The sequence below is a fragment of the Cobetia sp. LC6 genome (assembly GCF_030264805.1).
GTDB lineage: Bacteria > Pseudomonadota > Gammaproteobacteria > Pseudomonadales > Halomonadaceae > Cobetia.
This window is the reverse complement of the sequence record NZ_JASSPL010000006.1, coordinates 115,344-173,014: the sequence shown is the minus strand read 5'-3', so window position 1 is coordinate 173,014 and position 57,671 is coordinate 115,344. Positions and strand designations below refer to the sequence as shown.

Annotated in this window: 46 protein-coding genes and 1 pseudogene (1 of these 47 only partly in view); 26 read left to right on the top strand and 21 right to left on the bottom strand. The window is 63.4% G+C overall.

The genetic code is table 11. The features are described 5' to 3' along the window. Positions 1–16: 16 nt before the first annotated feature. The 3 genes from dapC to map form a co-directional block, all read right to left on the bottom strand. Positions 17–1,216: a succinyldiaminopimelate transaminase gene (gene dapC, locus QQF40_RS09490; RefSeq protein ID WP_285461161.1), complete on the bottom strand. Its 1,200-nt coding sequence runs from the start codon at positions 1,214–1,216 to the stop codon at positions 17–19. Positions 1,217–1,411: 195 nt separating this feature from the next. After that, positions 1,412–4,123, bottom strand: coding sequence for a [protein-PII] uridylyltransferase (locus QQF40_RS09485; RefSeq protein ID WP_175089678.1), 2,712 nt, complete (start codon positions 4,121–4,123; stop codon positions 1,412–1,414). Positions 4,124–4,128: 5 nt separating this feature from the next. After that, positions 4,129–4,920, bottom strand: coding sequence for a type I methionyl aminopeptidase (gene map / locus QQF40_RS09480; protein WP_175089677.1), 792 nt, complete (start codon positions 4,918–4,920; stop codon positions 4,129–4,131). A 315-nt stretch (positions 4,921–5,235) separates the two neighbouring features. On the opposite strand from map, the gene rpsB reads away from it, so the two are divergent. The 18 genes and pseudogenes from rpsB to tilS all read left to right on the top strand — a co-directional run bounded on the left by rpsB (position 5,236) and on the right by tilS (position 27,210). Then, a complete protein-coding gene (gene rpsB / locus QQF40_RS09475; protein WP_175089676.1) occupies positions 5,236–5,970 on the top strand; it encodes a 30S ribosomal protein S2 in 735 nt (244 codons plus the stop codon). A gap of 179 nt (positions 5,971–6,149) precedes the next feature. Then, positions 6,150–7,019 carry a translation elongation factor Ts gene (gene tsf, locus QQF40_RS09470; protein ID WP_175089675.1) on the top strand — a complete coding sequence of 290 codons (870 nt, stop codon included), beginning with the start codon at positions 6,150–6,152 and terminating at the stop codon, positions 7,017–7,019. Positions 7,020–7,134: 115 nt separating this feature from the next. Then, positions 7,135–7,872 (top strand): UMP kinase, encoded by a 738-nt coding sequence (gene pyrH / locus QQF40_RS09465; RefSeq protein WP_253064173.1) that lies wholly within the window; start codon positions 7,135–7,137, stop codon positions 7,870–7,872. 4 nt (positions 7,873–7,876) lie between these two features. Further along, complete coding sequence (gene frr / locus QQF40_RS09460; RefSeq protein ID WP_043333023.1) at positions 7,877–8,434, top strand: ribosome recycling factor; 558 nt, start codon at positions 7,877–7,879, stop codon at positions 8,432–8,434. 54 nt (positions 8,435–8,488) lie between these two features. Continuing rightward, complete coding sequence (gene uppS, locus QQF40_RS09455) at positions 8,489–9,232, top strand: polyprenyl diphosphate synthase (protein ID WP_175089673.1); 744 nt, start codon at positions 8,489–8,491, stop codon at positions 9,230–9,232. Further along, on the top strand, positions 9,232–10,035 hold the full coding sequence (locus QQF40_RS09450) for a phosphatidate cytidylyltransferase (protein ID WP_175089672.1): 804 nt from the start codon (positions 9,232–9,234) through the stop codon (positions 10,033–10,035). Before uppS ends, QQF40_RS09450 begins: the two co-directional genes overlap by 1 nt. After that, positions 10,032–11,285: a 1-deoxy-D-xylulose-5-phosphate reductoisomerase gene (ispC, locus tag QQF40_RS09445; RefSeq protein ID WP_282627910.1), complete on the top strand. Its 1,254-nt coding sequence runs from the start codon at positions 10,032–10,034 to the stop codon at positions 11,283–11,285. Before QQF40_RS09450 ends, ispC begins: the two co-directional genes overlap by 4 nt. Positions 11,286–11,373: 88 nt before the next feature. Next, positions 11,374–12,729, top strand: coding sequence for a sigma E protease regulator RseP (rseP, locus tag QQF40_RS09440; RefSeq protein WP_175089671.1), 1,356 nt, complete (start codon positions 11,374–11,376; stop codon positions 12,727–12,729). A 245-nt stretch (positions 12,730–12,974) separates the two neighbouring features. Further along, a complete protein-coding gene (bamA, locus tag QQF40_RS09435) occupies positions 12,975–15,311 on the top strand; it encodes an outer membrane protein assembly factor BamA (protein ID WP_175089670.1) in 2,337 nt (778 codons plus the stop codon). A 145-nt stretch (positions 15,312–15,456) separates the two neighbouring features. After that, positions 15,457–15,969 (top strand): OmpH/Skp family outer membrane protein, encoded by a 513-nt coding sequence (locus QQF40_RS09430; RefSeq protein ID WP_175089669.1) that lies wholly within the window; start codon positions 15,457–15,459, stop codon positions 15,967–15,969. A 92-nt stretch (positions 15,970–16,061) separates the two neighbouring features. After that, the gene (gene lpxD, locus QQF40_RS09425) at positions 16,062–17,099 is read left to right on the top strand and encodes a UDP-3-O-(3-hydroxymyristoyl)glucosamine N-acyltransferase (protein WP_175089668.1); all 1,038 of its coding nucleotides are present in this window, start codon (positions 16,062–16,064) and stop codon (positions 17,097–17,099) included. Positions 17,100–17,292: 193 nt separating this feature from the next. Next, on the top strand, positions 17,293–17,736 hold the full coding sequence (gene fabZ / locus QQF40_RS09420) for a 3-hydroxyacyl-ACP dehydratase FabZ (RefSeq protein WP_175089667.1): 444 nt from the start codon (positions 17,293–17,295) through the stop codon (positions 17,734–17,736). Beyond that, complete coding sequence (lpxA, locus tag QQF40_RS09415; RefSeq protein ID WP_043333008.1) at positions 17,733–18,500, top strand: acyl-ACP--UDP-N-acetylglucosamine O-acyltransferase; 768 nt, start codon at positions 17,733–17,735, stop codon at positions 18,498–18,500. The genes fabZ and lpxA overlap by 4 nt, the downstream gene beginning before the upstream one ends. Before the next feature lie 2 nt (positions 18,501–18,502). Beyond that, positions 18,503–19,654, top strand: a complete 1,152-nt coding sequence (gene lpxB, locus QQF40_RS09410) for a lipid-A-disaccharide synthase (protein WP_107335918.1) — start codon at positions 18,503–18,505, stop codon at positions 19,652–19,654. Positions 19,655–19,755: 101 nt separating this feature from the next. Next, positions 19,756–20,400 (top strand): annotated as a pseudogene (rnhB, locus tag QQF40_RS09405) (ribonuclease HII); the annotation flags it as partial. 431 nt (positions 20,401–20,831) lie between these two features. Beyond that, positions 20,832–24,332: a DNA polymerase III subunit alpha gene (gene dnaE / locus QQF40_RS09400; protein WP_285461160.1), complete on the top strand. Its 3,501-nt coding sequence runs from the start codon at positions 20,832–20,834 to the stop codon at positions 24,330–24,332. Positions 24,333–24,608: 276 nt separating this feature from the next. Continuing rightward, positions 24,609–25,562: an acetyl-CoA carboxylase carboxyl transferase subunit alpha gene (gene accA / locus QQF40_RS09395; RefSeq protein WP_175089663.1), complete on the top strand. Its 954-nt coding sequence runs from the start codon at positions 24,609–24,611 to the stop codon at positions 25,560–25,562. A gap of 142 nt (positions 25,563–25,704) precedes the next feature. Continuing rightward, positions 25,705–27,210, top strand: a complete 1,506-nt coding sequence (gene tilS, locus QQF40_RS09390; protein ID WP_285461159.1) for a tRNA lysidine(34) synthetase TilS — start codon at positions 25,705–25,707, stop codon at positions 27,208–27,210. Between the two features lie 41 nt (positions 27,211–27,251). Here the strand turns inward: tilS and ppx are convergent, their stop codons facing one another. Further along, positions 27,252–28,757 (bottom strand): exopolyphosphatase, encoded by a 1,506-nt coding sequence (gene ppx, locus QQF40_RS09385; protein WP_285461183.1) that lies wholly within the window; start codon positions 28,755–28,757, stop codon positions 27,252–27,254. A 460-nt stretch (positions 28,758–29,217) separates the two neighbouring features. Between ppx and trxA the strand changes: the two genes are divergently transcribed. From trxA to folM, 5 genes are all read left to right on the top strand, one after another. Beyond that, entirely contained in the window at positions 29,218–29,544 is a 327-nt protein-coding gene (trxA, locus tag QQF40_RS09380) for a thioredoxin (RefSeq protein WP_175089661.1), read from the top strand. A 596-nt stretch (positions 29,545–30,140) separates the two neighbouring features. Then, positions 30,141–31,400 carry a transcription termination factor Rho gene (rho, locus tag QQF40_RS09375; protein WP_043332997.1) on the top strand — a complete coding sequence of 420 codons (1,260 nt, stop codon included), beginning with the start codon at positions 30,141–30,143 and terminating at the stop codon, positions 31,398–31,400. A gap of 160 nt (positions 31,401–31,560) precedes the next feature. Further along, positions 31,561–33,030 (top strand): 4-hydroxy-3-polyprenylbenzoate decarboxylase, encoded by a 1,470-nt coding sequence (gene ubiD, locus QQF40_RS09370; RefSeq protein WP_175089660.1) that lies wholly within the window; start codon positions 31,561–31,563, stop codon positions 33,028–33,030. An 86-nt stretch (positions 33,031–33,116) separates the two neighbouring features. Further along, positions 33,117–33,911 (top strand): FAD-binding oxidoreductase, encoded by a 795-nt coding sequence (locus QQF40_RS09365; protein WP_175089659.1) that lies wholly within the window; start codon positions 33,117–33,119, stop codon positions 33,909–33,911. A gap of 33 nt (positions 33,912–33,944) precedes the next feature. Further along, positions 33,945–34,625, top strand: coding sequence for a dihydromonapterin reductase (gene folM / locus QQF40_RS09360; RefSeq protein WP_352230732.1), 681 nt, complete (start codon positions 33,945–33,947; stop codon positions 34,623–34,625). Positions 34,626–34,848: 223 nt separating this feature from the next. Here the strand turns inward: folM and QQF40_RS09355 are convergent, their stop codons facing one another. After that, positions 34,849–35,559: an anti-sigma factor gene (locus QQF40_RS09355; protein ID WP_175089657.1), complete on the bottom strand. Its 711-nt coding sequence runs from the start codon at positions 35,557–35,559 to the stop codon at positions 34,849–34,851. Beyond that, entirely contained in the window at positions 35,538–36,092 is a 555-nt protein-coding gene (locus QQF40_RS09350) for a sigma-70 family RNA polymerase sigma factor (protein ID WP_084207827.1), read from the bottom strand. The genes QQF40_RS09355 and QQF40_RS09350 overlap by 22 nt, the downstream gene beginning before the upstream one ends. Positions 36,093–36,817: 725 nt before the next feature. On the opposite strand from QQF40_RS09350, the gene QQF40_RS09345 reads away from it, so the two are divergent. Continuing rightward, positions 36,818–37,978 carry a 3-deoxy-7-phosphoheptulonate synthase gene (locus QQF40_RS09345; RefSeq protein WP_285461158.1) on the top strand — a complete coding sequence of 387 codons (1,161 nt, stop codon included), beginning with the start codon at positions 36,818–36,820 and terminating at the stop codon, positions 37,976–37,978. A gap of 277 nt (positions 37,979–38,255) precedes the next feature. After that, complete coding sequence (locus tag QQF40_RS09340; protein WP_285461157.1) at positions 38,256–40,397, top strand: PhoX family protein; 2,142 nt, start codon at positions 38,256–38,258, stop codon at positions 40,395–40,397. Positions 40,398–40,611: 214 nt separating this feature from the next. Here the strand turns inward: QQF40_RS09340 and ppk1 are convergent, their stop codons facing one another. Both ppk1 and hemB read right to left on the bottom strand, forming a co-directional pair. Then, entirely contained in the window at positions 40,612–42,897 is a 2,286-nt protein-coding gene (gene ppk1, locus QQF40_RS09335) for a polyphosphate kinase 1 (RefSeq protein WP_285461156.1), read from the bottom strand. Between the two features lie 48 nt (positions 42,898–42,945). Next, the gene (gene hemB, locus QQF40_RS09330; RefSeq protein ID WP_285461155.1) at positions 42,946–43,965 is read right to left on the bottom strand and encodes a porphobilinogen synthase; all 1,020 of its coding nucleotides are present in this window, start codon (positions 43,963–43,965) and stop codon (positions 42,946–42,948) included. 444 nt (positions 43,966–44,409) lie between these two features. On the opposite strand from hemB, the gene elbB reads away from it, so the two are divergent. Further along, complete coding sequence (elbB, locus tag QQF40_RS09325) at positions 44,410–45,090, top strand: isoprenoid biosynthesis glyoxalase ElbB (RefSeq protein ID WP_285461154.1); 681 nt, start codon at positions 44,410–44,412, stop codon at positions 45,088–45,090. Between the two features lie 193 nt (positions 45,091–45,283). Here elbB and tatC read toward each other — a convergent pair whose 3' ends face one another. The 13 genes from tatC to QQF40_RS09260 all read right to left on the bottom strand — a co-directional run. Further along, positions 45,284–46,075 (bottom strand): twin-arginine translocase subunit TatC, encoded by a 792-nt coding sequence (tatC, locus tag QQF40_RS09320; RefSeq protein WP_175089651.1) that lies wholly within the window; start codon positions 46,073–46,075, stop codon positions 45,284–45,286. After that, entirely contained in the window at positions 46,075–46,473 is a 399-nt protein-coding gene (gene tatB, locus QQF40_RS09315) for a Sec-independent protein translocase protein TatB (RefSeq protein ID WP_285461153.1), read from the bottom strand. The genes tatC and tatB overlap by 1 nt, the downstream gene beginning before the upstream one ends. Positions 46,474–46,478: 5 nt before the next feature. Further along, positions 46,479–46,733 (bottom strand): Sec-independent protein translocase subunit TatA, encoded by a 255-nt coding sequence (gene tatA, locus QQF40_RS09310; protein WP_043332981.1) that lies wholly within the window; start codon positions 46,731–46,733, stop codon positions 46,479–46,481. A 109-nt stretch (positions 46,734–46,842) separates the two neighbouring features. Next, on the bottom strand, positions 46,843–47,178 hold the full coding sequence (locus tag QQF40_RS09305; RefSeq protein ID WP_175089649.1) for a phosphoribosyl-ATP diphosphatase: 336 nt from the start codon (positions 47,176–47,178) through the stop codon (positions 46,843–46,845). Positions 47,179–47,380: 202 nt separating this feature from the next. Further along, positions 47,381–49,009, bottom strand: coding sequence for a ubiquinone biosynthesis regulatory protein kinase UbiB (gene ubiB, locus QQF40_RS09300; RefSeq protein ID WP_285461152.1), 1,629 nt, complete (start codon positions 49,007–49,009; stop codon positions 47,381–47,383). After that, complete coding sequence (locus tag QQF40_RS09295; protein WP_175089647.1) at positions 49,006–49,674, bottom strand: ubiquinone biosynthesis accessory factor UbiJ; 669 nt, start codon at positions 49,672–49,674, stop codon at positions 49,006–49,008. Before QQF40_RS09295 ends, ubiB begins: the two co-directional genes overlap by 4 nt. 7 nt (positions 49,675–49,681) lie before the next feature. Continuing rightward, positions 49,682–50,428, bottom strand: a complete 747-nt coding sequence (ubiE, locus tag QQF40_RS09290) for a bifunctional demethylmenaquinone methyltransferase/2-methoxy-6-polyprenyl-1,4-benzoquinol methylase UbiE (protein WP_285461151.1) — start codon at positions 50,426–50,428, stop codon at positions 49,682–49,684. A 147-nt stretch (positions 50,429–50,575) separates the two neighbouring features. Next, entirely contained in the window at positions 50,576–50,935 is a 360-nt protein-coding gene (locus QQF40_RS09285; RefSeq protein ID WP_043333080.1) for a gamma-butyrobetaine hydroxylase family protein, read from the bottom strand. A 336-nt stretch (positions 50,936–51,271) separates the two neighbouring features. Continuing rightward, positions 51,272–52,597, bottom strand: a complete 1,326-nt coding sequence (hslU, locus tag QQF40_RS09280; RefSeq protein ID WP_043332972.1) for an ATP-dependent protease ATPase subunit HslU — start codon at positions 52,595–52,597, stop codon at positions 51,272–51,274. A 1-nt stretch (position 52,598) separates the two neighbouring features. Beyond that, a complete protein-coding gene (hslV, locus tag QQF40_RS09275) occupies positions 52,599–53,120 on the bottom strand; it encodes an ATP-dependent protease subunit HslV (protein WP_043332970.1) in 522 nt (173 codons plus the stop codon). Between the two features lie 331 nt (positions 53,121–53,451). Beyond that, positions 53,452–54,117, bottom strand: coding sequence for an SPOR domain-containing protein (locus tag QQF40_RS09270; protein ID WP_175089644.1), 666 nt, complete (start codon positions 54,115–54,117; stop codon positions 53,452–53,454). 3 nt (positions 54,118–54,120) lie between these two features. Beyond that, positions 54,121–55,806 (bottom strand): arginine--tRNA ligase, encoded by a 1,686-nt coding sequence (gene argS, locus QQF40_RS09265; RefSeq protein WP_285461150.1) that lies wholly within the window; start codon positions 55,804–55,806, stop codon positions 54,121–54,123. Between the two features lie 240 nt (positions 55,807–56,046). Then, positions 56,047–57,671: the 3' portion of a primosomal protein N' gene (locus QQF40_RS09260; RefSeq protein WP_285461149.1), read on the bottom strand. Its footprint extends 634 nt past the window's final position; the window shows 1,625 of its 2,259 coding nt (coding positions 635–2,259); its start codon lies beyond the right edge, outside the window; the stop codon is at positions 56,047–56,049.

The window sequence follows — 57,671 nt, the reverse complement described above, 5'->3', positions numbered from 1 at the left end:
CGTGCGGGTCTTGCCCTCAGCGCAGGCGTTCGACGAAGCGACGCAGGCGCTGGGCGGCTTCGACGGTCTGTTCCAGTTCGGCCACCAGCGCCAGACGAATGCGTCCGGCACCCGGATTCACGCCGTCCACCTCGCGCGCCATGTAGCTTGCCGGCAGTACGCCGACGGCCTCTTCACGCAGCAGCTCGCGGGTGAAGGCGGCATCGTCACCACCAGGAACAGCGGGATACAGGTAGAAGCTGGCTTCCGGTGTCGGGAAGTCCATTACCGGCGCAAGGATTTCGGTCATGGCGGCAAATTTCTCGCGGTAGGCATTGCGATTGGCCAGCACATGGGCTTCATCATTCCAGGCGGTGATGGAGGCGTACTGGTGATGCAGCGGCATCGCGCAGCCGTGATAGGTGCGGTAGTGGCGGAAGCGGCGGATCACTTCGCCATCGCCGGCCACGAAGCCGGAGCGCAGGCCCGGTAGGTTGGAGCGCTTGGACAGCGAGTGGAAGACCACGCAGCGCGCGTAGTCGTCGCGGTCCATGGCGGCACAGGCTTGCAGCAGGCCCGGCGGCGGCATGGACTCGTCGAGGTACAGCTCCGAGTAGCACTCATCGGAGGCGATCAGGAAGTCATGCTCGTCGGCGAGGCGAATCAGTTGCTGAAAGTCCTCCAGCGGTGTCACGGCGCCGGTAGGGTTGCCCGGCGAGCAGACGAAGACGATCTGTGTATCACGCCATACCTCAGCCGACACCGCGGCGTAGTCGGGACGGAAGCCATTCTCGGCGGGGCAGGGCAGGTAGGTGACCTCGCCGCCGGCCAGCAGCGTCGCGCCTTCGTAGATCTGATAGAAGGGATTCGGCACCAGCACGCGCGCCGGACGCGTGCTGTCCAGCGAGGCCTGGATGAAGGCGAACAGTGCCTCGCGGGTGCCGGTGACCGGCAGGACCTGCTGATCGATATCCGGCGTGGCGTTGAGCGAGAAGCGCTTTTCGAGCCAGTCGGCAATCGCCTGGCGCAATTCCGGCAGACCGCCGGTGGCGGGGTATTTGGCCACGCCCATGATGTGCTCGCGCAGGGTGTCGAGCACGAATTCGGGCGGCGCATGACGCGGCTCGCCGATGGTCAGTGCAATCGGGTCCAGGGCGGGATTGGGCACGACGCCCTCGCGCAGCTTGGCCAGGGTTTCAAACGGGTAGGGCTTGAGCTGGTCGAGATCCGGGTTCATGCACGTTCCATGGGTGATGGCCGTGGCAGTCAGGCTGCCGGCCGAGCAGGAAGGAAGGCGTCCGCGAGTCACCGGACTGCCATGCAGGTCGACTCGCGATTATAGGGAAGCCGACCGGTCCCCTCAATCGCGGGGTGCCGGCCGGCGCTTTCCCTCTGTACTCTCGTCACGTGCCGTCATGTGCCGTCACGCGTCTCAGCCGCGCTCGCCGACCTCAAGGACTTCGGTGAGGGCGTCACGCAGGCGTGTCTGGCGCTCGGGGTCGGTGATGGGTTCGCCGGCGCGGTCGGTGATGAAGAAGATATCCTCGACGCGCTCGCCGAGGGTGGCGATCTTGGCGGCATCGATGGCGATCTCATGCTCCATGAACACGCGGCCGATGCGCGCCAGCAGGCCCGGGCGGTCCGAGGCGATCACTTCCAGTACGCTGCGGCCGTTGGTGTAGTCCTGGCTCAGCGTGATGCGCGGCGCGATGCGGAAATGCTTGAGCTGGCGCGGCGTGTGACGATTGACGATCACCGAGTAGTCATCCGGGTCATCCAGCTCTTCGACCAGATGGGTGCGGATATCGGCCAGGCGTGCGGCATCGCGGATCGGCTCACCTTCATCGTCGAGCAGGATGAAAGTGTTGAGCGTCCAGTTGTGGCTGGAGGTGGCGATGCGCGCATCGTGGATCGAGAGTCCCAGCTGTTCCAGCGCCGCGGCGGTGGCCGCGAACAGGTTGTCCACCGAGCGGGTATGGATGAAGACCTTGGTGCCGCCTTCGGTCATCTCCTCGGTGGGCGCGCTGGTCAGCACCAGCGGCAGCGGCTCGCCATGCTCGTCGAGCTGCGGTGCCGCCTGGCGCGCCAGGATGCCCTGGGTGTGCCAGGCCACCTCGCTGGGCGCGTAGCGTACGAAGTAGTCGTCGCCGAGGCTGGCCCACAGCGCCTCGGCGTCAGTGCGGGCGGTGCCCATGCCGGCCAGCAGGGACAGTGCCTCCTCACGGGTCTCGGTGATCCACTCGTGGCGCTCCGGCGGATGTTCGAGGCCACGGCGCAGCGCCCGGCGCGTCTCCATGTGCAGCTGGCGCAGCAATGCCGCACGCCAGCCGTTCCACAGCGACGGGTTGGTGGCGTTGATGTCGGCCACCGTCAGCACGTAGAGATAATCGAGGTGCGTCTCGTCGCCGACGATCTCGGCGAAGCGCGTGATGATCTCGGGGTCGGCGATGTCCTGCTTCTGGGCGGTCATCGACATCAGCAGGTGGTGGCGCACCAGCCAGCTCAGCGTACGGGTATCGCGCGGGCTGAGGTCATGGCGGCGCGCGAAGTCCTCGACTTCCTCGGCACCGATCTCGGAGTGGTCACCGCCACGGCCCTTGCCGATGTCGTGATAGAGTCCGGCGATCCACAGCAGCTCCAGCTTGGGCAGCTCGCGGATCAGGGTCGCGGCGACCGGGAACTCCTCCTCGGCATCGGGGGCGCGGAATTCCTGGGCGACCTTGAGCAGACGCAGCGTGTGTGCATCGACGGTGTAGACGTGAAAGAGGTCATGCTGCATCAGTCCCACGGCACGCCCGAAGGCCGGCAGGTACTTGCCGAGGATGCCGTAGCGCGCCATGCGCTTGAGCACGCGAGGCACGTTGCCGCCACAGCGCATCAGCTCCATGAACAGGCTCTGGTGGCGCACGTCGTCGCGGAAGGCGTCGTCGATCTGGTGGCGATGATCACGCAGCGCGCGGATGGTGTCGGCGCGCACGCCCTCGATCTCCGGATGCTGCGCCATCAGCAGGAACAGCTCCAGCAGCGCGGCGGGGCGGCGGCGGAACACGCCTTCCTCGCGCAGGCTGATGTAGCCGCTGCGGATCTCGAAGCGCGGATTGAGCGGCACGATGTTGACCGGTTCGTCATGACGCAGGATGGCCTCGTCGAAGTGCTGCAGCAGCATGTCATTGAGGCCCGCCAGGGCGGTGACATGGCGGTAGTAGCGCTTCATGAACTGCTCGACCGCCAGATGCTCGGGCGTGTCGCGGAAGCCGAACAGCTCGGCGATGGTGCGCTGGTGGTCGAATAGCAACCGGTCCTCGGCACGCCCGGCCAGCATGTGCAGCGCGAAGCGCACCTGCCACAGGAAGGCCTGGCCCTGGCTGAGAATGCGCAGTTCGGCATCATTCATGAAGCCCAGTGCGACCAGGTTGTCGTAGCGCTCGACCCCGAAGTGGCGCTTGGCGACCCAGCCGATCATCTGGATGTCACGCAGGCCGCCCGGCGACGACTTGATGTTGGGTTCGAGGTGGTATTCGGTGTTGGCGAACTTGTGGTGACGCGCGATCTGCTCCTGCCACTTGGCCTCGAAGAAGGCTTCGGCCGGCCACAGGCGGTCGGTGGCCAGGCGTTCGCGCATGGCCTCGCGCAGCCGCTGCGGGCCGGCGATGACGCGGGATTCCAGCAGGTTGGTGATCACGGTGACATCGGCGCGTGCCTCACGTTCGCAGTCATTCAGCGAGCGCACGGACTGGCCGATCTCGAGACCGATGTCCCACAGGAAGGTGATGAAGTCGGACAGCGCCTCACGATAGGGCGTGTCGTCGTCCTGCTCCAGCAACAGCAGCAGGTCGATGTCGGAATGCGGGTGCAGCTCGCCACGGCCGTAGCCGCCCACGGCGAGCAGGGCGATGCCGTCATCCGGCCAGGCCTGACGTTGCCAGGCGATGGCCAGCAGGCGATCGATGGCGCGGGCACGACCATGGATGAGGTCGCGGATGTCGGCGCCCGCCTTGAAGCGAGCCTCGAGACGCTCCTGTACCTGTGCCAGAGCCCGCTTGAACAGCGGGATGGGGGTCTTCGTCGTGGCCAGCTCGCCGTCCAGGGTGACGGCATCGTAGAGCGCTTCACGCTCGACGAAGTGATAGTGGTGCAGGAGCATCTTGATCAACCCTCGAGGAAGGAGAGGTCCTCTTCCGTGCGACGTGTCAGCACCTCAACGCCGGTGGCGGTGACCAGCAGAGTGTGCTCCCACTGGGCCGAGAGGCTCTTGTCCTTGGTGACAGCCGTCCAGTCGTCCTTGAGGACCTTCACCTTGTAGCCACCGACATTGACCATAGGCTCGATGGTCAGGCACATGCCTTCCAGAAGCTCGGCGTCAGCACGGGCTTCGTAGCCGTCATAGTGCAGCACCTGCGGGTCTTCATGGAAGCCGGCGCCGATGCCGTGGCCGCAGAAGTCACGCACGACACTGTAGCCAGCCGCTTCGGCATGCTTCTGGATCGCGCGACCGATTTCTGACAGGCGCACGCCCGGACGTACCAGCTCGATGCCTTTATAAAGGCATTCCTGGGTGATGCGGCACAGACGCTCGGCCTGGATGCTCGGCTCGCCGACGATGTACATCTTCGAGGTGTCGCCGTGATAGCCGTCCTTGATCACGGTGATGTCGATGTTGAGGATGTCGCCTTTCTTGAGCTTCTTGTTGTCATCGGGGATGCCGTGACAGACCACGTGATTGATCGAGGTGCAGATCGATTTCGGGAAGCCGTGGTAGTTGAGCGGCGCCGGAATGCAGCCCTGAACTTCGGTGATGTGGTGGTGCGCGATGCGGTTGAGCTCGCCCGTGGTGACGCCGGGACGGACATGCTCGTCGAGCAGCTCCAGCACTTCAGCCGCCAGACGGCCGGCGACGCGCATCTTGTCGATTTCTTCAGCTGTCTTGATGGGAATGTTCATGAGGACTCGAGGCAGGAGATAAGAGGGATGAAACGCCGCCAGGCCGCGCGTGACGGGGGAATGGCGCGACGCATCGCATGCCGCGTCGGGCAGTGGCGACTTCATATCGTGGTCGAGCTATGGTATAAAGCCGCGCGCTTTCCTGCAAATTCTCCTCGATCGGCCACCTCCGGGCGCCTGGCCGAGGCGAGATTGAAGGATTGACGTACATAACCCCAATCCACACACGTTCCGTCACATGGTCCCGGGTGCCGCGCAAGCGGTCGGATCCATGGGGGACGTGGAGGCCCAACCCGATATCCAGGAGATATTCACATGGCGCAAGTCAACATGCGCGATCTGCTCAAGGCAGGCGCACACTTCGGTCACCAGACCAAGTACTGGAACCCGAAGATGTCCAAGTTCATCTTCGGCGCTCGCAACAAGATCCACATCATCAACCTCGAGCACACCCTGCCGGCGCTGAACGAAGCCGTGTCAGTGGTCGAGAAGATGGCTGCCAATGGCAACAAGATCATGTTCGTGGGCACCAAGCGCGCTGCCGGCAAGATCATCAAGGAAGAAGCTCGCAAGGCTGGCCAGCCGTACGTCAACCATCGCTGGTTGGGCGGCATGCTGACCAACTTCAAGACCATCCGTCAGTCCATCAAGCGTCTGCGCGAAATCGAGCAGATGCATGAAGACGGTACCTTCGCGAAGCTGACCAAGAAAGAAGTCCTGATGGCCACTCGTGAGCAGGAAAAGCTCGAGCGTTCCATCGGCGGTATCAAGGACATGGGCGGCCTGCCGGACGCAATGTTCGTGATCGACGTTGACCACGAGCGCATCGCGATCAACGAAGCCAACAAGCTGGGCATCCCGGTCATCGGCGTCGTCGATACCAACTCCAACCCGGACGGCGTGGACTACGTCATCCCGGGTAACGATGACTCCATCCGCGCCATCCAGATCTATGTCCAGGCAATTGCAGGCGCCTGTGGCAAGAACAAGGAAGAAGAGCTGGCCGGTGAGTTCGTCGAAACTGCTTCTGAAGAAGACGCAGCAGAGTGATCCTGGCGGCTTGATCTGACTGTCACACACGCTGCGCTACACTAGGTGCGGCATGGCCTAGCCAGGCGGCAGTCAGGTCAGGCAATGAGGGGGCCACGGCCCCCTCATTTGCGACCGTTCAAGCGGTCGTGACCGAATTCCCGTATTCAAAGACGTCGACACGACAGAGGTTTCATCCCATGGCAGCTATCAGCGCATCTATGGTCAAGGAACTGCGTGAGCGTACCGCGCTCGGCATGATGGAATGCAAGAAGGCTCTTACCGAAGCCGGTGGTGACATCGAGCTCGCGATCGAGAACCTGCGCAAGAACTCCGGCCTGAAGGCCGCCAAGAAAGCTGGCCGTGTGGCCGCTGAAGGCGCCATCGTCATCAAGGTCGCCGACGATGCCAGCTACGGCGTGATGGTCGAAGTCAACTCCGAGACCGACTTCGTCGCTCGTGATGACAACTTCCAGGCCTTCACCAAGCTGATCGCCGACCGCGTGTTCGAAACCAAGAACACCGACATCGCCTCCCTGATGGAAGGTGAGCTGGAAGACACTCGTGGTCAGCTGGTTCAGAAGATCGGTGAGAACATCTCCGTTCGTCGTGCCGAGCTGGTTGAAGCACCGGCTGGCGGCATCGTCGGTGGTTACGTCCACGGCGGTCGCATCGCGGCACTGACCCTGCTGCAGGGCGGCACCGCTGACGCAGCCAAGGACGTTTCCATGCACGTCGCAGCCGTCAACCCGGTCTGTGCTCGTCCGGCAGACATGCCGCAGGAACAGATGGACGCCGAGAAGGCCATCATCCTTGCTCAGCCGGACATGGCAGGCAAGCCGGCGGAAATCGCCGAGAAGATGTCCCAGGGCCGTCTGAAGAAGTACCTGGCCGAGAACAGCCTGACCGAACAGCCGTTCGTCAAGGACCCGAACCAGACCGTCGCCGAGTTCGTCAAGGCTGCCGGCGGTGAAGTGGTGTCCTTCGTTCGCATGGAAGTCGGTGAAGGTATCGAGAAGGAAGAAGTCGACTTCGCAGCTGAAGTCCGTGAGCAGGCCAGCCGCGCGTAAGGGCTGACTGTTTTCGCTTCTCACGATGGCGTGCGCTTAGTCGCACGCCATCGTGTATCTGGCCCCCGCCTTCGGGCCGCCCCGTCCCCGTATGTCAGTATCAGGAGAGATTCGCATGGCCACCATTTCCGCTGAACGCAATGCCAAGTACAAGCGCATACTGCTCAAGCTTTCCGGTGAGGCCCTGATGGGTGATGGCGATTTCGGCATCGACCCCAAGGTGCTGGATCGCATGGCGCTGGAAATCGGTCAGCTGGTGGGCATCGGTGTCCAGGTCGGCATCGTCATCGGTGGCGGCAACCTGTTCCGTGGCGCAGCCCTGCAGGAAGCCGGCATGGAGCGCGTGACCGGTGATCACATGGGCATGCTGGCCACCGTCATGAACGGTCTGGCACTGCGTGATGCACTGGAGCGCTCCAATATCCGTTCGCGCGTGATGTCTGCCATCCCGATGAGTGGCGTGGTAGAACATTATGATCGTCGTACCGCCATCCGTTATCTGACGTCTGGCGATGTGGTCATCTTCTCCGCCGGTACCGGCAATCCGTTCTTCACTACCGATTCCGCTGCCTGTCTGCGCGGTATCGAGATCGACGCGGATGCCGTCATCAAGGCAACCAAGGTGGATGGTGTCTACGACAAGGACCCGGTCAAGTTCCCGGATGCCGTGAAGTACGACAGCCTCAGCTACGATGATGCGCTGGAGCAGAAGCTTGGCGTGATGGATTTGACCGCCATCTGCCTGGTACGTGACCATGACATGCCGGTGCGGGTGTTCAACATGAACAAGGCAGGCGCGCTGCTCAACCTGGTGGTGGGTGGCAAGGAAGGCACGCTGATTGATAGAGGGTAAGACTGTGATCAACGACATCAAGAAAGACGCCGAATCACGCATGAAGAAGACCATCGAGTCCCTCGGTGCCGCCTTCGGCAAGATCCGTACGGGTCGTGCGCATCCCAGCATCCTGGATGCCGTGACGGTCGATTACTATGGTAGCCAGGTACCGCTGAATCAGGTGGCCAACATCACCACCGAAGACGCGCGTACCCTGACGGTCGTGCCGTGGGAAAAGCCCATGGTGCCGAAGGTCGAGAAGGCCATCATGACTTCTGACCTGGGTCTCAACCCGTCCACCGCCGGTGACGTGATTCGCGTCCCGATGCCGATGCTGACGGAAGAGACTCGTCGTGGTTACACCAAGCAGGCGCGCGCCGAAGCGGAAAACGCCCGCGTGGCGCTTCGCAATGTGCGTCGTGATGCCAACGGCGACATCAAGAGCCTGCTCAAGGACAAGGACATCTCCGAGGACGACGCGCGTCGCGGAGAAGACGAGATCCAGAAGCTGACCGACAAGTATGTGGCGGAAGTCGACAGTGCTCTGGAGCACAAGGAAACCGACCTGATGCAGGTCTGATCGGGTCTGCCGCCGGCATCTGCCGGCGGCATCCGGTGCTCGTAGCGAGACCCCATGACGTCACCGAATTCCCCCTCCACGCCACGCCATGTGGCGATCATCATGGACGGCAACAACCGCTGGGCGAAGTCCCGCGGCTGGGCTGGCATACGCGGCCATCGCGCCGGTGCCGAAACTGTCCGCAGTACCATCCGTCGCGCTGCCGAGCAGGGCGTGGAAGTGCTGACCCTGTTCGCCTTCTCCAGTGAGAACTGGAAGCGCCCGGCCAATGAAGTCAGTGCGCTGATGGAGCTGTTCCTGCTGGCGCTCAAGCGCGAGGTCAAGAAGCTTCATCGCCACGATATCCGACTCTCGGTCATCGGCGAGCGCAGTCGTTTTTCCAATTCGATTCAAAAGCATATCCAGAGCGCCGAAGACATGACGCGCGGCAATCGCGGCATGCACGTGGTGATCTGCGCCAACTATGGCGGCCGCTGGGATATCGCCGAGGCCGCTCGCCGTCTGGCGGAGCAGGTCGAGCGCGGCGAGCTCAAGGCAGCGGACATCGACGAGTCACGTCTCGGGGCGGAAGTGTGCCTGAGCGATCTGCCGGAGGTGGATCTGTGTATCCGCACCAGCGGTGAGCAGCGTATCTCCAACTTCCTGATCTGGCAGCTGGCCTATGCCGAGTTCTATTTCTCGCCCGTGCTGTGGCCTGATTTCGATGCGGCAGCCTTCGATGAAGCGCTCAGCGCCTACGCCCTGCGTCAGCGTCGTTATGGCATGACCAGCGAACAACTCGACGCCGAGGGGCTCTAGTGCTCAGACAACGAATCATCACCGCGCTCATTCTCGCGCCGCTGGCGCTGTGGGGGCTGTTCGGCCTCGACGGCGCCGCCTTTGCCACCTTTACCGGCGCTGTCGTCGCGCTGGCCGCCTGGGAGTGGTCCAATCTGTCTGGCGTGCGTGCCGGCATGGCGCGCCTGCTGTTCCCGCTGGTGCTCAGCGTGCTGATGCTGCTGGTCTGGCAGCTCGATGGCGCTCTTGCGCGTTGGCCGCTGTATCTGGCGGCACTGGCATGGCTGGTCAATCTGCGCTGGGTAATGCGCTATCCGGCCTCCAGTCAGGAATGGCAGGCGACCGGCGTGCGGCTGGGCGTCGGCGTGCTGGCACTGCTGCCGACCTGGTTCGGCTTCGTGCAGCTCAAGGCCAGTGGCGGCGAGTGGCTGCTGTATGTGCTGCTGATGGTGTGGGCGGCCGATATCGGTGCCTACTTCTCCGGCAAGCGCTTCGGCAAGCGCAAGCTGGCGCCGCGTGTCAGCCCGGGCAAGTCCTGGGAGGGCGTCTACGGTGGTCTGGTGGCGACCGGTCTGCTGGCGACCGGCTATGCGCTGGCGGGGCTGGCCGACTGGCTGCCGCTGCTACTGGTCACGCTGGGCGTGACAGCCGTCTCGGTGCTGGGTGACCTGCTCGAGAGCATGTTCAAGCGCCAGCGTCAGATGAAGGACTCAAGCCATCTACTGCCCGGTCATGGTGGCGTGATGGATCGCATCGACAGCCTGACCGCGGCGGTGCCGCTGTTTGCCCTGCTGTTGCCGTGGGTGCTGGGAGGTGGTGCGTGAGCACGAATGTGAACGTGAATCACGAGACTCCTTCTGATGCACCTGCGTTGCAGCGCATCACTATCCTCGGCGCGACCGGCTCCATCGGGTCCAGTACACTGGATGTGATCGCGCGCCATCCCGAGCGCTATCGAGTGCATGCGCTCAGCGCTGCCACGCGTCACGAGGCGCTGCTGGAGCTGTGTCTGACGCATCGCCCGCAGGTGGCGGTGATCGCCTCGTGCGAGGCGGCTGCATGGCTCAGTGAGGCCCTCAAGGGCGTCGAGAGCTATCAGGGCACGCCCATCGAGGTGCGCCACGGTGAGCAGGCGCTGGTCGACATCAGTGAGGCGCCTGAAGTCGATAGCGTGATGGCTGCCATCGTCGGTGCGGCTGGCCTGTTGCCGACGCTGGCGGCGGTGCGGGCCGGCAAGCGCGTGCTGCTGGCCAACAAGGAAGCGCTGGTGTGTGCCGGGCAGCTGTTCATGGATGCGGTGAAACAGCACGGGGCGACCCTGCTGCCGATCGATTCCGAGCACAACGCCATCTTCCAGTGCCTGCCGGCCCGGCATCGTGATGGCCTGGCGCCGATCGGTGTCGAGAAGCTGTTGCTGACCGCCTCCGGTGGCCCGTTCCGCGATGATGCCGAATGGCCTGCCGAGCGACTGGCGACGGTGACGCCGGACGAAGCCTGCGCGCATCCCAACTGGTCGATGGGACGCAAGATTTCCGTCGACAGCGCCACCCTGATGAACAAGGGGCTGGAGCTGATCGAGGCCTGCTGGCTGTTCGCCTGCGGGCCGGATGACATTCAGGTGGTCGTGCATCCCCAGAGCGTGATTCACTCGATGGCGGCCTACAGCGATGGCTCGGTGCTGGCCCAGATGGGCAATCCGGACATGCGCACGCCGATCGCCTATGCGCTGGCATGGCCGGAGCGTATCGATGCCGGCGTCGAGCCGCTGGACCTGTTCCAGGTCGCACGTCTCGATTTCCGTGCCGCCGATGAGACGCGCTTCCCGTGTCTGCGGTTGGCGCGCGAGGCCATCGCGGCGGGCGGTACCTGGCCTGCGGTGATGAATGCTGCCAACGAGGTGGCAGTGGCTGCCTTCCTCGAGGGTCGCCTGGCCTTCGATCGTATCCCGGCAGTGGTGCAGGCCGTCATGCAGGCGCGCCCGCCGCTGGCGGTGGATGGCCTCGAGGTGATTCTTGCCGAAGATGCGGCGGCGCGTGAGCTGGCCGCTGCCGAGTTGGCCCTCGCCGGGCCCTGAAATCCTATCTTGCACTGTCTTGTCACTTTCCTCGTGAGCGTAACAAGGCAGGCTGCCCATCTCGGGCACCAATCTCCAGGAGCGCGTGATGGGTGTGATCCAGAATATTCTTGCCGTGATCGTCGTGTTGGGGGTGTTGATCACCATCCATGAATACGGTCATTTCTGGGTCGCGCGTCGTTGCGGCATCAAGGTGCTGCGCTTCTCCATCGGCTTCGGAAAACCCTTCTGGTCGTGGACCGATCGCCACGGCACCGAGTACGGGGTCGCCGCCATTCCGCTGGGTGGCTACGTCAAGATGCTGGATGAGCGCGAAGGGCCGGTCGATCCGGCCGAGCGTCATCTGGCCTTCAACACCAAGTCGGTGTGGAAGCGTATCGCGGTTGTCTCGGCGGGCCCGCTGGCCAACTTCCTGCTGGCCATCGTCGCCTACTGGGCGCTGTTCGTCGCCGGTACCACCACGGTGGTGCCGATGGTCGGTGCCGTGGCGCCTGACTCGCCGGCTGGCCGCGCTGGCCTTGCGCCGAAGACCGAGATCGTCGCCATCAATGGTCAGGCCACTCCCTCGTGGGATGAGGTCAACCTGCGCTTGATCGGTGCGATCGGCGATGACAGCCTGACGTTTACCACGCGTGCCGAGGGCGCCAGCACCACGCGTGAGCAGTCCCTCGATGTGACACGCTTTCTGGTCGATCAGGACCCGCCGCGTCCGCTGGTGACGCTGGGCATCACGGCCTGGCGTCCTCAGCTGCCGGCGGTGCTGGGGCGTGTGCTGGACGGTGGTGCCGCCCAGGCGGCAGGTCTGCAGGCCGGTGACCGCATCGTCAGCATCGATGGCACCCTGGTGGTCGACTGGATCGATTTCGTCGAGCGCGTGCGTGGTGCGCCGGGCGAGACGCTGTCGGTACTGGTGGCGCGAGATGGCAAGGAAGAGACGCTGTCATTGACACCTGCCAGCAATTCGCTCGATGACGGGCGTGTCGTGGGGCAGGTCGGTGCCGGCGTCCAGAATGTCAGCTGGCCCGAGCAGTATCAGCGCGAGCTCAGCTTCGGGCCACTGGCGGCCGTCGGGCAGGCCGTCGGCAAGACTGGCGAAATGACGGTGCTGACGCTGGATTCGATCCGCAAGATGCTGGTTGGCCTGATCGCGCCGTCCAATCTGTCAGGCCCGATCACCATCGCGCGTATCGCCGGCGACACGGCGCGCTCCGGCCTCGAGGCCTTCCTCGGCTTCATGGCCTACCTCTCCATCAGTCTGGGTGTCCTGAACCTGCTGCCGATTCCGGTGCTGGATGGCGGTCACCTGCTGTTCTATCTGGTGGAAGCCGTGCGCGGCAAACCACTTTCGCAAGAGGTCCAGAATGCGGGGTTGAAGATCGGCATGGCGCTGGTCGGTTCCCTCATGCTGATGGCCATCTACTTCGATCTCATGCGTCTTTGGTGACAGATTCGGGGAGCCATCAGCACTCGATGGCTCCCGCACGATGAACCGAATCTGAACTGTCGATGCCCATGGGGGTCAATTCATTGCACGGGCTGGTCAATGCGATCAACTCCCGTCATCATGCCCACACGACTTCGGCCCCGATTGCCGATCCTCACTCGTAGCTGTCTTGTCAGTTGCAGGGGGTTGTGTATAAGGTGCCTGTTCACCCAAGCGGGCGGAATCCAGAGAAGCGAAGCGACTGCATGAAACTCAAGACCATTGGATTGGCAGCTGCGCTGCTCGGGGCCAGTCAGGGCGCCTTGGCCGCATCTTTTAAAGTTTCGGACATCCGGGTAGAGGGCCTCCAGCGTGTGTCTGCGGGCACCGTCTTCAACGCCTTCCCCGTCTCCGCGGATCAGAATGTGGAAGAAGGGGACCTGTCGTCGGCTGCGCGTCAGCTGTTCGATACGGGCCTGTTCGACGACATCCGCCTCAAGCGTGATGGCGATGTCCTGATCATCGATGTGGTCGAGCGTCCGACGATCTCCAAGATCGAGATTGATGGCAACTCGCAGATTCCCGACGAAGACCTGCGCAAGGGCCTCAAGGAAGCAGGGCTGGCCGAGGGTCAGGTTCTGCAGCGCTCCACGCTGGAAGAGATGCAGCGTGAGCTCGAGCGTGTCTATCAGGCTCAGGGCCGCTACAGCGCGCGTATCGAGACCTCGGTCGAGGAGCTCGAGCGCAACCGCGTACAGGTCAACATCGACGTCAAGGAAGGCGCGATCGCCAAGATTCATCAGATCAACATCGTCGGCAATGATGCCTTCGACGACGAGACCCTGCGTGAACAGCTGGAGCTGGAAGACAAGCCGAGCTGGTTCTTCGGCTGGTTCTCGGATGATGAATATTCGCGTGAGAAGCTGACCGGCGACATCGAGACCCTCAAGTCCTGGTATCTCGATCGCGGTTACGTCAACTTCGAGGTGCGCTCGACCCAGGTGTCCATCTCGCCGGACAAGTCCGAGATCTTCGTCACCATCAACGTCGATGAAGGCAAGCCGTACAAGATCGGTGAGATCGGTTTCGCCGGCGACATCAAGATGAAGGAAGAGCGGGCACGTGATCTGGTCAAGCTCGCTCCGGATGCTCTCTATTCCCAGCGTGATGTGACCGCTTCCAGCGAGGCGCTGCGCCAGGCACTGGGTGCTGACGGCTTCGCCTTCGCCAAGGTCAACGCGGTGCCGGAGGTCAACGAAGAGAGCGACACTGTCGATCTGACCTTCGCGGTCGACCCCGGCAAGCGTGCCTACGTGCGTCGCATCAACTTCAAGGGCAACACCACCACCGCAGACGAAGTGCTGCGTCGTGAAATGACCCAGCTGGAAGGCGCACCGGCCTCCACCGACAAGATCAAGCAGTCCAAGCAGAAGCTTGAGCGCCTCGGCTTCTTCAAGCAGGTTGATGTCGACACGCGCCCTGTCGCCGGCGAGCCTGACCAGCTGGACGTCAACTACAACGTCGAGGAGCAGCCGTCAGGCTCGATCTCGGCGTCGATCGGCTTCTCCCAGGGTGATGGTGTCATCTACGGGGTTGGCCTGTCGCAGAAGAACTTCCTGGGCACCGGTAACGAAGTCAACATCAACGCCCAGAAGTCGGACGATTACACCAACGTCAGCTTCGGCTACACCGACCCGTACTGGACGCTGGATGGCATCTCGCGCGGCTACAACATGTTCTACCGCAAGGTGGACTACGACGATGACGATGATGTCGCCAGCTACGCGACCGACAGCTTCGGTGGCGGGATCAACTTCGGGTATCCGATCAATGAGCTGTCACGCCTGAACTTCGGCGGCGGTTACGAGTTCGTGCGCGTCAAGGACTTCGACGACAGCCCGGCGGAGGTCACGCAGTTCATCGAGGATGAAGGCGAAGACTTCAACCTCTACAAGCTGACAGCCAGCTGGTCACGCAACAACCTCAACCGTGGCATCCTGGCCACGGCGGGCAGCTCTCAGCTGCTGTCGCTGGAAGTGGCGGTGCCGGGTTCCGATGCGGATTACTACAAGCTCCGCTACAAGGGATCCAAGTACTTCGAGCTGAGTCAGGACTGGTCACTCAAGTTCCGTACCGAGCTGGGCTATGCCAACTCGTTCTCCGGCGATACCTATCCGTTCTTCAAGAACTTCTATGCCGGTGGCCTGGGCAGCGTGCGTGGTTACAGCTCCAATACTCTGGGGCAGGCTACCACCGAACAGAACGATGGTGACGACGATACCATCGGCGGCAACATCCTGATCGAAGGTGGGGTGGACCTGATCTTCCCGATGCCCTTCATCAAGGACAAGCGCTCCGTGCAGCCGTCGTTCTTCGTCGATGCCGGTAACACCTATCTGACGTCGTGCTACGACGTGAGCTCCAGTGACACCAGCAGCTGTGAAAGCGGTGTCGACCTGGGTGAGCTGAATTACAGTGCCGGTATCGGCCTGTCGTGGATCACGCCGGTGGGCCCGCTGACCTTCAGTGTCGCCCAGCCGATCGGTGACGATGACGACGATGACACCGAGATCTTCCAGTTCTCGCTGGGCCAGACCTTCTAAGGCCGTACGATGCCGCACCCGCTAGAGCCGGTGCGGCCTTCGTCACGACCACCGGCGGCGCTGTCCCTGTTCCGTCGCCGGTTTTCGCACCGTCGGTCGCTGAGTCATCAGTGACCGAGCAACAGGTCTACAAGGAGTTTGTGTGATGCGTAAATTGACCCGCGCCCTGTGTCTGGCTGGTGGCCTTGCCGCCATGGCAACTCCGATGCTGGCACAGGCCACCGAAGTCGCGGTCCTCGACTGGCGCCAGGCGCTGTTGAGTTCCGACTCGGCCAAGATTTCCATGAACCAGCTCAAGAATCAGCTGGCCGGCAAGCAGGACCAGGCCAAGGCTCTCGCCAAGGAACTGGAATCCCTGCAGGCCAAGCTTCAGAAGGACGGCGCCGTGATGTCCGACTCCGAGCGTCAGTCCGTGCAGCAGCAGCTGCGCCAGAAGGGTGGCCAGTTCCAGCAGCTGCGTGGTCAGGTCCAGCAGCAGCAGCAACAGGCGGAGCAGACCTTCCTCAAGCAGTCCAAGCCGAAGCTCGACAAGGCCATCCAGCAGGTCGTCGACAAGCATGGCATCGAGCTGTTGGTCGACCGCAATGCGACGGTCTACAGCAAGGACGGTTTGGATCTGACCAATGAAGTGACTCAGGTGTTCAACTCGCTCAACTGAGTGCATTCCGCGCGCGCAAGCGTGCGGGATGTGTTGCATCCGAGCATGACAACGCGAATGCGAGCCAGAGGCGCTCAGCGCCCAGAGACAGAATGAAAAAGCGACAATTCTCTTACACTCTCGAGGATCTGGCTCAGCGGCTGGGCGCTCGTCTCGTCGGTGACCCGGCTGTCCGGGTCACCGGCCTGTCGACGCTGGTCGATGCTGAGCCCGGCGATATCGCCTTCCTCGCCAATCGCGCCTACCTCAAGTATCTCGGGGAAACCGCCGCGACTGCCGTGCTGCTGCATGAAAGCCATCTTGAAGAGTGCAAGGGTAATGCCCTCGTGCTGGACAATCCGTATCTGGCCTACGCTGAGCTGTCGCGTCTGTTCGATCCGTTGGCGGTCGAGCCTCAGGCGAGCGTGCACGCCAGTGCCGTCATCGACGAGACCGCAACCCTGGGGGCCAATGTCGAGGTCGGCCCGCAGGTCGTGATCGGTCCGGGCGTCAGCATCGGTGACAACACGCGCATTCAGGCGGGTTGCGTGATCGGGGCCGACAGCGTGCTGGGCGAGGGCTGTCTGCTGCATCCCAATGTCACGCTCTATCATGGCGTGGTGGTTGGTGCGCGTGCGGTGCTCCACAGCAGCTGCGTGATCGGCGCCGATGGCTTCGGTTTTGCCCACGATGGCAAGGGCTGGCACAAGATCGCTCAGCTCGGCGGCGTGCTGATCGGCGATGATGTCGAAGTCGGCAGCTGCACCAGTATCGATCGTGGCGCGCTCGGCGACACCATCATCGGCAATGACGTCAAGATCGACTCCCAGGTCCAGATTGCGCACAACGTCCAGATCGGGGATCACTCGGCACTGGCGGGCTGTGTCGGCATCGCCGGCTCCACCAAGGTCGGGCGCTACTGTCTGATGGGCGGCGGTGTGGGTCTGGCGGGGCACCTGGAAATCGCCGATGGCGTGCAGGTGACCGGCATGAGCCTGGTGACCAACTCCATCACCAAGCCGGGCGTCTATTCCTCCGGTACTGGCGCGATGGACAACGGCCTGTGGCGCAGAAATGCCGTGCGTTTCAAGCAGTTGGATCAGTTGGCGCGACGCTTGAATCAGGTAGAGAAGAGTCTGAAGGACAAGTAGTACTGCAAGCCCGGGTAGTACCTGTCCAGAGCGGGGTCTCGCACCTGCTTGGCGCACTGTCGGGCAATGAGCGGCTGCCAGCCACGCGCAAGGACGCTATAATGCGCGCCATTGCCCGAACGGCGGTCCGGACCGTCATTACATGCCTGCCCGCGAGCGGCAGGCATTTCGTTATTTCAGAGGTTGCAAGCCAATGGTTATGGACGTCAACGAGATCCGTGAGTATCTCCCGCACCGCTATCCTTTCCTGCTGATCGATCGTGTCATGGACCTGACCCTTGGCGAGTTCATCGTTGCGCGCAAGAACGTCAGCATCAACGAGCCGTTCTTCAATGGTCACTTCCCGGAGCACCCGATCATGCCGGGCGTTCTGATCGTGGAAGCCATGGCTCAGGCGGCGGGTATTCTCGGCTTCAAGACCGTCGACAAACGCCCCGCCGATGGCTACATCTACTATCTCGTCGGAAGCGACAATGTGCGCTTCAAGCGCCCGGTGATGCCGGGTGATCAGCTCGAGATCAGCGCCCGCGTGCTGCGCGAGAAGCGTGGCATCTGGAAATTCGCCTGTCAGGCCAAGGTCGATGGCGATGTGGTCTGCGAGGCCGAAATCATCTGTGCCGAGAGGAAGGTCGCTTGATACATCCTACTGCCATTGTCGATCCCGGCGCCCGCCTGGCCGATGATGTCGAGGTCGGCCCGTTCTGCGTGATCGGGGCTGATGTCGAGATCGGCGCTGGCACGGTGGTGGGGCCGCATGTCGTCATCAAGGGCACCACCGTCATCGGTGAGCGCAACCGTATCTTCCAGTTCGCGTCGGTGGGCGAGGACTGCCAGGACAAGAAGTACGCCGGTGAGCCGACGCGTCTGGAGATCGGGGATGACAACGTCATCCGCGAGGGCGTGACCCTGCATCGCGGCACCGTCCAGGATGCCAGCCTCACGCGTATCGGCAGTCGTAACCTGTTCATGGCCTACTCGCACGTCGGTCATGACTGCATCATCGGCGACGACTGCATCATGGCCAATCAGGCGACGCTGGGCGGCCATGTCCACCTCGGCAACCACGTCATTCTGGGTGGCCTGTCGGCGGTGCATCAGTTCTGCCATATCGGCGAACATGCCATGGCGGGTGGTGGCTCCATCATCACCAAGGACATCGCGGCCTTCGTGATGGTCAATGGTCATCCGGCGGAAGCGCATGGCCTCAACAGCGTCGGCCTCAAGCGTCGTGGCTTCAGCCGCGAGACCATCTCCGCGCTGAACACGGCCTACAAGACGGTCTTCCGTCAGGGGCTGACGCTGGCCCAGGCCCTCGAGCAGCTGGAAGCCGAGCCGCCGCTGGCCGAGCGCGATGTCTTCATCGCCTCGCTCAAGGCGTCCACACGCGGTCTGACTCGCTGAGCATGCGCATCTATCTGGTAGCCGGGGAGCTCTCCGGTGACATCCTCGGTGCCAGCCTGATGCGCGCGCTCAAGGCGCGCTATCCCGATGTCGAGTTCCGTGGCATCGGCGGCCCGCGCATGCAGGCCGAGGGCTTTGACAGCCTCTATCCGCTGGAAACCCTGTCGGTGATGGGGCTGGTCGAGGTGCTCAAGCATCTGCCGGCGCTGATCAAGGTGCGTCGCCATCTGTTGCGCGACGCCCTTGAGTGGCAGCCCGACGTGATGATCGGCATCGATGCCCCGGACTTCAATCTGGGGCTCGAGCTGCGTCTGCGCAAGCAGGGCATCACCACCGCGCACTACGTCAGCCCCTCCGTGTGGGCCTGGCGTCAGGGGCGCGTGAAGACCATTCGCCGCGCCGTCGATCGCATGTTGACCTTCCTGCCCTTCGAGGCCGCCTTCTATCGTGAGCATCAGGTGCCGGTGACCTTCGTCGGCCATCCGCTGGCCGATGAGTTGCCGCTCGAGGATGATCGCGCTGCTGCCCGTGGGCAGTTGGGGATCGATCCGGAAGTGCAGCTGCTGGCGGTATTGCCGGGCTCCCGCGCCAACGAGATCCGCTTTCTCGGCGAGACCTTCCTGGCCGCCATCGAGCGTCTCTGTCAGCGTTATCCTGGCCTTGAGGTGGTGATCCCGGCGGCCACGCCGCTGCGGCGCACCGAGCTCGAGTCCCTGATGGCGGAGCGCGAAGGTCTGGATCGCAGCCGCATCCATCTGGTGGATGGCCAATCGCGTGAAGCGATGACCGCCGCCGATGCCGTGCTGCTGGCGTCCGGCACAGCGGCGCTCGAATGTCTGCTCTGTCATCGCCCGATGGTGGTGGCCTATCGCATGGCGCCGATGACACATCGCATCGCGCGGCATATGGTCAAGACCGAGTGGATTTCCCTGCCTAATCTGATCGCCCGCGAGACGCTGGTGCCGGAGCTGATCCAGGACGCCGCCACGCCGGAGTCCATCGAGGAAAGCCTTGCGCCATTGCTGTCGCGTGCCGCCGGTGACGTCGCCCGCCAACGAGAACTGCGAGAGCGTTTCACCGCCATGCATCGTGAACTGACCTGTGATGCCAGCGCTGCGGCCGCCATCGCCATAGGTGAGCTGGCCGGACGCTGATCCCGCGTGTCACCGCCAGACATAGCGCTACCCTTGATTGAATCACCTCGACAGGCAGATCGCGTTGGCGCTCTGCCTGTTGTCTTACGCCTCGAGATATCATGACCGACTCTGCCGACAGCCACGCCACTCCGCCTTCTGCGCGCAAGCGTAAACCCGCCGATGATTTCCCGCCGCTGGTGATTCCCTACCAGGGGCAGTTGCTGGCCGGTATCGATGAGGTCGGACGTGGACCGCTGGTTGGTCCGGTGGTGGCGGCAGCGGTGATTCTGGACCCGAGCGATCCCATCGAGGGCATCACGGACTCCAAGAAGCTCAGCGAGAAGAAGCGTCTGGCCCTCTACGAGCAGATTCGAGCGCGTGCCTGGGCGTGGGCGATCGCCGAGGCCTCCAGTGACGAGATCGATGAGCTGAACATCTATCAGGCCACGCACCTGGCAATGCGGCGTGCCATCGATGCACTGGGCGTGCGCCCGGAATACCTGCTGGTGGATGGCAATCGACTGCCGGGGCACGAGATTCCCGGCATGGCGGTGGTGAAGGGCGATCTGCGTCACGCTGCCATCGGCGCGGCCTCGATTCTGGCCAAGGTGCATCGCGACGCCCAGATGGCGGCGCTGGATTCGCGCTTCCCCGTCTACGGCTTCGCGCGTCACAAGGGCTACCCGACTCGTGAGCACCAGGCCGCCATCGAGGAACATGGCATCCTCACCCTGCACCGCAAGAGCTTCGGGCCGGTCAAGCGGCTGTTCATGTCGGGGCACGTGCCACAGGCCGTGCCACCGGACGCGCTGATCGCGCTTCCGACCCCGGAGGCTGCGATTCCAGAAATGGCGACGCCAGAGCTGGATGACAGCGCCACGCCGGCAGGGCCGCAGACAGGAGTGCAGGTCGAGCCAACGCCAGAGCCGAGCGCGATGCTGAGCGATGCAAGCGAGACGAGCCAGTATTCCACGGCAAAAAAGCCACCAGCCGTGGTCTGACTGATGCCAGTGAGACCGCGGCATCCCCGTCAGTCGAGCCTGTCCGGCCAGACGCTGCACCTTCAGACGATGGCGCTGACAGGCTATCCTTGAAGCCCGAGCCTTCAGCCTCGCAGCCGCCGTCACCCGCAGCGACGACAGCACCAGCCGCAACCGAATCCTTCACCGTCACGCCGACTTCACGAGCCGATTCCATGACCACGCCCTTTGTTCACCTGCGCGTTCACACCGAGTTCTCCCTCGTCGATGGTCTGCCCGGCGTCAAGCCGCTGATCAAGGCGACCGCCGCGGCGGGCCAGCCGGCTGTCGCGGTGACTGACGAGGCCAACCTGTTCGGGCTGGTCAAGTTCTACTCCAATGCGCGCGCTGCCGGCATCAAGCCGATCATCGGTGCCGACATGTGGCTGATCAATCCCCAGGATGCCACGCGCCCGTATCGCCTCACGCTGCTGGCGATGAACGACACCGGTTATCGCAATCTCACCGAGCTGATCTCGCGCGGCTGGACCGATGGCCAGAAGCAGGACCGCGCCTACCTCGAGAAAGAGTGGATCTTCGAGCAGGCCGAGGGCCTGATCGTGCTGTCCGGCGGCCGTGAAGGCGAGATCGGCCGTCATCTACTGTCGGACCACGAGGACAGCGCTCGGGCACTGCTCGGTGAATGGAAGTCGGTGTTCGGGGATCGCTTCTATCTGGAGCTGACCCGCACCCAGCGTCAGTACGAGGAAGAGTGCCTTCATCTGTCGGTAGCGCTCGCCGAGGCCACCGATACGCCCGTGGTGGCCACCAATGATGTGCGCTTCCTCAAGCGTGAAGACTACTGGGCCCATGAGACGCGCGTCTCCATCGGCGAAGGCAAGGCGCTGGATGACCCGCGGCGCGAGACCCGCTACAGCGATGAGCAGTACCTGAAGAGCGCCGAGGAGATGAGCGAGCTGTTCTCCGACATTCCCGAAGCGCTCGAGAACAGTGTGCTGATCGCGGCGCGTTGCTCGGTGACCGTGCAGCTGGGCACCTACTTCCTGCCCGAATTCCCGGTGCCGGAAGGCATGACGATGGACCAGTTCTTCCGCAAGGTCTCGCATGATGGCCTGACGGAGCGCCTCGACAAGCTGTATCCCCACGCCAGGCATCCGCGCGACAGCGAGGCCTGGGCCGAGATCGAGCAACGCTACCGCACGCGGCTGGATTTCGAGCTCGACATCATCCTGCAGATGGGCTTCCCCGGTTACTTCCTGATCGTCATGGACTTCATCCAGTGGGGCAAGGACAACGGCGTGCCGGTCGGTCCGGGGCGCGGTTCCGGTGCCGGCTCGCTGGTGGCCTACGCCCAGAAGATCACCGATCTGGACCCGCTGGAATATGACCTGCTGTTCGAGCGCTTTCTGAACCCGGAACGTGTCTCCATGCCTGACTTTGACGTCGATTTCTGCATGGAAAAGCGTGACCGCGTGATCGAGTACGTGGCCGAGCGCTACGGGCGCAACGCGGTCTCGCAGATCGTCACCTTCGGCACCATGGCTGCCAAGGCCGTGGTGCGTGACGTGGCGCGTGCCCAGGGCAAGCCCTACTCGCTGGGCGACAAGCTCTCCAAGCTGATTCCCTTCGAGGTCGGCATCACGTTGGAGAAGGCCATCGAGCAGGAGCCGCAGCTCAAGGAATTCATCGACAACGACGAGGAAGCCCAGGAAATCTGGGAGATGGCGCTCAAGCTCGAGGGCACCACGCGCGGCACCGGCAAGCACGCCGGGGGCGTGGTGATCGCGCCGACCAAGCTGACCGACTTCGCGCCGCTGCTCTGTGATGAAGACGGCAGCGGTCTGGTGGTCCAGTTCGACAAGAACGATGTCGAGGAGGCCGGGCTGGTCAAGTTCGACTTCCTGGGGCTGCGCACCCTGACCATCATCGACTGGGCGACCGAGATGGTCGACAAGGTCCGTGAGCGCGAAGGGCTGCCGCCACTGGATATCGATGACATCCCGCTGGATGACGCCAAGACCTTCGACATGCTGCAGAAGGCGGAGACGACGGCCGTCTTCCAGCTCGAATCCCGCGGCATGAAGGAGCTGATCAAGAAGCTCAAGCCCGACTGCCTGGAAGACATGATCGCCCTGGTGGCCCTGTTCCGTCCCGGGCCGTTACAGTCCGGCATGGTGGATGACTTCATCAACCGCAAGCACGGTCGTTCCGAAGTGTCTTATCCACACCCGGATTACCAGCATGAGCTGCTCAAGCCGGTACTGGAGCCGACCTACGGCATCATCCTGTATCAGGAGCAGGTCATGCAGATCGCGCAGGTGCTGGCCGGCTATACGCTGGGGCAGGCCGACATGCTGCGCCGCGCGATGGGCAAGAAGAAGCCGGAAGAGATGGCCAAGCAGCGTGCCGGCTTCATGGAAGGGTGTGCGGGCAAGGGCATCGACAAGGACCTGGCCGGCAACATCTTCGATCTGGTGGAGAAATTCGCCGGTTACGGCTTCAACAAGTCGCACTCGGCGGCCTATGGTCTCGTCTCCTACCAGACGGGATGGCTGAAGGCGCACTATCCGGGGCCGTTCATGGCCGCGGTGATCTCGACCGAGATGCAGACCATCGAGAAGGTGGTGCCGCTGATCGAGGAGTGCCGCCATATCGGCCTCACGGTCACGCCGCCGGATGTGAACCTCGGCGGCTACAAGTTCACCGTCGATCTGGAAGGGCGCGTCGTCTATGGTCTGGGCGCGATCCGTGGCGTGGGTGAAGGCCCGATTGATGCCATCGTCAGCGCGAGAGCCGAGGGTGGCCCGTTCAGTGACATCTTCGACTTCTGCAAGCGCATCGATGCCAAGAAGATCAACAAGCGCACTCTGGAGGCGCTGATCCGCTCCGGTGCGCTGGACAACATCGGCCCGTCGCGCGCGGTGCTGATGCTGGCGGTGGAGGATGCGCTCAAGGCCGCCTCCCAGAATCACGCCAACAATGATGTCGGCATCACTGACATGTTCGGCGATGCCTTCAGCGAGCCGGAAACCGATGTCTACGCCGGCTATCGCAAGGCGCGCGAGTGGACCGACAAGGAACGTCTCACCGGCGAGAAGGACACGCTGGGGCTCTATCTGACCGGCCATCCCATCGATGAGTATGAGGGTGAGCTCAAGCGCTTCATCAATGCGCGCATCAGTGATCTCAAACCGTCGCGCGAGCCGCAGCGCATCGCCGGGCTGGTGATCGCCATGCGCACCATGAAGTCCAAGCGGGGCGACACCATGGCCTTCGTGACCCTGGATGACCGCACCGGACGCATCGAGGCCTCGATGTTCGGTGAGCTCTACGATCAGGTGCGCAACAAGCTGGTGCCTGACAGCGTGGTGATCGTCGAAGGCGAGGTCAGTCAGGATGACTATTCCGGCGGCCTGCGTCTGCGCGGCAAGGATGTCACGCCGATCATCGATGCGCGGGCGCGCTTCGGTGAGGCGGTCGAGATGAGCATTGCCGCCGAGGACATCGGCGGTCGCTTCACCCAGCAGCTGACCACCTTGCTGACGCCACACCTGGCCAGTGAAGGCCTGCCGATGCGTCTGCGTTATCGCAACGCCGCGGCGGAGGCCTGGCTGGAGCTGGGCGAGCAATGGCGCGTTGCGCCCAGTGATGAGTTGTTGATCCAGCTGGGTGAGGTGGAAGGCCAGCGCGGCGTGCGCCTCAAGTACCGTGACTGACTTGCTGGCCGACAGGATGATGCCTGCCTCGCCAAGCGGCGGGGCAGGCACAGCACCGAGATGAGCGGCGTGGGCGCAGAGTTAATCCACGCCTAACAGGCGGGCAAGGTTTGCACCTGTCGAACAGGGTGCGATAATGCCTGTCCATCTTTTCCGTACCCAATTCCATGCCGACTGTGACCGCCGTGTGCCACAGATCGCCTGAGCGTGTGCTCAGGGGGAGTGACCCGGCCGACTCGCTTTCCTGGCTGCCCGAGACGACGAACGAAACGCCTTATGAATCCCAATTATCTGGACTTTGAACAGCCGATCGCCGAGCTGCAGGCCAAGATCGAGGAACTCCGTCTGGTCGGTAACGACTCCCAGGTCAACCTGTCTGACGAGATCGCTCGCCTGCAGGAAAAGAGCACCAAGCTCACCGAGTCCATCTTCAAGGACCTCGGCGCCTGGCAGGTATCTCAGCTGGCACGTCACCCGCAGCGCCCGTATACCCTCGATTATCTCGAGAACCTGTTCACGGACTTCGATGAGCTGCACGGCGACCGTCACTACGCGGACGACGAAGCACTGGTCGGCGGTATCGCGCGTCTCGACGACAAGCCGGTGATGGTGATCGGTCACCAGAAAGGTCGCGACGTGAAGGAAAAGGTGCGTCGCAATTTCGGCATGCCGCGTCCGGAAGGTTACCGCAAGGCCTGCCGTCTGATGGAGATGGCCGAGCGTTTCAAGATGCCGATCCTGACCTTCATCGACACTCCGGGTGCCTATCCGGGCATCGGTGCCGAGGAGCGTGGTCAGTCCGAGGCCATCGCCTACAACCTGGCGGTGATGTCTCGCCTGAAGACGCCGATCATCTCCACTGTCATCGGTGAGGGTGGTTCCGGCGGTGCACTGGCGATCGGCGTGTGTGACGAGCTGAACATGCTGCAGTACTCCACCTACTCGGTGATCTCGCCGGAAGGTTGTGCTTCCATCCTGTGGAAGAGTGCCGAACGTGCCGCCGACGCCGCTGACGCGATGGGCATCACTGCCTCGCGCCTCAAGGAGCTGGGCTTCGTCGACAACCTGATCAAGGAGCCGCTGGGTGGCGCGCACCGCAACCCGCAGTCCGCCGCTGACAGCATCAAGGCCGCGCTGGGCGAAGGTCTGGAGCGTCTTGGCGCCATGGATACCGATGCCCTGCTGGAGCGTCGTTACCAGCGCCTGATGAGCTACGGCGCCCCGGTCTGATCCCGGTGCCTCTCGCATGATGCGCGATCGGCTCATGCCCGCGTGACCAGGACGCCTCCGGATTCTTCCGGGGGCGTTCTTGCGTTCAGGGCCGGCGTTTTCTCCTCGACTTCTTTCCTCCGCTTCGCGATAGGAGCCCGACATGTCTCTGTCCCCCTCACTGGATTCGCTGTACCTGTTCGCTCAACCATTGAGCGAGATGGCGGAGTCGCGCGCACTCGTCGCCGTGCGCGAGGCGCTCGAGGCCAGCGATGCCAGGCGCACGGTATGGGTCGCGCTCTCGGGTGGGCTGGATTCGGTGATGCTGGCGCGGCTGGCGGCACGTGCGGTCAAGGACTGCCCGCGTCGACTGCGGCTGGTGCATGTGCATCACGGCCTGCAGGCAGCCAACGATGATTTCGAGCAGCTGGCGCGCAGGCTGGCCTCGCGTCTCGGGCTGCCGCTTAGCGTGCGTCATCTGGCGCTGGCGGAGACAGCACTCAAGTCGCGAGGACTGGAGGCGGCAGCGCGCGAAGGGCGGCTGGCGGCGCTGAGCGCCTGTCTGGTGGCGGGGGATAGCCTGTGGCTGGCGCAGCATCAAGATGATCAGGCCGAGACGCTGTTGCTCAACGCACTGCGTGGCAGTGGCGGGCGCGGGCTGGCAGCCATGCCGTCTGAGCGGGCGCTGGCCATGGGTGAGGCATCCCCTGGGCGGGCACGACTGCTACGGCCGCTGCTGGGTATCTCGCGCGATGAAATCCAGACACTGGCGAGCCAGCAGGGCTTGCAGGCCGGGCGAGACTGGTGCGAAGACCCCAGCAATGTCGATCAGCAGTTTGATCGCAACTACCTGCGCCACAGTGTTGTGCCGCTGTTGCAGGCGCGCTGGCCGCAGGCCGTGGCCAGCCTGGCGCGCTCGGCGCAGCAATTGCAGGAAGAGCAGTCCTTGCTTGATGAGCTGGCGGCCGAGCTGTTGACGAAGGTTCAGGTGACAGGCGCTGAGCGCCTGGCTCAGAGACAAGGACAGGGGCAGGGTCTTGATCCGGGACTGAACCAGGGCCTGGATCAAGGGCGGGAGCAAGAGACACAGTTGTCATTGACGGAGCTGGCAGGCTTGAGTGAGTCACGCCAACGGCTGGTCCTGCGCCATCTATGCCAGTCACGTGGCTGGCCGGTGCCGCCGCGCGGGCGCTTGATGAGCCTGCAGCGCTTGATCGCCACGCCGCCCGACTCGGTGGCCGAGGTGCAGTGGGGCAATGCCGAATATGCCGTCAGCGTGCGCGCGTGGCGCGGACAGCTGTGGTGGCAGGTCTCAGATACCGTTATTGAGCAGAGCGTTTGCCACCGACAAGGTGATAACGGCTACGCGAGAAGTGGTCGCCAACCCGGCGAGAGACCTTCCTGCGAGTGGGATTCTGAGGCACGCAAGGCATGGCGGGCGCTGGGAAGGGGCGAGCAGCATGTTGCCTTCACGTCGCGTCAGCCGGGAGATGTACTGCGAGTGGCAGGGCGGGGGCGGCGCGATATCAAGCGCTTGCTGCAGGAAGCCGACATCCCGCCCTGGCAGCGTGAGCAGTTGCGTGTGGCGCGCATGAACGACGGGACAGTCGCGGGGCTGTGGCACCCCTCGCGGGGCTGGTGGCTACTGGCCTCACTCACATCGCAGTGAGGCCAGCGGGCGATCTCGCCGATATCTTGCTTGGGGCTCGCTCAGGGATCGGCCAGTGTCAGCGTCATGCCGGCGGCTTTCTGCAGCTCGCTTTCCTGGCTGAGGTCATCGTTGATCAGGCTGTGATCGCGATATTCCTCGGTCAGATTGAGCGTCAGATCGTCGCCTTCGGCGCTGAGATGCATGCCGAGCACCGGCGCTTCCGAGCGTGAATGGTTGAGCATCACCGCCATGCGCAGCAGGCGTGCCAGGCGCGCCAGACGCGGTTGCTGCGGCTCCGGCAGCGTCGCCAGTTCGTTCCTGGGGAACTTGCGACGGTGGGCACGGACTAGGAAGGCCAGCGCGCGCTGTTCGGGACGCGAGAAGCCGAGCAGGTCGGAATGCTCGAGCAGGTAGGCGCCATGGCGATGGAACTGGCTGTGGGAAATCGCCTGGCCGACTTCGTGGAGTTCGGCGGCCCAGCTCAGCAGTTGGCGTGACGTCGCCCCCAGCGCCCAGTCGCCGGCGACCTGATCGAAAAGCTGCAGGGCGGTGTCGCGCACATTGCTGGCGTGGCGGGTATCGATGCCATAACGACGCTGCAGCGACTCGATGGCTGACAGGCGTGAATCCTCCGGCGTGTTGCGCCCGATCAGATCGAACAGCACGCCTTCGCGCAGCGCGCCGTCGGAGTAGCGCATCTGCTCCAGCCCCAATGCCTCGAAGACACCGCACAGAATGGCGATGCCCGCCGGGAAGACGGTGGCACGATCGTTCTTCAGGCCGGGCAGGCTGACCTTGTCGAGACGTTTGAATTCCAGCAGCGCCGCGCGCAGCTTGAGTAGCCCTTCGCGTGTGACCACGCCATGCGGGGCCCAGCCGTGCGCTTCCAGCACGTTGGCGGCGGCCTTGATGGTGCCGGAGGAGCCGACCGGGTCATCCCAGCCCATCTCGCGATAGGTGCGCTGGATGCTGGCCAGTTCCGAGCGTGCGGCCAGCTCGGCGCGGCGCATGCGCTTCTCGCTGATCTCGCCATCTTGGAAAAAGGCCTTGGTATAGGCAACACAGCCCATGTGCAGGCTTTCCAGCAACTGGGGCTCGAATTGCTCGCCGATGATGAACTCGGTGGAGCCGCCGCCGATATCGACGATCAGACGCTTGCCGTGCACATCGGCCAGCGCATGCGCCGCGCCCAGATAGATCAGGCGGGCTTCTTCGCGCCCGGCGATGATCTCGATGGGATGCCCCAGCAGAGCCTCGGCACGTTCGATCAGTTCTTCACTGTTATGCGCGGCGCGCAGGGCGTTGGTGCCCACGACCCGTAGATGGTCGGCCTCGATGCCGTCGATGAAGGGTGCAAACTGGGCGAGGCAGTTGAGGGCGCGCTCCATGGCTTCCTCGCTGAGCATGCCGTCTTCGTCCAGCCCTGCCGCCAGCTGGACCTTCTCACCCTGCTTGGCCACGACCTGCAATTGCCCCGCCTGGTGGTTGGCCAGCAGCAGGTGGAAGCTGTTGGAACCCAGATCGATGGCGGCCAGCTTCAGCAGCGGGGCCTCGTTGCCGGTGATGCCTTCATCAGTGGCGGTGGGTTGTGGAGGCTGGGAGGGTGCTGATTCACTCAAGGGCGGAGTCCTTTACGGCGGGTCATTCATGGCAGGCATCATGCGCTGCCTCCTTCACGCCAACTCCTGCGACGGCTTCCCTGCGTAGCGACCATGGCGCAATGAAGATGTCGTGAGCGTGGGCGGCCACCGGACGCGGGCCTGCTGCGGAAAGATGAAGCTGGCTGCAGGGCGCGGCGGCGACTCACGCAAGATTGCGGCGACTGGCCAGAGGTGTCAAACCGGTGGCACCCACGGCGCCACCACCTCGAGGGGCTGGCGGCACATTCAGCGCATGGGGCATGCTATTGTAGCGGCGTGATATGACAGAACGGCGAAGTCGCGGGTCATCATCACGCACTATGAGTCATAAGCCATCACGCAGCACATTCAGCAAGACCGACCGGGTCTGGGAGATAACGTCGCGATGAGCGAACGTGTGGTACCGATTGCAGAAAAGGACTTCGAATCCGTGGTGCTGGAAAGCGAGCATCCGGTGCTGGTGGATTTCTGGGCTTCCTGGTGCGGGCCGTGCAAGAGCGTGGCACCGACGCTGGAATCCCTGGCCGAGGAATACGAAGGGCAGCTCAAGATCGTCAAGGTCGATGTCGATGAAGCCCCTGAACTCGCCGCCCGCTTCGGCGTGCGCGGTGTGCCGACATTGATGCTGTTTCTGGGCGGCAATGTCGAAGCCAGCAAGGTGGGCGCCATGCCGCGCGCACAGCTGGCAGCCTTTCTGGATGCCAATCTGTGAATCGGGCCTTGCTGCCCTCGGGGGCCTTGGGGCATCAGTGAAAGCGCCGTGTCAGCGGCAGCTATCGCAGTGTTGGCTGGCCGGTGGCGAGCACTTCAGGCAGTACCGGGTGCGCCACCAGGCCGTCGGGGCTTGCGTTCAGGGGCCGGCTTGACTACCATCGAGGCGTTCGCCTGATTACACGCTCTCTGATTGCGTCATGTCGACCGTCCCACGGTCCCCCAGTTGTCAGCCAGCCCTCTGGTAATGCTGCCCGCGACACGCCGGCCAGCCCCCAGGCGATTCATACCGCTAGATTCCATATCGAGAAGACTTTTCTGTCAGGAAGCATGACGCTCCGTGTCCCTTCGACCGGTCCGTCGTCGCTGGACATCCGTAGCTCGACACTCCGTTGCTGAATTCGTTGTTCGGCCGTGGTGAGTGATCTTTCCTGAACTTTTGGCACCTGTCTTCATCCAGCTCAGGCGCTTGCCTCCGGGAATGCTGTCGAGTTCTGTCTGCACCCTTGCAGTGCCGGTCCTTGTCTTCTGCCCGTCTTCTCGATTCCCTTCTTATCTATCAGCCCTGCTGACCTGAGCCACGTTCAAACAAAGCCGATGAATCTTACCCAACTCAAGCAAAATACTGTCCCCGAACTGCTGGAACTTGCCCAGACGATGGGCATCGACAATCTGGCACGTTCGCGCAAGCAGGACATCATCTTCGCCATCCTCAAGAAGCACGCGAAAAGCGGTGAGGACATCTACGGCGACGGCGTTCTGGAAATCCTGCAGGACGGCTTCGGCTTCCTTCGCAGTGCAGACTCTTCCTACCTCGCGGGTCCTGATGACATCTACGTTTCACCTTCCCAGATCCGTCGCTTCAATCTGCGCAAGGGCGACACCATCTCCGGCAAGATTCGTCCGCCGAAGGAAGGGGAGCGTTACTTCGCGCTACTCAAGGTCAACCAGATCAACTTTGACCGCCCCGAGAACGCCAAGCACAAGATCCTGTTCGAGAATCTGACGCCGCTGTTCCCGCAGTCGCGCCTGCTGATGGAAATCGGCAATGGTTCCACCGAAGACATCACCTCGCGCATCCTTGATCTGACCGCACCGATCGGTAAGGGCCAGCGTGGTCTGATCGTCTCGCCGCCCAAGGCGGGCAAGACGATGATGCTGCAGAACATTGCCGCCTCCATCACGCGCAACAACCCCGAATGTCACCTCATCGTGCTGCTGATCGATGAGCGTCCCGAGGAAGTCACCGAGATGTCGCGCACCGTGCGTGGCGAAGTCGTGGCCTCCACCTTCGATGAGCCGCCGGCCCGTCACGTCCAGGTCGCCGAGATGGTGATCGAGAAGGCCAAGCGTCTGGTCGAGCACAAGAAGGATGTCGTGATCCTGCTCGATTCCGTGACCCGTCTGGCGCGTGCCTACAACACCGTGGTGCCGTCTTCCGGCAAGGTGCTGACCGGAGGTGTCGACGCTCACGCGCTCGAGAAGCCGAAGCGCTTCTTCGGTGCCGCGCGTAACATCGAAGAAGGCGGCAGCCTGACCATCCTCGCCACGGCACTGGTCGATACCGGCTCCAAGATGGACGAGGTCATCTTCGAGGAATTCAAGGGCACCGGTAACATGGAAGCTCACCTCGACCGCAAGCTGGCCGAGCGTCGTGTCTTCCCGGCCCTCAACATCCGTCGATCCGGCACGCGTCGTGAAGACCTGATCGCGTCCGAGGATGAAATGCAGCGCATGTGGATCCTGCGCAAGCTGCTCAACCCGATGGAAGATGTGGCGGCCACCGAGTTCCTGATCGATCGCCTGAAAGATACCAAGACCAATCTCGAGTTCTTCGAGGCCATGAAGCGCCGCTGATCGACACTTGGCCGAGCCGGTTGGCTGGCCATGTTCTCGACAGGTGCTTGCCAGGACGCCCACTTCCCGCTCGGGAAGTGGGCGTCCTGCGTTGCTGACCTGCCGAGTGCCGGCTGGCAATGTTATGCTCGGGGCTTGATCAAGCCGAGCGGAAACTCCCATGCAGTATCGAGACTTACGCGATTTCATCGCGGCGCTGGAAGAGAAGGGCGAACTCAAGCGCATTCGTGCCGAGGTGGACCCCTATCTGGAGATGACCGAGATCTGTGATCGCACCCTGAAGGCGGGTGGTCCGGCGTTGCTGTTCGAGAACGTCAAGGGCCACAGCATGCCGGTGCTGGGCAATCTGTTCGGCACGCCGCGGCGCGTGGCGCTGGGCATGGGGCAGGAATCCGTCGAGGCGCTGCGCGAAGTCGGCGAGCTGCTGGCCTTCCTCAAGGAGCCGGAGCCGCCCAAGGGCTTCCGGGATGCCTGGGACAAGTTGCCGATCTTCAAGCAGGTGATGAGCATGGGGCCGAAGAAGGTCAAGCGTGCGCCCTGTCAGGAGATCGTGCTGGAAGGGGAGGATGTCGATCTCGACATGATTCCGATCCAGCACTGCTGGCCCGGGGATGCCGCGCCGCTGGTGACCTGGCCGCTGGTGATCACCCGCGGTCCGCACAAGGAGCGCCAGAACCTCGGCATCTATCGTCAGCAGAAGCTCGGCAAGAATCGCCTCATCATGCGCTGGCTGGCACACCGTGGCGGTGCGCTGGACTTCCGCGAGTGGCAGAAGGCCCATCCGGGCGAACCCTTCCCCGTCGCGGTGGCGCTGGGTGCCGATCCGGCCACCATTCTCGGCGCTGTCACGCCGGTACCGGATTCACTCTCCGAGTATGCCTTTGCCGGTCTGCTGCGCGGCTCGCGCACCGAGCTGGTCAAATGTGGCCTGTCGGATCTCGAGGTCCCGGCCAGCGCCGAGATCATCCTGGAAGGCTACCTGTACCCGGATGACGTGGCACCGGAAGGCCCCTACGGCGATCACACCGGCTATTACAACGAGGTGGAGACCTTCCCGGTCTTCACCATCGAGCGCATCACCCATCGGCGCGACCCGATCTATCACTCCACCTATACCGGGCGTCCGCCGGATGAGCCGGCGATCCTCGGCCTGGCGCTCAATGAAGTCTTCGTGCCGATCCTGCGCAAGCAGTTCCCGGAGATCGTCGACTTCTATCTGCCCCCGGAAGGCTGCTCCTACCGCATGGCGGTGGTGACGATGAAGAAGCAGTACCCCGGCCACGCCAAGCGCGTGATGATGGGGGTCTGGAGCTTCCTGCGTCAGTTCATGTACACCAAGTTCGTGATCGTGCTGGATGATGATGTCGATGCCCGCAAGTGGGAAGATGTCATCTGGGCCATCACCACGCGCATGGACCCGAGCCGTGATACCGTTCTGGTCGACAATACGCCGATCGATTATCTGGACTTCGCCTCGCCAACGGCGGGTCTTGGCTCCAAGATGGGCATGGACGCGACCAACAAGTGGCCCGGCGAGACAGACCGCGAGTGGGGCGAGCCCATCGTGATGAGCGAAGAGATCACATCCCGTGTCGATGAACGCTGGGACAGTCTGGGCATTCTGGACTGATTTCGCGACTGACCATCAACACCCATGCATTTACCCTGTCGTCGCGCAGCGCGCTGGCGGCAGGCATCAGATAACAAGAGGATACGATGACGGCGCGGACCCTGACCTGTCATGTCGAGAGTGTGGAAGATCTGACCCCGGACGTGTTTCGTGTGCGCTTCGCCGCACGTCCCGAGGCCCTGGCGCACGCGCCGGGCCAGTATCTCGAGATGAAGCTCGATGACACCACCTGGGTACCGTTCTCCATCGCCAATGCCGCCAGTGGTGATGGCGTGCTGGAGCTGCATATCCAGCATTGGCCGGAGCGCAGCAATTCCGCGCGCCTGCGCAGCCTGCTGGTCGCGGCCAATCAACTTGAGCTACGCCTGCCCAGCGGCGAATGCGTGCTGGACCTCGACGACCCCAGCCCCATCGTGCTGATCTGTGCCGGCACCGGATTCTCGCAGATGCACGCCATGCTGCAGGCGGCGTTTGCACGTGGCCTGTCCCAGCCCATCGAACTGTGGTGGGCAGCGCGCGAGCGGCGTGATCTGTATCTGGAGAGCGCGGCGCTCAACTGGGCCGCCAGTCAGCCCAATTTCCGCTATTTTCCGGTGCTGGAAGAAGCGCCGGAAGTCGGCGATGCCCATCATCGCGCGCTGGAAGCGGCCGGTGTCGAGGCCGCTTTCAATGGTCATCTGGGACGTATCGACGAGGTGCTGCGCGAGCACGCGGGCAGCATGGCGGGCAAGCGCGTCTATCTGTCCGGCTCGCCGGGCATGGTCTATGCCTGTGTCGATGCGCTGACGCCATTGGGTGTCGAGGCCAGCGCGCTGAGCTCCGATGTGTTCAGCTATGCGCCACGCGAGCCGCTGCTGGACCCGGCTCTGGTCTCTGCCTGAAGTAGCCTGACCTTGCCTGAAGGAGTCGAGTGAATGAGTCAGTCTCCGATACTGATCACGGGTGGCGCTCAGCGCCTGGGGCGTTACTGTGCCGAGCGATTGGTCGATGATGGTCATCCGGTCATCATCAGTTATCGACGCGAGCGGGAAGAGCTCGACGCCCTGCGCGCACTGGGCATTCGCACCGTGCAGGCGGATTTCTCCAGCGAGACAGGCATCCAGGCCTTCATCGCGGCGATTCGTGAGCTGACGCCGACCCTGCGGGCCATCGTGCACAATGCCGGCGATTGGGCACCGGATGGCGACGGCGAGGGGCAGGGCGAGCTGTTCGAGCACCTGTTCCGTGTCCATATGCAGGCGCCGTACCTGATCAATCTGGCGCTGCGCGATCTGCTGGAAGCTGGAATCGAGCCGCAGGCGGACGTCGTCCACATGAGTGATTTCGTGGTCCAGAAGGGCTCGCGCAAGCATGCGGCCTACGCGGCCAGCAAGGCGGGGCTCGAGAACCTGACCTTGTCGTTTGCGTCGATGTTCGCGCCACGCATCCAGGTCAACACCATCGCGCCGGCGCTGATCATGCTGCGCCCTGACGATGATGACGACTATGCCGAGCGTGCGCGAGCCAAGTCGTTGATGCAGCCGAGCCAAGTCGTTGATGCAGCAGGTACCGGGGCCTGGCGTCATCTGGCAGGCACTGCGCTATCTGCTGGATAGTCCCTATGTCACGGGCACGACCCTGCCGGTGGATGGTGGCCGCCACCTGCGCTGATAGCTTCTGTCAGCGGGTCTTTCGGTTATCGCTTTTGACTTCCGAGGCATGACATTCGAGATCTGAGCACAGCACGAAAAAAGCCCCCGCTGAAAAGCGGGGGCTTTTTTTTCGTTGCTGCGACCGTTGTTGCGATCGCTGTCACGACATTCTGCACTGGCGAAGCGCTTACAGGATGTGGCGGCCTTCGACCGGCGTCAGTTGACCCTTCTTGAGGGTCGGGCCCATCTGGTTGCCGGAGGGGGCACCCTGCGGGTTTTCCAGAGTGATCACCAGGTCGCTGTCAGGGAAGGCAGCCAGATACTCCTTGGGCACCTCGACCTTCATGGTGCCGGAATGCGGCAGGATGCCCAGTGACATCGGCTCCTTGCCATCCTTGGCCATCAGCCACAGCTCGCAGACCTTGCCTGGGGCCGGTGCTTCGGGCCTGACGGCCTGCACCATCATCTCGCCCGAGTGGGAGGCGTTGACGATCCAGCCGGGGCTGCTGTCAGAATTGTTGACCACGAACACGTAGTCGCTCTCCATGCCCGCGTTGTGCCCCAGGCTGAAGGTCAGGGTGACTGCCAGTGCCAGGCTGAAGGCCGTGGCGGTCATGCCCTGCCATAGGCCCAGACGACGCCACCAGGGCTGACGGGCAGTGCCGGTCGCCTCGGCGATGCCTTGCCAGACATGGGCCGGTGGCGTGACGGGGGGAAGCTGTTCATTGAACACGTTGAGATGCTCGCGCCAGCGCTCCACATCACGTTGCAGGTCGTGGCTGACGGCCAGCAGTGACTCGAATGCCGCGCGCTCGTCGCGTGTCAATGTGCCGAGCGCATACTCGCCCGCTGCGGCTTCGCGCAGTTCCGGGTCGCTCAGATCAAATGACTCATGCATGTCTTCAACCTCTCGAGTCCACGACGGACCCAGCTCTTGACGGTGCCCAAGGGCTGGTCCAGTTGATTGGCCAGATCCTGGTGGGTAAGACCTTCGAAATAGGCCAGTTCCAGGGCACGGCGTTGATCGTCATTCAGCTCGGCCAGGCACTGATGGAGTTCACCACTGTGCTGGGCCAGGTCGACATCTGCCTCGATATCACTCCGCCCCGGCATGGCGGCGATCAATTCATCGCTGTCATGCTCGCTGGGTCGCTGTCGACGTATCCAGTCGATGGCGATGTTGCGGGTCATGGTGCCGAGCCAGGTCATCGGGCGGGCGCGGCCGGCGTCATATTGACCGGCGGCGGCCCATACCCGGATGTAGACCTGCTGAAGACAATCCTGCGCGGATGCCTCATGTCTCAAGATACGCAGCAACTGAGCGTATAGATGCGCACTGGTTGCTCGATAGAGCCGATCCAGTGCCTTGGCATCCTGCCGGGCGCATCCCGACAGATACTCTATCAGTGCATCATTTCGGGAATCCTGCATGCATGCATTCCAAGCTGTGGGCGCGGTGTCAGGCACCGCTGGACGAATGCGTGTTGCCGATCATGTTGATCGACAACCAAAGATTATACTGATGCCACTTCAGGCTGATAGCCCTTCTTTATGCGTGCGGACAACGGTTTGTTGCCGGTTCACGCTTGCGCAGGACGATCTGGAGTGCAAGGATAGGTCTATCACCTTTTTCATCGTCACCACTGGATATCGGCCCGACCCATGAATCAGACCACCAGCCACCGCTCGTTGACTGTCGCTGCCTGCCCTTCGGGCCAGGTCGTGACGGCTGCGTGTGCGGACGGCTATTGGTATTGGTTTACACAGGGGCGCGCCTGAGGTCACGGCGCGCCTGTCTCGTACGGGCTGCCACCACCTTGAAGAACCCCCGGTCGCAGCCACGGCCGGGGGTTCTTGCGTTTCGGGCCTTGCGAAATCCATGACGAGGCATGTCACCCTAACGTGCCGACAATGATTGCAGCATGAATGACGAGAGGAATGACCATGCGCACCACTATCCTGACTACCCGCTTTTCACTTGCCTCCGCTCGGGTCGTGCATGGTTATTGGCGCTGGCGATTTAGCGGCGTCCTGCCTCTTTCCGCTGTCACCGCGGGGCAGGGCGAGCAATACCGGGGTGACGATTCGCGAAGTCCCTGTCTGTCAGAATGAATATTGCGTGATGAAGCCGAGGCTTCATTACAGGAGAGAAGACCATGAACGCCAGCCTTGAACGCGTGTTGACCGCAAGCCCGCACGCTGCCGACGCCACTGTTGATCCCTTGACTGCCGAGAACGCCACCGTGACCCGCTCTGATGCCGCCCAGACTCCGACCACACCCGGACGCATCAGTCGTGAAGCCCTGCCCAGTGCCAGCGAATTGCGCGAGCAGCTGCCGGTGGACGCCGACTTGGCCGGCCAGATTCGCCAGCATCGCGATGAGATCAATGCCATTCTCGCCGGCGACGATGATCGTCTGCTGGTGGTGGTCGGGCCGTGCTCCATCCATGATCTCAAGGCCGCGCGTGAGTACGCCCAGCGCCTGGCGGTGATCGAGCCGCAGGTGCGTGATCGCCTCAAGCTGGTGATGCGTGTCTATGTCGAGAAGCCGCGCACCACGGTGGGCTGGAAGGGGCTGGCCTATGATCCGCATCTGGATGGCAGCGATGACATGGCCACCGGCCTGCGTCAGGCGCGCGAGCTGATGCGCGAGATCAACCAGCTGGGCCTGCCGGTGGCGACGGAGCTGCTGCAGCCGCTGACCGCCGCTTACCTGGAAGACCTGCTCGGCTGGGCAGCCATCGGTGCCCGCACCACTGAGTCGCAGATCCATCGCGAGATGGCCTCCGGCCTCGGCTGTGCCGTGGGGTTCAAGAACGGCACTGACGGAGGCGTCGAGGTCGCCGTGCAGGCCATCGGAGCGGCGGCGCATGGGCATCGCCACTTCGGCATGGATGACAGTGGGCGTCCGGCGCTGATCGAGACCGCGGGCAATCCGCATACCCATGTGGTGCTGCGCGGCGGTCATGGCCAGCCCAACTATGACGCCGCCTCGGTGGCCGCCTGCCTGCGTGAGCTGGAAGGCGCTGGCCTGACGCCGCGCCTGATGGTCGATTGCAGTCACGCCAACTCCCGCAAGGACCACCGCCGCCAGAGTGAGGTGATGCTGGATGTGCTCTCTCAGCGTCTGGCGGGGGATGATGCCTTGATCGGCGTGATGCTCGAGAGTCACCTCAATGAAGGCAAGCAGGCCTTGCCGGCAGCGGAGAAGCTCTCCCAGCTGCGTCATGGCGTGTCCGTCACCGATGCCTGCCTGGGCTGGGAAACTACCGAGCATTTGCTGAACCTGGCCGCCGAGCGCCTGCGCGAGGCCTGATGCAAGGCTCTATACATCAGGTCTCGGACGCCAGGCCCGCGCCTCGTCGGGAGGATGACGACGCGCTTGTCTGATAATTGCTGAATTTGTCGGCTTGTCTCCTGAAGCCCCTGCGCCCAACGGTCGAAAGGCCGTTGGGCGCTGTCGTCTATCGTCGCTGTTGTCCCTTCGTCACGGAATTGTCATCGGGCTCGCGTATCACTCTTGTTGCCTTCGGCATGCACTTGCGGGGCATGCCTGAACAGAACAACCCGAAACCTGACTACGGTGAAGCGACATGAGCAAGGAAATCGAAGACCATCGCCTGCTTAATCCCAGCAGCAACGAGATATTCTCATCTGTCATCGAGCGACACATCTCGCGTCGTCGTGTCTTGCAGGGTGGCCTTGGCATGGCGGCTGCCAGCATGCTGGGTGGTTTCGGTCTTGCGGGGCTGAGCACCACGGCCAACGCCGCCAGCAACGAAGCGGGCAAGAAGACGCCGCTGGCGCTGGCATTCGAGTCCATCAAGGGGTCACGCACGGATGCCGTCGTGGTTCCCAAGGGATATACCGCACAGGTGCTGGCGCCGTGGGGCACACCGCTCAATGCCAAGGCACCCGAGTGGAGCAAGGATTTGGCGATGACGCCGGAGATCCAGCTCAACACCGTCGGCATGCATCACGATGGCATGCACAACTTCGCCTTGAGCGACGACACGGCCTCCAGCAACTTCCTGCTGGTCATGAACAACGAATACATCGATCAGGATGCTCTGTGGGCGCCCAAGGGCGGCGCGACCAATGCGGATTCCGGCAAGCGCCCGGTCGATGAAGTGCGCACCGAGATCAACGCCCACGGCGTGACAATCGTCGAGGTCAGGAAGGACAGCAACGGCAAGTGGGAAGTGGTGGGTGATTCGCGCTACAACCGTCGCTACACCAGCGCCAGTGAAATGAAGCTGAGCGGCCCGGTGGCGGGAAGCGATTACGTCAAGACAGCCTTCTCGCCGGATGGCATGCGCACCCGTGGTACCAACAACAACTGCGCCAACGGCTACACCCCGTGGGGCACCTACCTGACCTGCGAAGAGAACTGGCCGGGTTACTTCGTCAAGCGCAGCGATCGTCAGCTCGATGACAACCGTATCGGCATCGAGACCGAGCGTGGCCGCTATGGCTGGGAGACTGCCGCTGGAGATGCCAGTGAAGTCGAAGGCGAATTCGCGCGTTTCGACAACACGCCGACGGCAGACAGCGCCGACAAGGATTACCGCAACGAACCGCGGACCTTCGGTTATATCGTCGAGATCGACCCCTACACCGGCGAGCAGGCCATCAAGCGCACCGCGCTGGGCCGCTTCCGTCACGAAGGCTGCTGGCCGGGCAAGCTGGTCGAGGGGGAGCCGGTGGTCTTCTACTCCGGTCACGATTCGCGCAACGAGTACATCTACAAGTTCGTGTCAGACGCCAAGTGGGACGCCGCTGATTCGCGTGGCGCCGGTGACTTCAAGGACCGCCTGGCGATCGGCGACAAGTACCTGGACAAAGGCACGCTGTATGTCGCCCAGTTCTCCGCCGATGGCACCGGCAAGTGGCTCAAGCTGACGCCGGAGGCCGTGACCAGGGATGGCCGCACCCTGGCCGAGGCTCTGGGGCTGGCGGCCGATGACCTGGCCGGTATCATCATCCATACCGTGGACGCGGCGGATCTGATGGGCGCCACGCCGATGGACCGCCCGGAGTGGGGCGCCGTCGACCCGGCTTCCGGTGAGGTCTACATGACACTGACCAACAATTCCAAGCGCACCGAAGAGGGGACCGCGGCTGCCTTCACCAATGACGGCAAGGCCATCGAGGAGCCGGGAGTCGGTTACAGGACGGCGCCGACCAATGCCGCCAATCCGCGCGGTGACAACGAGGCGGGACAGATCATCCGCTGGCGCGAGGCAGGGGATCACACCGCCTTCGATTGGGAGATCTTCGTGTTCGGTGCAGCGGCCAGTGATGCCGACAATCTGTCCGGCCTGACCGAGATGAATGAATTCGCCAGTCCGGATGGCCTCTACTTCGACGAACGTGAGGACGAGCAGGGCATCCTGTGGATCCAGACGGACAACGGCTACGCCGGTGTGGCGGATGCCACCAATGACCAGGTGTTGGCCGTCGTGCCGGCCACGCTTCAGCAGGCTGAAGGGGATGCTGCCGTGATCGGTGCCGATAACCAGGCACACCTCAAGCGCTTCGCGGTTGGCCCGAACGGCTGTGAAGTGACCGGCATCTTCGCGACCCCTGACAGGACGGCGTTGTTCGTCAATATCCAACATCCCGGCAACTGGCCGCAGAGTATGGATGCGACTGCCGAAACTGACGGCAGTGTGCGCCCGCGCGCCGCGACCGTCGTCATCCAGCGGGAAGATGGTGGCAAGATCGGCGTCTGATACCCGTGACTGATCCGATGTGAAAGCGAAGCCCCCGTATCGATGATACGGGGGCTTCTTGCATGCGTCTGATCGTCGGTCCCGCCTTGCACAGCCTTGGGGGGATCAGAAGGAGGAGCAACGACAACGGCCCTCCACGCAAGCGTGAGGGCCGAGAGTTCAGTTGGCCGTGTGTGCTGCTACCTGAGGGGGGGCTGGCGTGAGCAAGTCGTGATCAGGCCTTGGCAGCGTAGGCGAACAGCAGGGTTTCCTGCACGCTGATCGGCTCCGCGTCGCCGGCATCCAGCTGGGTGTAGTGACCATCGCTTTCCAGGCGCCAGCTCTGGCAGTTGTCGACCAGGTAGGTGTCCAGGTCCTTGCGGATACGCTGGGCCAGCTTCTTGTCGAGCAGCGGGAAGCAGGTCTCGACACGATGGAACATGTTGCGTTCCATGTAATCCGCACTGGAGCACCAGGTTTCCGGCTGACCGGCATTGTGGAAGTGGAAGGTGCGCGTGTGCTCGAGGAAGCGACCGATCACCGAGCGTACGCGGATGTTGTCGGAAATCCCCGGCACACCCGGACGCAGACAGCAGACGCCGCGAATGATCAGGTCACACTGCACGCCAGCACGCGAGGCACGGTAGAGGGCGCGAATCAGCTTGGGCTCGGTCAGTGAATTGCATTTGACGATGATGTGGGCTCGCTTGCCTTTCTCGGCGTTGCGCGCTTCACGGTCGATCATCTCCACCATGCGCTCATGTAGCGTGAAGGGGGCGTGCAGCAGCTTCTCGATATCGCGCTGCTTGCCCATGCCGGTCAGCTGCTGGAAGACCTTGTGGACGTCCTCGCACAGTGTCTCGTTGGCGGTCAGCAGGCTGTAATCGGTATAGAGACGCGCCGTCTTGGCATGGTAGTTACCGGTGCCCAGGTGCGCGTAGTGACGCAGCTCGCCGTGTTCACGTCGCACGATATGCAGCATCTTGGCGTGGGTCTTGTAGGCCATCACGCCGTAGATGACGATGGCGCCGGCTTCCTGCAGGCGTGAGGCCAGCTGCAGATTGTCGGCCTCATCGAAGCGCGCCCGCAGCTCGATCACCACGGTGATTTCCTTGCCCTGACGTGCGGCTTCCACCAGCGAGGAGACGATGTTGGAGTCGGCGCCGGTGCGATAGAGGGTCTGCTTTATGGCCAGCACGTTCGGGTCGCGCGCCGCCTCGGCGAGCAGGTTCTCGACCGGGGAAAAGGACTGGAAGGGGTGATGCAGCAGGATGTCCTCGCGACGGATCGCATCGAACAGGCTGTTGTCGCCCTTGAGCGCCTTGGGGATGCCCGGGGTGAACGGGGCATAGAGCAGGTCCTCGCGGCCCACGTCGCCGATGACTTCCATCAGGCGGTTGAGGTTGACCGGGCCCTTGACCTGATAGAGGTCGCGTGCCTCCAGATCGAACTGCTTGAGCAGGAAGGTATAGAGCGCTTCCGGGCAGTTGTCGGCCACCTCGAGACGCACCCCATCGCCGTAGCGGCGCGCCAGCAGCTCGCCACGCAGCGCGGAGGCCAGGTCGGAGACATCCTCGGCATCCACCGAGAGATCGGCGTTGCGGGTCAGGCGGAACTGATAGCAGCCCTTGATCTTCATGCCCGGGAACAGCTCCTGAGCATGAGCGTGGATCATCGAGGACAGGAAGACGTATTCGGTGTAACCCGGTTCGACGAGGCCATCCGGGATGCGGATCAGGCGCGGCAGCGAGCGCGGGGCCGGCAGGATGGCCAGGCCACCTTCACGACCGAAGGCATCCTTGCCTTCCAGTTCGACGATGAAGTTGAGGCTCTTGTTGACCAGGCGCGGGAACGGGTGCGACGGGTCGAGACCGATCGGGCTGATGACCGGCTGGATCTCTTCCTCGAAGTAATCGCGTACCCAGGCCTTCTGCGCGTCGTTCCATTGATTGCGGCGACGGAAGCGGATGTGCTGCTCTTCCAGCGCGGGGATCAGGTCCTCGTTGAGCATGCGGTACTGGCGTTCGACCTGCTCATGCGTGATGCGGGAGACCTCATCGAGCACCTTGCTCGGCAGCATCCCGTCACAGCCGGGGTCGGTACGATCGAAGGCGATCTGATGCTTGAGGCCCGCCACGCGAATCTCGAAGAACTCGTCCATGTTGGACGTGAAGATCAGCAGGAACATCAAGCGGTTGAGCAGCGGATGCGAGGTATCCTTGGCCTGTTCGAGTACGCGGATGTTGAACTGCAGGTTGGACAGCTCGCGATTGAAGTACAGCGCCGGATCGGCGAGGTCGGCCTCGGGGGAGGGAGTGGCCTTGGCATGGATACCGGTACGCGTCCGGTTGACGCGCAGGGGCAGTGGTTCCTGAGCCGGCGGCTCATCCGCCACCAGCTCGATCTCGCCTTCCCGTGGAATGGATGCTGCCTTGGGGGCAGCATCCCTGTCGCGGCTGTCAGCGACTCCCGGCAGGGCCGCCGTGGTGTTGTCGGTATCTTGCTTGGGCGTCTGTTCCATCATCAACTCCATGATCCCGGTCAGCCGCTTCCGCAATGGCCGGGGTTGTCAAAGGCGGTTTTTCTCCGCCAGCAGTTCCGCGGCCCGGCGGGCAAAATAGGTGAGAATGCCGTCGGCACCCGCACGCTTGAAGCACATCAATGATTCGAGAATGACCTTGTCGGCGTCCAGCCAGCCGTTCTGGAAGGCGGCCATGTGCATGGCGTACTCGCCGCTGACCTGGTAGGCGAAGGTCGGCACTTCCAGTTCGCGCTTCACACGCGTTACCACATCAAGATAGGGCATGCCCGGCTTGACCATCACCATGTCAGCGCCCTCGGCGATGTCCATCGCCACCTCATGCAGGGCTTCGTCGCTGTTGGCCGGGTCCATCTGGTAGGTCTGCTTGTCGGCCTTGCCCAGATTGCCGCTCGAACCGACTGCGTCACGGAACGGGCCGTAGTAGTTGGAGGCGTACTTGGCCGAGTAGGCCATGATGCGCGTGTTGATCAGACCTTCCTGTTCCAGCATGGCGCGGATGGAGCCGATGCGGCCGTCCATCATGTCGGAGGGCGCGATGACATCGGCACCGGCTTCCGCGTGTGACAGCGCCTGCTTGATCAAGGTCTCGACGGTGCGGTCGTTGAGCACGTAGCCGTCTTCGTCGAGGATGCCGTCCTGACCGTGAACGGTGTAGGGATCGAGCGCGACATCCGTGATGACGCCCAGCTCCGGCAATGCTTCCTTCAAGGCGCGCACGCAACGCTGCACCAGGCCGTTGGCGTTGTAGGATTCTTCGGCATACAGCGTCTTGGCCTCGGCATCGACCACCGGGAAGAGTGCGATGGCCGGCACGCCCAGCGCGTGGACGGCGCGGCATTCTTCGACCATGAGGTCGATGGACAGGCGCTCGACGCCCGGCATGCTGGGCACGGTTTCACGACGCTGGGAGCCTTCGAGAACGAAGACCGGCAGGATCAGATCATCAGCCGTCAGCTGATTTTCACGCATCAGCCGGCGAGAGAAGTCGTCCTTGCGCATACGGCGCATACGAGTCGCAGGAAACTGGCGCGGGGTACGTTGGCTCAAGAAATGCTCTCCGGATCAGAGGCTCCGGTTCCGTGAGGGACGCTGGAAGTCTAGGTCTATCATGTTTCAATGATATGACAGATCAGGCAGCACCCCCAGCACCGAAGGCGATGGGGTTGGCCGGGCAAGTAGCGGCACGGATCATTCGAGTATATCAGTGCAGACACGCCACGGCAGGGCATGGCATGGGACAGGGTGTCGCGTCCCGTGCATGGCCATCTTGCCCGCTCGCCCCCTGCCACGCCCTTGAGGTGTGGCTATGTCGCCCATAGTCTTGGGGCATCGGAGTGACGACTTCCCACCCTGTGGGGGCTGCAGGGACGGCATGCTCTTGCCCGCAGGCACCCTCTCATATGAGGCTTGCCTGATGCTGATTCCTGTACGACTCTGTCACTTCTGACCTGCCGGCAGTCGCCGGGCAGTTCACCGTCAATGGAGTAACACATGACCAAGCAGGTAGCCCTGATCCTTTCCGGTTGCGGTGTCTTCGATGGCTCCGAGATCTATGAAACTACCCTGACGCTGCTGCGTCTCGATCAGCTGGGCATTGCCTATGAGTGCTTTGCACCGGATGTCGCGCAGCATCACGTGATCAATCATGGCACTGGCGACGAGATGGAGGAGACCCGCAACGTGCTGGTCGAGTCCGCACGTCTGGCACGTGGCAAGGTGCGCCCGCTGGAAGAGTTGTCTGCAGACGACTTCGATGCGCTGATCCTGCCCGGTGGCTTCGGCGCCGCCAAGAATCTGTGTGACTTTGCCGTCAAGGGAGAGGACCTCGAACTCGTCGCTGGCCTGCAGGAAGCCGTGCAGCCCTTCCATGCGGCCGGCAAGCCGATCGGCGTGATGTGCATCGCGCCGGTGATGGTGCCCAAGCTGCTGGGTGAGGGCATCTCGGTCACCATCGGCAACGATGCCAGTATCTCAGGGGCGATCAGTGCCCAGGGTGGCCTGCACAAGAGCTGCGAGGTGACGGGCATCGTCGTCGATGCCGCCAACCGTGTCGTCACCACCCCGGCCTATTTGCTGGCGGAGCGTATCAGCGAAGCGGCCCAGGGCATCTTCAAGCTGGTCGAGCGCATCGATAGCTGGATCGAGGACGACAAGGCGCGTGCCGCCGACTAGGACTGATTTCGACACGCCGGTGCATGTGTCGTGATAGCGCGCGCCTGCTGCGAGCAAGTCCCTTGAATACACAAGGCCTCCAGAAACAGAAAGCCCCGCCGGAGACTCGGCGGGGCTTTCTGTTTTGGTGCTCTATTCTGGTGCCCAGTTCCAGGACCCGCATTATTGGAAACACGATTGCAGGCAGCTGCGTTCAGGGCGTTTCCTGCGATGCCTCATCGTCCGAGGCCGCACGACGGCGCTTGAAGAGGCGCGAGGCCAGAATGCCGACCTCGAACAGCAGCCACATCGGAATCGCCAGCAGGGACTGCGAGATCACATCCGGCGGTGTCAGCAGCATGCCCACCACGAAGCAGGCGATCACGATATAGGGGCGCTTCTTGCTCAGCGCCTCCACCGTGGTCGCGCCGGTCCAGATCAGCAGGAAGGTGGCGATGGGAATCTCGAAGGCGACCCCGAAGGCGAAGAACAGCTTGAGGACAAAATTCAGGTACTGATTGATGTCCGTCATGATCGCCACGTTCTCGGGGCCCGTGGTGGTGAAGAACTGGAACAGCAGCGGGAAGACGACATAGTAGGCGAAGGCCGCACCGGCATAGAACAGCAGGATGCTGGAAGCCAGCAGCGGCAGCGCCAACGCCTTCTCGTTTTCATAGAGGCCCGGCGCGATGAACGCCCAGGCCTGATAGAGCACGGCGGGAATTGCCAAGAACAGCGCCACCACCAATGTCAGCTTGAAGGGCGCCAGGAAGGGCGAGGCCACTTCGGTGGCGATCATCTGCGACCCCGGTGGCAGCAAGGCCATCAGCGGTTCGGCGACATACAGGTAGATCTGGTTGGAGAAGCCGTACAACGCGGCGAAGACCACCAGCACCACCAGGGTGGCGCGCAGCAAGCGCGAGCGTAGCTCGATCAGGTGTTCGATGAGCGGCGCGTGAGCAGCGCCGCCCTGACCACCTGATGGTGAGGCATGTGGATCACTCATCAGGAACGTGGCTCTCGTGATTCACGGGTGTCGGAAGCAGTGCTCGGCTCAGTGGCCGGCGCACCATTCTCGGCAGGGCGGGGGCTGGGTTCAGCGCCGGAAGCGCCTGCATCGCGGGGCGAGCTGGACTCGGTGATGCCGAGCTCGACATCGCGTGCCTCGTTGCGCGCATGAGCGAGCGTCTCATCGAGCTGCTTCTTCTGCTCGTTGAGCGTCTGACGCAGTTCCTCGGCTTCCAGCTGGGCACTGATTTCCTGCTGAATGCCCGAGACACTGCGCTTGATGCGTCCCAGCCACAGACCCGCAGTGCGGGCGGCCCGGGGCAGACGCTCCGGGCCGAGCACGATCAGCGCCAGCAGCGCGATCAATGCCAGTTCAAAAAAGCCGATATCGAACATGCGGGTTACGAGCGCTTGTCAGCGGTATCGCGGCTCTCGGCCTCGACATCGATGGTGTCGCCACGCTTTTCCTCATGCGCGACCTTCTGCTGGGCAGTCGGCTCGTCGCTCTTCTTCTCTTCTTCCTTCATCGCGCCCTTGAAGCCCTTCACGGCACCGCCGAGATCAGAGCCGACGTTGCGCAGCTTCTTGGTTCCGAAGATCAGGATGATGATGCCGAGCACGATGAGAAGCTGCCAGATACTGATGCCACCTAACATGGGGAATTCTCCATTTGGGCCGCTGACACCGGGTCATTGGGCCTTGAGACTTGCAGGGTGCTGGCACCTCTGCCGGAAAGCCGGCTTGCGCCGGAAGAATACGGGTCCTTCACTGGCCGCGAGCGGCCTTTTCATCATGGCCGGAAACACCGAAGCGGCGCGCCAGCTCATCCAGCACTTCCTGATGATCCAGCCCCAGATGTGACAGCATGACCAATGAATGGAACCACAGGTCAGCGGTCTCACCGATCACGGCACGCTGCGAGTCCACGTCGTCGTGAGCGAAATCCTTGGCGGCCAGTACGGTTTCGGTCGCCTCTTCGCCAATCTTCTCCAGTACCTTGTTGAGGCCCTTGTGGTGCAGGCTCGCGACATAGGAGGAGGTCGGGTCAGCGTCGCGCCGTTCTGCCAGTACCCCTGACAGACGGTTGAGAATATCACTCATGAATCATCATTCCTGAAAGCTTGGGTCTTGCGTTAAATCATCGAGTTCTGCGCTGACGGCACGCCTTGCACGGCAAACGGCACGGCGTGGGCAGGCGACTAAGGATGCAAGTGTTATGTGTCATTCATATTGCACTGCGTCCCATGGGGCGGCAAGTTTCGTTGCGCGCCGGGCCAGACCGGCCATCATGACTGCCTGCGGGCTAGCGCCACAGCAATAACACGATTCCCAGTCCCGCGCCCACCAGTACTGCCACGGGCTGGGTCTCCGCCCAGGCCATCAGGGGCTGCCAGCCGAAGGCACCGGCCACCAGCAGCAGGCCCGCACGCAGTCGCCAGCTGGTGCTCGAAGCGTGGTTGACCCGGTCGCGCAGTGTGGTGATGGCCTCTGTCTGACGCTGACGGGCGCGATGCTCGTCCTCGATGCGTTCCATGGCCTGGAAGGCCATCGCCGGCAGCTGTGGCAGCTGATGCGACAGCTCCGGTGCCTGCTTGACCATCTCGGCCCAGAACGCCTTGGGGCCGGCGCGCTCTTTCATCCAGCGTTCCAGATAGGGGCGGGCGGTGGCCCACAGGTCGAGGTCCGGATACAGCTGGCGGCCGAGGCCCTCGATGTTGAGCAGGGTCTTCTGCAACAACACCAGCTGTGGCTGGACTTCCATGTTGAAGCGGCGCGCGGTCTGGAACAGCCCCAGCAGGACCTGGCCGAAGCTGATGTCCTTGAGCGGCTTCTCGAGAATCGGTTCGCAGACGGCGCGGATGGCGGCGGCGAATTCGTTGGCGCGCGTGCCTTCGCCGACCCAGCCGGACTCGATGTGCAGCGCCGCGACCTCGTAGTAATCCTGGCGGAAGAAGGCCAGCAGGTTGCGGGCCAGATAGTCCTGGTCCTCGCGGGTCAGGCTGCCGACGATGCCGCAGTCGATGGCGATGAACTGCGGGTCGTGCGGGTTCTCGCGCGAGACGAAGATGTTGCCGGGGTGCATGTCGGCGTGGAAGAAGTTGTCGCGGAATACCTGGGTGAAGAAGATCTCCACGCCGCGCTCGGCCAGCTTCCTGAGGTCGGTGCCCTGCGCGGTCAGCTCCTCGATATCGGCGACCGGGATGCCGCGGATACGTTCCTGCACCATCACGCGGCGGCGCGTCAGTGGCCAGTGGATGGCCGGGACGTAGAGCAACGGCGAGTCGAGGAAGTTGCGCTTGAGCTGGGAGGTGTTGGCGGCCTCCTTGTGCATGTCGAGCTCGTCGAACAGCGTCGCTTCGTAGTCGGCGACGACTTCGACCGGGCGCAGGCGACGGGCTTCCGGCGAGACCTTCATCAACAGTCGCGCGAACAGGTAGAGCAGGCCGATGTCCTTGCGCATCACTTCCTCGATGCGCGGCCGGATGACCTTGACCACCACATCCGAGCCATCGTGCAGGCGTGCGGCATGTACCTGAGCGATGGAGGCCGACGCCAGGGGCTGGGCCTCGAATTCGGCGAAGGCTTCGTCGACCGACATCTCGAGTTCCTGCTCGACCAGCTCCCGTGCGACCTGGTTCTCGAACGGCGGCACCTGATCCTGCAGGCGCTTGAGTTCGTCGGCGATGTCCGGCGGCAGCAGGTCGCGGCGTGTCGAGAGCATCTGGCCGAACTTGATGAAGATCGGGCCGAGGGCCTCGAGCGCCAGGCGCAGACGCTCGCCACGCGTGCGTCTGCCGATGGGGAACAGATGCAGCGGAGACAGCTTGAGCAGCGGGCGCAGCAGGGCCGGTACGCGCCCCGGTGGCACCAGGTCGTCGAGGCGGTAGCGGGCGATGACCCACAGGATGCTCAGCAGGCGATAGAGTCTCACGACGGCTGGCACTCCCGCTCGGCAGGTTGATGAGAGGTGGCGGCCTCGAGATGACGGCGCAGCCGCGCCAGACGCGCTTCGGTGCGATCCAGACACTGGGTCAGCTCGGTCAGCTCGTCGCGCGCGACCCGCATCTGCGCCTGGCCGGGCAGCCAGCGCGCCTCCTCGGTGAGGTACTCGCGCAGGTCCAGCTCCAGCTCGCGGCGGCTGATCAGGCCGAAGCGCCCGAGGCTGCGCAGGCCGTTGGCCAGGCTATGGCCGGGGGCTTCGCCGAACCACTCACTGAGCGCGCCTTCCCAGTCCAGGTCGAGGTCCATCACCAGGTCACGGGCGCTTTCCAGCAGATGGATGCGGCCACGCACGGCGAGGCGGCCCTCGAACATCAGACGCTCGATGGATTCACCGGACAGCAGGGCGGCGGCGGTCTCCATGTCGAGCTCCACCACCACATCGCCATCGCTCTCGTTGGCCTGGGGCAGGCGCAACAGGTGCAGGCCCTGCAGGTCGAAATGCACCAGCAGGTCAAAGGCGGGGCGTTCGACACGCACCAGCAGGCGTCGGCCTGCCAGTGCATTCAGGCGCGACGTCGAGGCCGGGTCGCGAGCAAGCAGCTGATTCAGCGTCCGCTCAGCGGTCGCCAACAGCAGGGGGGTCAGCAATGCCATGACAGCCTCAGAGCTTGATACCGCGGTGCAACGCGACGATGCCGCCCGTCAGGTTGGTGTACTCGACGCGCTCGAGACCGGCCTCTTCCATCATGCCGGCCAGCGTCTTCTGGTCGGGGTGCATGCGGATGGACTCGGCCAGGTAGCGGTAGGAGTCGGCGTCGCCGGCGACCATCTCGCCCATCTTCGGCAGTAGCCGGAAGCTGTACTGGTCATAGGCGGTGGAGAGCAGCGGATTGACCGGCTTGGAGAATTCCAGCACCAGCAGACGGCCGCCCGGCTTGAGGATGCGTTGCATGGAGCGCAGGGCCTTGGCCTGGTCGGTGACGTTGCGCAGCCCGAAGGCGATGGTGATGATGTCGAAGGTGTTGTCCGGGAAGGGCAGGACTTCGGCGTTGGCCTGCACGTATTCGACGTTGCCGCCGACGCCACGGTCGAGCAGCTTGTCGCGGCCGACGTTGAGCATCGAGGCATTGATGTCGGCGAGCACCACGCGGCCTTTCGGGCCGACCAGACGCGAGAACTTCAGCGTCAGGTCACCGGTGCCGCCGGCGATGTCCAGCACCGACTGGCCGGGGCGGGCGCCGGCACGCTCCAGGGTGATGCGCTTCCACAGACGGTGGATGCCGAACGACATCAGGTCATTCATCACGTCGTACTTGGCGGCGACACTGTGGAAGACGTCCGCGACGCGGCCTGCCTTCTCGTCCACGGCAACTTCCTGATAACCGAAGTGAGTCGTACGCTTGTCCATGACTTCCCCTGTTGTGACGCCGCCGTGGCGACGTCAGCACAATATGGTGAGCTTTCGCAGTGGCTCGATTGTAACCGCTGGCCAGCGGGCTGTCTTTTGGCAAGACGTCGACTCGGACATCTTGCCGCGCCCAGTGGCAACAGTGGCTTACAGCTGGTTAAGCGGAATGCCCAGTGGCTCGCGCGAGGCGCCGGCCTCTTCCAGCTGGCGCAGGTAGTAGGCCCACATGGCGTCGCGGCGATTGGCCAGTTCCCACAGGTATTCCCAGGTATACAGGCCGCTGTCATGGCCATCATCGAAGTGCAGCTTCAGCGCGTAGCGGCCGCTCTGGGTGATGTTGGTCAGCCCGACGTAGCGCATGCCGACCTGCAGGGTTTCCTGGCCGACGCCGTGGCCACGCACTTCCGCCGACGGCGACATCACGCGCAGGAATTCGGTGCTCAGGCGGAAGCTCTGGCCATCGGCGTAGCCCAGTTCCAGTTCGCGCTCTGACTTGTGGTAGTGCACGCGCGTCGGTACCGGGGCCTCTTCGCCATCACGGGCATGGCGCTCGTTGAGGCGGTAGTCGCGCTGCTGGCCGCTGCTATCAGCGTCGTGGGACGCGGCGGCGTCCCTGGGGGTATCGTGGCTCATCGGGGGATCCTCGGGCTTGCATGCCGCGCGGTGGCGCAGGGCGGCATGGCGAAGGCAGATAGGCGTCGAGCGCGGCGCTTGGCCGGTCGATGTGTCTTGTGCGCATGATGCACTGACGCCCGATCCGGGCCAAGCCGGATCGGGCGTCAGAAGTCCCCTCAGGAACGGAGCTGGCTTCCATGAGGGGCTGTCAGGCGCGTGAGCGTGTCGTCAGAGGATGTAGCGCGACAGGTCTTCATCACGCGCCAGATCACCCAGACGGGCATCGACGTAGGCGGCATCGACCTTGAGTTCACCGGGCTGATCGCCACCCTCGTAGGAGATCTCTTCCAGCAGACGCTCCATCACGGTGTGCAGACGGCGGGCGCCGATGTTCTCGGTGCCTTCGTTGACCTGGTAGGCGATCTGGGCGATGCGCTCGATGGCATCGTCCGCGAAGCTCAGCTCGACGCCTTCGGTCGCCAGCAAGGCCTTGTATTGACGGATCAGGGCGGCGGACGGCTCGGTCAGGATGCGCTTGAAGTCTTCCGGCGTCAGAGCGTTGAGCTCGACACGGATCGGCAGACGGCCCTGCAGCTCCGGAATCATGTCCGACGGCTTGGACAGGTGGAAGGCACCGGAGGCGATGAACAGGATGTGGTCGGTCTTGACCATGCCGTGCTTGGTGGAGACGGTGGAGCCTTCGATCAGCGGCAGCAGATCGCGTTGCACGCCCTCACGGGACACATCGCCGCCACTGCCGGATTCGCCACGCTTGGCGACCTTGTCGATCTCGTCGAGGAAGACGATGCCGTTCTGTTCGACGGCCTCGATGGCACGGCTCTTGAGGTCTTCATCGCTGACCATTCTGGCCGCTTCTTCCTCGTGAACCAGCTTGAGCGCTTCCTTGACGGTGATGCGACGGCTCTCTTTCTGCTGCTTGCCCATGTTGGAGAACATGGACTGCAGCTGGCTGGTCATCTCTTCCATCCCCGGCGGGGTGGCGAAATCGAGACTCTGGCTGGCCGGGCTCAGCTCGATATCGATTTCCTTGTCATCCAGCTGACCTTCGCGCAGCTTCTTGCGGAACATCTGGCGCGTGCTGCTGTTGTTGGCGGCAGCGTCGTACTCTTCGCCACGCACACGCGGCAGCAGGGCGTCGAGGATGCGCTCTTCGGCGGCATCTTCGGCCTTGTCGCGCACTTCCTTCATGGCGTCTTCGCGCACCAGCTTCATCGCGACCTCGACCAGGTCGCGGATGATGGATTCCACGTCACGGCCGACGTAGCCGACCTCGGTGAACTTGGTCGCCTCGATCTTGAGGAAGGGCGCGCCGGCCAGCTTGGCCAGGCGACGGGCGATCTCGGTCTTGCCGACACCGGTCGGGCCGATCATCAGGATGTTCTTCGGCGTGACTTCCGGACGCAGATCGTCATCGAGCTGCATGCGGCGCCAGCGGTTGCGCATGGCAACTGCCACGGCGCGCTTGGCTTCAGGTTGGCCGACGATGTGCTGGTCGAGGGCGTTGACGATTTCCTTCGGGGTCATCTGGGACATCTCAGGACAGCTCCTCGATGATGGCATTGTGGTTGGTGAAGACGCAGATATCGGCCGCGATGGAGATGGACTTCTCGGTGATCTCGCGGGCGGAAAGCTCGGTATTCTCGATCAGGGCGCGGGCAGCGGCCTCGGCGTAGTTGCCGCCGGAGCCGATGGCCAGCACGCCGTGCTCGGGCTCGACCACGTCACCATTGCCGGTGATGATCAGGGAGGCATGCTTGTCGGCGACCACCAGCATGGCCTCAAGCTTGCGCAGGGCGCGGTCTGAGCGCCACTCCTTGGCAAGCTCCACGGCGGACTTCACCAGCTGGCCCTGATACTTCTCGAGCTGAGCTTCGAAGCGTTCGAACAGCGTGAAGGCATCGGCGGTACCACCGGCGAAACCGGCCAGTACCTGATTGCGATACAGACGACGCACCTTGGCGGCGTTGCCTTTCATGACAGTGTTGCCAAGGGATACCTGGCCGTCACCAGCCAGGGCGACCTGGCCGTTGCGACGCACGGAGACGATCGTGGTCATGGATAACTCCTGAGAGAGCATGCCGGCGATTGGAATAAGGTGAACGGGGCCGGGCATGGCATTTCTGGGCAGACGAGGTCGTGGCCTCGTCGCGTAAAACGGGTGGTGATCGTCAGCCTGGCGCTTGCCACTGCTTGCCGCGATCCTGCGCCGCCTGACGGGCGGCACGCGGGCCTGATATCTCACCGGAATGCTGTAGATGGGGGCGCCGATACGGGTTTCAAGTCATCGGCGACTCAGCGTTGACTGCGACCGGCCCTGGTCTGCGCCCTCATGCAACGGGCCCGCTCAAAAATGAGCGGGCCCGTCTGTCGCAAGGCTCACGCCTGGCTTACTGCAGCTTGATCAACAAGGGCTCGATGCCCTGGGTGTTCATCAGGTCCTGGGCGCGATTGAGCTCGCGGGTGTCCTTGTAGGGGCCGACCTGCACCCGGTGCCAGACAGTGCCGCCGGAGGCATTGACGTCACTGACCTTGGCCAGCAGGCCAAGGTCCTTGAGCTTGCCGGCCAGCTTCCTGGCATCGCTCATCTCGCGGAAGGACGCCGCCTGCAACATGTAGTTGGTCAGCGAGGCCTCGGACTTCTTGGTGCTCTCGGCGCTGCCCGGACGCGGCGTGGACTTGTACTCATCCACCTTGGGCGCGATCACCTCGGTTTCCGGCAGCAGGGTGTAGAACTCGAAGGTCGGCATGTTGCCGGCGGACTCTTCGGGGGCTTCCTTCTGCTGCTGGTTGCCCTGTCTGGCGGTCTGCTGCCCGCTCTGTTGTCCGTTCTGCTGCCCGCTCTGCTGAGTGTTGGCCTTGGGAACGATGGCCGCGACCGGCAGACGCGGAGCCTGTTTCTCGAAGTACTGCGCGAGAGCGAAGCCGGCGATCAGACCGATGATGCCCCACAGCCAGCCGGGCAGTCCACGGCTCTGGCTTGCAGCGGGTTGCCGACGGGGGCTCGCCCCCTGACGGGAGGCGGGCTTCTTGTTGGCGGGGCGGCGAGCAGCCATGGCTTACATCTCCTCGGGAGCGCTGACACCCAGCAGGGCCAGGCCGTTGCGGATGACCTGTGCGGTCGCCAGACCCAGCGCCATGCGCGCATTGCGGGTCGCGTCGTCCTCGACCATCACCTTCACCGCGTTGTAGCAGGTGTGGAAGTCGGAGGAGAGGTCCTGCAGGTACTGGGCGACCTGCTGCGGCTCGCGCACCTTGGCGGCGTGGGCGACGACGTCCGGGAACTGCGCCATGCGATTCATCACGGCCTTTTCCTGGTCGCTGGTCAGCAGGCTGAGCTGCGCCATGGCCAGGGCTTCGTCGAAGGGCTTTTCTTCGCGCTTGGCCTTGCGCAGCACGCTGTGCACGCGGGCGTGAGCGTACTGGATGTAGTAGACCGGGTTGTCGTTGGACTGGGAGCGCGCCAGGTCGATGTCGAAGGTCAGCTGGGAGTCGGCGCGACGTGCTGCCAGGAAGTAGCGGGTCGCGTCGCGGCCGACTTCCTCGATCAGATCGCGCAGGGTCACGTAGCTGCCGGCACGCTTGGACAGCTTCACTTCCTCGCCGGAGCGCATCACGGTGACCATCTGGTGAAGCACGTAGTCCGGCCAGCCCTTGGGGATGTCCGCCTGCAGGGCCTGCAGTCCGGCACGCACGCGGGTCACGGTGGAGTGGTGATCGGCACCCTGCTCGTTGATGACCTGGGTGAAGCCACGCTGCCACTTGTCGAGGTGGTAGGCGACGTCGGGCAGGAAGTAGGTGTAACCGCCGTCACGCTTGCGCATCACGCGGTCCTTGTCATCACCGAAGTCGGTGGTGCGCAGCCACAGGGCACCATCGTCTTCATAGGTGTAGCCGTTGTCGACCAGGCGCTTGACGGTCTCTTCGACCTTGCCGTCACGGTATAGCGAGGACTCGAGGAAGTAGACATCGAATTCGACGCCGAAGGCCTTGAGATCGAGATCCTGTTCATGGCGCAGGTAGGCGACGGCGAAGACGCGGATGGCCTCCAGGTCATCGGGGTCCGCGGCGCCGGTCACCTGCTTGCCATCGGCTTCGACGGTGTCGCCGGCCATGTAGGAGGCGGCCAGTTCGCTGATGTAGTCACCGCGATAGCCATCGGCCGGCCAGCTGGCGTCATCCGGGCCCAGGCCCTTGGCGCGTGCCTGGACGGAGAGTGCCAGATTGTTGATCTGGGCGCCGGCGTCGTTGTAGTAGAACTCGCGGGTGACATCGTGGCCGGTGGCGGCCAGCAGGCGGCACAGCACGTCGCCGACTGCGGCACCGCGGCCGTGACCGACGTGCAGCGGACCGGTCGGGTTGGCGGAGACGAACTCGACCTGCACCTTCTCGCCGGCACCCACGTCGCTGTGACCGAAGCTGTCGCTTTCGCTGAAGATGCGACGCACGATGTCGGCTACCGCACCAGTGTCAGCGAAGAAGTTCAGGAAGCCGGGGCCGGCGATCTCGACCTTGGAGACGGCATCGGAGGCCGGCAGCGCCGCGATCAGCTTCTCGGCCAGATCGCGCGGCTTCATGCCGGCGGCCTTGGACGTCATCATCGCCAGATTGCTGGCGTAGTCGCCGTGGCTCTTGTCCTTGGTCGGGTCGACCTTGATCTGCGGGCTGGCGTCGGCGGGCAGGGTGCCGTCGGCCTTGAGGGTTTCCAGGGCCTGGCCCAGCAGTTCGATGATCGTCTCTTTCATGGAATATCGGTCTCTTCACGGCTCGGGTCGCACCGCGTGCCATACAGCAGGCGGTTGCAGGCATCAGGCCTGCGGGCAATGGGGGAGTGCGGATGTCGCTGCACGATGGCGGGCATTATCACCGATCCTGGGGCTTGCATAAACCGTCGTGATCAATCGCGCCGTATTCCGCGCCCTGCAGGGATAGTGGTCAGTTCATCGCAAGCGGCGTGCGGGGCTGTCACGCCGCTGACGATGAACTCACGCCATGCCGATGGGATCGACATCCAGCGACCAGCGCAGGCGGCGCGCGTCGCGGTCCTGCTCGCAGAGTGTCACCAGCCAGGCCGCCGCTTCATGCAATGGGCCGCGTTTCGCACAACGCAACAGCAATTGGGCGTGATAGCGATTCTGGCGACGCTCCATCGGCGCGGGCACCGGACCGAGGCAATCCACCTTGAGGTTGGCAGCCTCGAGGTGCTGGCGCAGGGCGCCACCCACCTTCAACAGCCACTGCTCGACCTGCTGCTGGTCGCTGGCCTCGGCGCGCAGCAGCGCCAGATGGCTGAACGGCGGTAGCTGGGCGATGCGGCGCTCCTCGAGCAACTCCTCCGCCAGCTGCGGGTAGCCTGCCTGGATCAGCGTCAGCAGGTTGGGGTCTTCCGGGTGGCGCGTCTGGATCAATACCTCACCGGGGCGCTCGGCGCGTCCGGCACGCCCCGCGACCTGCACCAGCAGCTGTGCGGACTGCTCAAGTGCGCGGAAGTCGGCGGCATAGAGGCCGCTGTCGGCGTTGACCACCACCACCAGGGTGACGTGGGGGAAGTGGTGGCCCTTGGCCAGCATCTGGGTGCCGACCAGCAGGCAGGGTTCACCACGCCGGATCACCGCCAGCGCCTCGCTCATGGCGTCCTTGCGCTGGGTGCTGTCGCGGTCGATGCGCAGCACCGGCACGTCGGGGAATTTCTCGCCGAGCAGCTCTTCGGTACGCTCGGTGCCCGCACCCTGCGGGCGAACGTCGCCACTGCCACAGGCCGGGCAGGCGTCCGGCAGCGGGCGGGTGCGCTCGCAGTGGTGGCAGGTCAGCTGGGGCGGATGACGATGCAGAGTCATGCGGGCATCGCAGTTGTCGCATTCGGCGATCCAGCCGCAGGCATGGCAGGTCAGGGTCGGCGCGAAGCCGCGTCGATTGATGAATACCAGCACCTGATCGCCCTGGGCGAGGCGCTTCTCGATCGCTTCCAGACTCTGGGTCGAGAGACCGCCCAGCGTCATGCGGCCACGCAGGTCGACGGGGTGCAGGCGGGCCGGCTGACTGCGTCCGGCGCGCTTGAGCAGATGCAGATGCGTGAAGCGCCCCTCGCGTGCATGGCGCAGGCTCTCAAGAGACGGCGTGGCGCTGCCGAGCACCACTGGTATGCCTTCCTGCTTGCCGCGCACCAGCGCCAGATCGCGGGCGTGATAGCGCAGGCCGTCCTGTTGCTTGAAGGAGCCGTCGTGCTCCTCATCGACGATGATCACGCCGAGTCTGGCCATCGGCGTGAAGATGGCGGAGCGGGTGCCGATCACGATGCGCGCCCGGCCGCTGCGGGCGGCTTCGAAGCCATCGAGGCGTTCGCCATCGCTGACGCCGGAGTGCAGCATCACCTGCGGCACACGGAAGCGTCTGCGAAAGCGCTCCAGCGTCTGGGGTGTCAGGCCGATCTCGGGCACCAGCACCAGTGCCTGGCCGCCGCGGTCCAGCACCGCCTCGATCAGCTGCAGGTAGACCTCGGTCTTGCCGGAGCCGGTCACGCCCTCCAGCAGTGTGGGTGAGAATTGACTCAGACCGTCGTGCAGACGCGAGAGGGCGCGGCCCTGTTCATCATTGAGGACAAGGTTGGGTT

Bases quoted from the DNA above. Each gene is read 5' to 3' on its own strand.
- map (WP_175089677.1), bottom strand. From the start codon at position 4,920: ATGAACATTCCCATCAAGACAGCTGAAGAAATCGACAAGATGCGCGTC.
- tatA (WP_043332981.1), bottom strand. From the start codon at position 46,733: ATGTTAGGTGGCATCAGTATCTGGCAGCTTCTCATCGTGCTCGGCATC.
- ubiE (WP_285461151.1), bottom strand. From the start codon at position 50,428: ATGGACAAGCGTACGACTCACTTCGGTTATCAGGAAGTTGCCGTGGAC.
- hslV (WP_043332970.1), bottom strand. From the start codon at position 53,120: ATGACCACGATCGTCTCCGTGCGTCGCAACGGCCAGGTCGCCCTGGCT.
- uppS (WP_175089673.1), top strand. From the start codon at position 8,489: ATGACGTCACCGAATTCCCCCTCCACGCCACGCCATGTGGCGATCATC.
- rseP (WP_175089671.1), top strand. From the start codon at position 11,374: ATGGGTGTGATCCAGAATATTCTTGCCGTGATCGTCGTGTTGGGGGTG.
- trxA (WP_175089661.1), top strand. From the start codon at position 29,218: ATGAGCGAACGTGTGGTACCGATTGCAGAAAAGGACTTCGAATCCGTG.
- dapC (WP_285461161.1), bottom strand. From the start codon at position 1,216: ATGAACCCGGATCTCGACCAGCTCAAGCCCTACCCGTTTGAAACCCTG.
- fabZ (WP_175089667.1), top strand. From the start codon at position 17,293: ATGGTTATGGACGTCAACGAGATCCGTGAGTATCTCCCGCACCGCTAT.
- QQF40_RS09270 (WP_175089644.1), bottom strand. From the start codon at position 54,117: ATGGCTGCTCGCCGCCCCGCCAACAAGAAGCCCGCCTCCCGTCAGGGG.
- ubiD (WP_175089660.1), top strand. From the start codon at position 31,561: ATGCAGTATCGAGACTTACGCGATTTCATCGCGGCGCTGGAAGAGAAG.
- QQF40_RS09305 (WP_175089649.1), bottom strand. From the start codon at position 47,178: ATGAGTGATATTCTCAACCGTCTGTCAGGGGTACTGGCAGAACGGCGC.
- tilS (WP_285461159.1), top strand. From the start codon at position 25,705: ATGTCTCTGTCCCCCTCACTGGATTCGCTGTACCTGTTCGCTCAACCA.
- QQF40_RS09295 (WP_175089647.1), bottom strand. From the start codon at position 49,674: ATGGCATTGCTGACCCCCCTGCTGTTGGCGACCGCTGAGCGGACGCTG.
- accA (WP_175089663.1), top strand. From the start codon at position 24,609: ATGAATCCCAATTATCTGGACTTTGAACAGCCGATCGCCGAGCTGCAG.
- folM (WP_352230732.1), top strand. From the start codon at position 33,945: ATGAGTCAGTCTCCGATACTGATCACGGGTGGCGCTCAGCGCCTGGGG.
- QQF40_RS09485 (WP_175089678.1), bottom strand. From the start codon at position 4,123: ATGCTCCTGCACCACTATCACTTCGTCGAGCGTGAAGCGCTCTACGAT.
- rho (WP_043332997.1), top strand. From the start codon at position 30,141: ATGAATCTTACCCAACTCAAGCAAAATACTGTCCCCGAACTGCTGGAA.
- QQF40_RS09340 (WP_285461157.1), top strand. From the start codon at position 38,256: ATGAGCAAGGAAATCGAAGACCATCGCCTGCTTAATCCCAGCAGCAAC.
- QQF40_RS09430 (WP_175089669.1), top strand. From the start codon at position 15,457: ATGCGTAAATTGACCCGCGCCCTGTGTCTGGCTGGTGGCCTTGCCGCC.
- tsf (WP_175089675.1), top strand. From the start codon at position 6,150: ATGGCAGCTATCAGCGCATCTATGGTCAAGGAACTGCGTGAGCGTACC.
- QQF40_RS09350 (WP_084207827.1), bottom strand. From the start codon at position 36,092: ATGCAGGATTCCCGAAATGATGCACTGATAGAGTATCTGTCGGGATGC.
- hslU (WP_043332972.1), bottom strand. From the start codon at position 52,597: ATGTCCCAGATGACCCCGAAGGAAATCGTCAACGCCCTCGACCAGCAC.
- lpxD (WP_175089668.1), top strand. From the start codon at position 16,062: ATGAAAAAGCGACAATTCTCTTACACTCTCGAGGATCTGGCTCAGCGG.
- elbB (WP_285461154.1), top strand. From the start codon at position 44,410: ATGACCAAGCAGGTAGCCCTGATCCTTTCCGGTTGCGGTGTCTTCGAT.
- lpxB (WP_107335918.1), top strand. From the start codon at position 18,503: ATGCGCATCTATCTGGTAGCCGGGGAGCTCTCCGGTGACATCCTCGGT.
- rpsB (WP_175089676.1), top strand. From the start codon at position 5,236: ATGGCGCAAGTCAACATGCGCGATCTGCTCAAGGCAGGCGCACACTTC.
- tatB (WP_285461153.1), bottom strand. From the start codon at position 46,473: ATGTTCGATATCGGCTTTTTTGAACTGGCATTGATCGCGCTGCTGGCG.
- argS (WP_285461150.1), bottom strand. From the start codon at position 55,806: ATGAAAGAGACGATCATCGAACTGCTGGGCCAGGCCCTGGAAACCCTC.
- ppk1 (WP_285461156.1), bottom strand. From the start codon at position 42,897: ATGGAACAGACGCCCAAGCAAGATACCGACAACACCACGGCGGCCCTG.
- dnaE (WP_285461160.1), top strand. From the start codon at position 20,832: ATGACCACGCCCTTTGTTCACCTGCGCGTTCACACCGAGTTCTCCCTC.
- tatC (WP_175089651.1), bottom strand. From the start codon at position 46,075: ATGAGTGATCCACATGCCTCACCATCAGGTGGTCAGGGCGGCGCTGCT.
- QQF40_RS09345 (WP_285461158.1), top strand. From the start codon at position 36,818: ATGAACGCCAGCCTTGAACGCGTGTTGACCGCAAGCCCGCACGCTGCC.
- bamA (WP_175089670.1), top strand. From the start codon at position 12,975: ATGAAACTCAAGACCATTGGATTGGCAGCTGCGCTGCTCGGGGCCAGT.
- QQF40_RS09355 (WP_175089657.1), bottom strand. From the start codon at position 35,559: ATGCATGAGTCATTTGATCTGAGCGACCCGGAACTGCGCGAAGCCGCA.
- QQF40_RS09365 (WP_175089659.1), top strand. From the start codon at position 33,117: ATGACGGCGCGGACCCTGACCTGTCATGTCGAGAGTGTGGAAGATCTG.
- pyrH (WP_253064173.1), top strand. From the start codon at position 7,135: ATGGCCACCATTTCCGCTGAACGCAATGCCAAGTACAAGCGCATACTG.